The organism is Chryseobacterium vietnamense (assembly GCF_031454475.1).
Taxonomy (GTDB): Bacteria; Bacteroidota; Bacteroidia; order Flavobacteriales; family Weeksellaceae; genus Chryseobacterium; species Chryseobacterium vietnamense.
Genome location: NZ_JAVDQX010000004.1, coordinates 173,014 through 230,684 on the forward strand (window position 1 = coordinate 173,014; position 57,671 = coordinate 230,684).

The 57,671-nt window shown below is 35.5% G+C and carries 42 protein-coding genes (2 of these 42 only partly in view); 25 read left to right on the forward strand and 17 right to left on the reverse strand.

Going from position 1 to position 57,671, the window contains the following annotated elements; all coding sequences use genetic code 11:
* Positions 1 to 215 carry the 3' end of a tetratricopeptide repeat protein gene (locus tag J2786_RS17860; protein WP_310026194.1) on the forward strand. Its footprint begins 1,351 nt before the window's first position, so the window shows 215 of its 1,566 coding nt (coding positions 1,352–1,566); its start codon lies beyond the left edge, outside the window; its stop codon occupies positions 213 to 215.
* 109 nt (positions 216 to 324) lie between these two features.
* On the opposite strand, the gene J2786_RS17865 is transcribed toward J2786_RS17860, so the two are convergent.
* The 7 genes from J2786_RS17865 to J2786_RS17895 all read right to left on the reverse strand — a co-directional run bounded on the left by J2786_RS17865 (position 325) and on the right by J2786_RS17895 (position 5,995).
* Positions 325 to 936: a hypothetical protein gene (locus tag J2786_RS17865; RefSeq protein WP_310026196.1), complete on the reverse strand. Its 612-nt coding sequence runs from the start codon at positions 934 to 936 to the stop codon at positions 325 to 327.
* A gap of 17 nt (positions 937 to 953) precedes the next feature.
* Positions 954 to 1,382 (reverse strand): hypothetical protein, encoded by a 429-nt coding sequence (locus tag J2786_RS17870; protein WP_310026198.1) that lies wholly within the window; start codon positions 1,380 to 1,382, stop codon positions 954 to 956.
* A gap of 26 nt (positions 1,383 to 1,408) precedes the next feature.
* Positions 1,409 to 2,140 carry a hypothetical protein gene (locus J2786_RS17875; protein WP_310026199.1) on the reverse strand — a complete coding sequence of 244 codons (732 nt, stop codon included), beginning with the start codon at positions 2,138 to 2,140 and terminating at the stop codon, positions 1,409 to 1,411.
* Positions 2,141 to 2,176: 36 nt separating this feature from the next.
* Positions 2,177 to 2,500 carry a hypothetical protein gene (locus J2786_RS17880; protein WP_310026201.1) on the reverse strand — a complete coding sequence of 108 codons (324 nt, stop codon included), beginning with the start codon at positions 2,498 to 2,500 and terminating at the stop codon, positions 2,177 to 2,179.
* 354 nt (positions 2,501 to 2,854) lie between these two features.
* On the reverse strand, positions 2,855 to 3,430 hold the full coding sequence (locus J2786_RS17885; RefSeq protein WP_310026203.1) for a hypothetical protein: 576 nt from the start codon (positions 3,428 to 3,430) through the stop codon (positions 2,855 to 2,857).
* Between the two features lie 168 nt (positions 3,431 to 3,598).
* A complete protein-coding gene (locus J2786_RS17890) occupies positions 3,599 to 4,429 on the reverse strand; it encodes a helix-turn-helix domain-containing protein (RefSeq protein ID WP_310026205.1) in 831 nt (276 codons plus the stop codon).
* 810 nt (positions 4,430 to 5,239) lie between these two features.
* Entirely contained in the window at positions 5,240 to 5,995 is a 756-nt protein-coding gene (locus J2786_RS17895) for an SDR family oxidoreductase (RefSeq protein ID WP_310026207.1), read from the reverse strand.
* 559 nt (positions 5,996 to 6,554) lie between these two features.
* Here J2786_RS17895 and J2786_RS17900 point away from each other — a divergent pair.
* From J2786_RS17900 to J2786_RS17910, 3 genes are all read left to right on the forward strand, one after another.
* Positions 6,555 to 7,610, forward strand: coding sequence for a squalene/phytoene synthase family protein (locus J2786_RS17900; RefSeq protein WP_310026210.1), 1,056 nt, complete (start codon positions 6,555 to 6,557; stop codon positions 7,608 to 7,610).
* A 164-nt stretch (positions 7,611 to 7,774) separates the two neighbouring features.
* Positions 7,775 to 8,611, forward strand: a complete 837-nt coding sequence (locus tag J2786_RS17905; RefSeq protein WP_310026212.1) for a hypothetical protein — start codon at positions 7,775 to 7,777, stop codon at positions 8,609 to 8,611.
* A gap of 386 nt (positions 8,612 to 8,997) precedes the next feature.
* Positions 8,998 to 10,005 (forward strand): terpene synthase family protein, encoded by a 1,008-nt coding sequence (locus J2786_RS17910; protein WP_310026214.1) that lies wholly within the window; start codon positions 8,998 to 9,000, stop codon positions 10,003 to 10,005.
* Between the two features lie 84 nt (positions 10,006 to 10,089).
* Here J2786_RS17910 and J2786_RS17915 read toward each other — a convergent pair whose 3' ends face one another.
* Positions 10,090 to 10,299, reverse strand: coding sequence for a hypothetical protein (locus J2786_RS17915; RefSeq protein WP_310026216.1), 210 nt, complete (start codon positions 10,297 to 10,299; stop codon positions 10,090 to 10,092).
* A 604-nt stretch (positions 10,300 to 10,903) separates the two neighbouring features.
* On the opposite strand from J2786_RS17915, the gene J2786_RS17920 reads away from it, so the two are divergent.
* Positions 10,904 to 11,902: a terpene synthase family protein gene (locus J2786_RS17920; RefSeq protein WP_310026217.1), complete on the forward strand. Its 999-nt coding sequence runs from the start codon at positions 10,904 to 10,906 to the stop codon at positions 11,900 to 11,902.
* A 61-nt stretch (positions 11,903 to 11,963) separates the two neighbouring features.
* Positions 11,964 to 12,989, forward strand: a complete 1,026-nt coding sequence (locus J2786_RS17925) for a terpene synthase family protein (RefSeq protein ID WP_310026220.1) — start codon at positions 11,964 to 11,966, stop codon at positions 12,987 to 12,989.
* 929 nt (positions 12,990 to 13,918) lie between these two features.
* On the opposite strand, the gene J2786_RS17930 is transcribed toward J2786_RS17925, so the two are convergent.
* From J2786_RS17930 to J2786_RS17940, 3 genes are all read right to left on the reverse strand, one after another.
* Positions 13,919 to 14,413 (reverse strand): CinA family protein, encoded by a 495-nt coding sequence (locus J2786_RS17930; protein ID WP_047420509.1) that lies wholly within the window; start codon positions 14,411 to 14,413, stop codon positions 13,919 to 13,921.
* A 56-nt stretch (positions 14,414 to 14,469) separates the two neighbouring features.
* Positions 14,470 to 14,739 carry a hypothetical protein gene (locus J2786_RS17935; protein WP_052186224.1) on the reverse strand — a complete coding sequence of 90 codons (270 nt, stop codon included), beginning with the start codon at positions 14,737 to 14,739 and terminating at the stop codon, positions 14,470 to 14,472.
* Positions 14,740 to 15,240: 501 nt separating this feature from the next.
* Positions 15,241 to 15,801, reverse strand: a complete 561-nt coding sequence (locus tag J2786_RS17940; protein WP_198424141.1) for a helix-turn-helix domain-containing protein — start codon at positions 15,799 to 15,801, stop codon at positions 15,241 to 15,243.
* A 162-nt stretch (positions 15,802 to 15,963) separates the two neighbouring features.
* Between J2786_RS17940 and J2786_RS17945 the strand changes: the two genes are divergently transcribed.
* From J2786_RS17945 to J2786_RS17955, 3 genes are read left to right on the forward strand one after another with little or no spacing between them, the layout of a single operon-like run.
* Entirely contained in the window at positions 15,964 to 16,095 is a 132-nt protein-coding gene (locus tag J2786_RS17945) for a hypothetical protein (protein ID WP_255522113.1), read from the forward strand.
* Positions 16,096 to 17,124, forward strand: coding sequence for a glycoside hydrolase family 130 protein (locus J2786_RS17950; RefSeq protein ID WP_142716674.1), 1,029 nt, complete (start codon positions 16,096 to 16,098; stop codon positions 17,122 to 17,124).
* A 45-nt stretch (positions 17,125 to 17,169) separates the two neighbouring features.
* A complete protein-coding gene (locus J2786_RS17955; protein WP_228451458.1) occupies positions 17,170 to 19,437 on the forward strand; it encodes a glycosyltransferase in 2,268 nt (755 codons plus the stop codon).
* A gap of 1,750 nt (positions 19,438 to 21,187) precedes the next feature.
* On the opposite strand, the gene J2786_RS17960 is transcribed toward J2786_RS17955, so the two are convergent.
* The gene (locus J2786_RS17960; RefSeq protein WP_310026231.1) at positions 21,188 to 22,285 is read right to left on the reverse strand and encodes a calcium:cation antiporter; all 1,098 of its coding nucleotides are present in this window, start codon (positions 22,283 to 22,285) and stop codon (positions 21,188 to 21,190) included.
* 464 nt (positions 22,286 to 22,749) lie between these two features.
* On the opposite strand from J2786_RS17960, the gene J2786_RS17965 reads away from it, so the two are divergent.
* The 10 genes from J2786_RS17965 (at position 22,750) to J2786_RS18010 (ending at position 32,879) form a co-directional block, all read left to right on the forward strand.
* Positions 22,750 to 22,968 (forward strand): hypothetical protein, encoded by a 219-nt coding sequence (locus J2786_RS17965; protein WP_047420497.1) that lies wholly within the window; start codon positions 22,750 to 22,752, stop codon positions 22,966 to 22,968.
* A 137-nt stretch (positions 22,969 to 23,105) separates the two neighbouring features.
* Positions 23,106 to 23,444, forward strand: coding sequence for a cupin domain-containing protein (locus J2786_RS17970; protein ID WP_310026234.1), 339 nt, complete (start codon positions 23,106 to 23,108; stop codon positions 23,442 to 23,444).
* A complete protein-coding gene (locus tag J2786_RS17975; protein ID WP_310026237.1) occupies positions 23,437 to 23,676 on the forward strand; it encodes a hypothetical protein in 240 nt (79 codons plus the stop codon). Before J2786_RS17970 ends, J2786_RS17975 begins: the two co-directional genes overlap by 8 nt.
* Positions 23,673 to 24,473 (forward strand): hypothetical protein, encoded by an 801-nt coding sequence (locus J2786_RS17980; protein ID WP_310026239.1) that lies wholly within the window; start codon positions 23,673 to 23,675, stop codon positions 24,471 to 24,473. The genes J2786_RS17975 and J2786_RS17980 overlap by 4 nt, the downstream gene beginning before the upstream one ends.
* A gap of 1,326 nt (positions 24,474 to 25,799) precedes the next feature.
* Positions 25,800 to 26,795, forward strand: a complete 996-nt coding sequence (locus J2786_RS17985; protein ID WP_047433800.1) for an SMODS domain-containing nucleotidyltransferase — start codon at positions 25,800 to 25,802, stop codon at positions 26,793 to 26,795.
* A 1-nt stretch (position 26,796) separates the two neighbouring features.
* A complete protein-coding gene (locus J2786_RS17990; protein WP_156121545.1) occupies positions 26,797 to 28,929 on the forward strand; it encodes a ThiF family adenylyltransferase in 2,133 nt (710 codons plus the stop codon).
* Positions 28,922 to 29,728, forward strand: coding sequence for a DUF6602 domain-containing protein (locus tag J2786_RS17995; protein WP_047433805.1), 807 nt, complete (start codon positions 28,922 to 28,924; stop codon positions 29,726 to 29,728). The genes J2786_RS17990 and J2786_RS17995 overlap by 8 nt, the downstream gene beginning before the upstream one ends.
* Positions 29,729 to 29,738: 10 nt before the next feature.
* A complete protein-coding gene (locus J2786_RS18000) occupies positions 29,739 to 30,410 on the forward strand; it encodes a RipA family octameric membrane protein (protein ID WP_047435856.1) in 672 nt (223 codons plus the stop codon).
* Between the two features lie 92 nt (positions 30,411 to 30,502).
* Positions 30,503 to 31,348, forward strand: coding sequence for a hypothetical protein (locus J2786_RS18005; protein WP_047433807.1), 846 nt, complete (start codon positions 30,503 to 30,505; stop codon positions 31,346 to 31,348).
* A gap of 271 nt (positions 31,349 to 31,619) precedes the next feature.
* On the forward strand, positions 31,620 to 32,879 hold the full coding sequence (locus J2786_RS18010; RefSeq protein WP_047433808.1) for a hypothetical protein: 1,260 nt from the start codon (positions 31,620 to 31,622) through the stop codon (positions 32,877 to 32,879).
* Positions 32,880 to 32,945: 66 nt separating this feature from the next.
* Here the strand turns inward: J2786_RS18010 and J2786_RS18015 are convergent, their stop codons facing one another.
* Together J2786_RS18015 and J2786_RS18020 are read right to left on the reverse strand one after the other, a co-directional pair.
* Positions 32,946 to 33,536: a DUF4840 domain-containing protein gene (locus J2786_RS18015; protein ID WP_047433810.1), complete on the reverse strand. Its 591-nt coding sequence runs from the start codon at positions 33,534 to 33,536 to the stop codon at positions 32,946 to 32,948.
* Between the two features lie 239 nt (positions 33,537 to 33,775).
* Entirely contained in the window at positions 33,776 to 34,474 is a 699-nt protein-coding gene (locus J2786_RS18020) for a hypothetical protein (protein WP_047433812.1), read from the reverse strand.
* 193 nt (positions 34,475 to 34,667) lie between these two features.
* Between J2786_RS18020 and J2786_RS18025 the strand changes: the two genes are divergently transcribed.
* Positions 34,668 to 35,486, forward strand: a complete 819-nt coding sequence (locus J2786_RS18025; protein WP_047433813.1) for a helix-turn-helix transcriptional regulator — start codon at positions 34,668 to 34,670, stop codon at positions 35,484 to 35,486.
* Here the strand turns inward: J2786_RS18025 and J2786_RS18030 are convergent.
* From J2786_RS18030 to J2786_RS18040, 3 genes are all read right to left on the reverse strand, one after another.
* Positions 35,483 to 35,929, reverse strand: a complete 447-nt coding sequence (locus tag J2786_RS18030) for a YybH family protein (RefSeq protein WP_047433815.1) — start codon at positions 35,927 to 35,929, stop codon at positions 35,483 to 35,485. The two genes, J2786_RS18025 and J2786_RS18030, sit on opposite strands and share 4 nt — an antisense overlap.
* Before the next feature lie 148 nt (positions 35,930 to 36,077).
* Positions 36,078 to 37,943 (reverse strand): T9SS type A sorting domain-containing protein, encoded by a 1,866-nt coding sequence (locus J2786_RS18035; protein WP_047433817.1) that lies wholly within the window; start codon positions 37,941 to 37,943, stop codon positions 36,078 to 36,080.
* 71 nt (positions 37,944 to 38,014) lie between these two features.
* The gene (locus tag J2786_RS18040; RefSeq protein WP_310026251.1) at positions 38,015 to 42,883 is read right to left on the reverse strand and encodes a PKD domain-containing protein; all 4,869 of its coding nucleotides are present in this window, start codon (positions 42,881 to 42,883) and stop codon (positions 38,015 to 38,017) included.
* A 530-nt stretch (positions 42,884 to 43,413) separates the two neighbouring features.
* Between J2786_RS18040 and glsA the strand changes: the two genes are divergently transcribed.
* The 5 genes from glsA to J2786_RS18065 all read left to right on the forward strand — a co-directional run.
* The gene (gene glsA, locus J2786_RS18045; protein ID WP_047433821.1) at positions 43,414 to 44,427 is read left to right on the forward strand and encodes a glutaminase A; all 1,014 of its coding nucleotides are present in this window, start codon (positions 43,414 to 43,416) and stop codon (positions 44,425 to 44,427) included.
* Positions 44,428 to 45,357: 930 nt separating this feature from the next.
* Positions 45,358 to 52,380 carry a type I polyketide synthase gene (locus J2786_RS18050; RefSeq protein ID WP_047433822.1) on the forward strand — a complete coding sequence of 2,341 codons (7,023 nt, stop codon included), beginning with the start codon at positions 45,358 to 45,360 and terminating at the stop codon, positions 52,378 to 52,380.
* Positions 52,381 to 52,399: 19 nt separating this feature from the next.
* Entirely contained in the window at positions 52,400 to 56,665 is a 4,266-nt protein-coding gene (locus J2786_RS18055) for a type I polyketide synthase (protein ID WP_047433824.1), read from the forward strand.
* Positions 56,653 to 56,952, forward strand: a complete 300-nt coding sequence (locus tag J2786_RS18060; RefSeq protein ID WP_002977699.1) for an acyl carrier protein — start codon at positions 56,653 to 56,655, stop codon at positions 56,950 to 56,952. Before J2786_RS18055 ends, J2786_RS18060 begins: the two co-directional genes overlap by 13 nt.
* Positions 56,943 to 57,671: the 5' portion of an alpha/beta fold hydrolase gene (locus tag J2786_RS18065; protein WP_047433826.1), read on the forward strand. 54 nt of this gene lie beyond the right edge of the window; 729 of the gene's 783 nt are visible here — the first part of the coding sequence; it begins with the start codon at positions 56,943 to 56,945; its stop codon lies beyond the right edge, outside the window. Before J2786_RS18060 ends, J2786_RS18065 begins: the two co-directional genes overlap by 10 nt.

Below are 57,671 nucleotides of genomic sequence, written 5' to 3' on the forward strand. Positions count from 1 at the left end.
AAGAGAAGAGCTACAATAATTATATCAATGAATTGAGGATAAACTATATAATTAATAAACTCTGTACAGATCCTATTTACAGAGAATATAAAATAAGTTATTTAGCCGAAGCTTGTGGGTTTTCCTCTCGAGAAGTATTTGCTGTTACCTTTAAGAAAGAGACCGGGGTTACTCCCTCCTATTTTATTAATAATCTTAAAAAAGAGAAGGTGTAAAACATTCGTGACGTCAAAACTCCAATAAAATTTTATTTCAGATCTATAAAAGATGCTCCCCCTTTGCAGGTCTAAAACCAAAAGGAAGAGCTTGAAAATAACAAATTTTTTAGTTCTTATTCTCTGCCAAAAGCCGACCGTTTAAATTGATAAAGCCACTGTGAGAAATAATTTCATTGAACTTAGAATCATAAAATTCCATGTCTAAAACGTTATCTTTAAATACTCTTCTCCCACTGAATACATTGATGTTAACATAGATGTCTTTATCGGAAAGAGCATCATATAATTTTTTAGGAAAACTCAGATGGGTAATCTCCAATTCATTTGACTGAGTAACATTTACCTTCTCCTTATCATAGACAAGAAGCTTCAGTCCATTAGGTCCCAGTTCTTTTTTAATATCTGCTGGTAAGGAATTTTCGTCTGCAACATCGCCATAGAAAAATAAAGAAGCTATTATTGATTCCTTATTTTTTTGCAATAATTCCACAGCTTTATCAGAAAGGTTAACTTCTATTTTGAAGTTGGGAATGATCACGCGGTCTCCTTCTATTTTAAGAGCACTTTCTTTTGAAGAAGTACTGGTCTTATCGAGGGGCTGCTGATTATTTTTCTCAACTGCAATTTCTGTTTTGACTATTTCTTTTGTTCCATTTTCCTTACAGCCGGTAGCAGCAATCACGGCAAATGAACTTATTAGTAAGAGTTTTGCTTTCATTTTTCAATTATAACGAATTATGGAATATATTTGATGAAATCAGCATGCAAAACATCCTCTGTTACATTACTTGATGATGTTGTCGTATTTTTCATCCATTGCCTGTGTTCGGTATTCGATGAAGATGTTGAACCAATGATTCTTTGCTCCATATTGTAAAGAATAACGGCATCCGCTCCTTTTTCTTTCGCCTTCTGAACAATTTTATCCTGAATATCCTGATAACTTGAACCCAGTATTCCAGAAATACCATCCACTTTTCCTATAACCTCATAATTTTTCTTTACATCATTGGTATCTAAAAATACATCAATATTTTCAGTGGGGTTATAATTTTTTCCAATGTAATTTACGGTTGGAGCACAGCTAATAACTAATATTAAACCAACCATCAGTAATGTATTTTTATATTGCTTTAAAAATGTAATTTTTTTGTACTTATTCATTTCGATTTTATTTATATGTTTATTAATTACCTGTACAATATTGCTTCTATAGGCAGGATATTTGAAGATGTTGTTTGTTTAAAACCAGTATTTGAACCACTAGGAAATAAAATTCCATCTGCTATTGTTTGCCCTTTTTGGTCTCTGAACCTTATATAAGCAGTATCCCCTTTTACATAACCATTTACGGATAAAATACCTGTATCGAGCTGATCATTGTTTGTCTTATAATTTGCTGTACCTTCTATTTTGCTTCCAGACTGGGTCATCTGAAATGAAATAATTCCTTTTGCTGTTGTATCACCTTCATTGGAATAGGATCCTGTATAGCTTTTTTTCGATACACTGGCTGTATTGGGATAGCTTCCTTTTCCATACAAATAGGTCACAGAAGGAAGTAGTGAGGTGGTAGTAGTCTGTTTAAAATATAGTGTCGTTGCATCTTTTATACTGATATTGCCATCAGCTACCGTATTTCCCCTCTGATCCCTGAACCGGATATAACCAATATTATTTTTAACATACCCATTTACTGAAAGCATTCCGCTATCTGAATTGTCAGTATTACTTTGGTAATTCGATACACCTTCTATTTTAGAATCTGTTTGCGACAGTTCCATGGTCATGATCCCTGATGCGGTTACATCACCTTCGCTGGAAAATTTCCCTGAAAATAGTTTTCCCGTCTGCGCTGTCGCATTGGGCGAAAAAACGCCTGATAATATTGCTGCTGCTATTATAAAAACTTTGCTTATCATAATTTTCTTTTGTGGATTAAATTGCAATTACTGAAACTATTGCTCTTCTTCAACTTTCATTTCTGTTTGCCCAGGCTCCGGAACATTATTGTTATTATCATTAGTTTTCATTTCTGTCTGTCCGGGCTCAGGAATATTGTCATTATTGTTGTCATTATCACGTTTCATTTCTATTTGCCCAGGCTCAGGGATAGTGTTGGTGTTTTCTGATCTGGTTTCTGTTTGTCGGGGCTGTGAATCTTGTCTCTGATAAACTGTTTGTCCGGGTTCAAGAGGAGCATCATAGGTGGTAATGGCACCACATGAATTTAAAAGAACAAGGAACATCGCGAGGAACAAGACTTTTAATGACTTTTTCATAAAATTTATATTTGATTATATCACCAAATGTAGTACTGTTTACCTCAAACTGCGGGCTTTTTTGAGAAGCAGTGTGTGATGTTTTCACAATTTATCACATCAAACCGGGCATAATAACTCAATTTTTATTTTAACTGATTATTTGGTGATATTTTTATTGGTCTTTTTAATTTTACAAATTATTATAACTGATAACATGTGAATTATATCTTTTAAGACAAGAAAAGCAAAATATTAGAATGGTACAGTTCTTATTAATCTCTGCAAAAAAAGTACTTATATAATTGTTCCTGAAGAAAGTATTATTTATTGAGAATTAAACCGAGCTAAATGATACCTAAAGTCCAAGAGGAATTAATCATTATAAAATTTGTTGAAGATAAAATACAGTTCAAACAAAATAAAAAATATCACCATACCCCCATACCAAGCTGAACGGCGGGTTTTTAAAAATGCAAATATGGCACATAGTGAAATATGACTCATCATTCTTATTGCATATAACGGCATAAGCTTTTCAAGATAAACAGGTCCTTTAATTAAAGTGTCAAAAATATCAATGAAATAAATCACAATGAGCAATAAAAAAAACCATTTCTTTCTTGAAAAAAAATAATTATTATAATTGTCCTCATAATCTTTAACATCTGATGGATATAGAAGCTGACATAATGTAAAGTAAAAGATAATATACATGATGATGAATATATACTCAGTAAATGTCCATATTCTAACATCTCTAAGGCCGTATTCCCACCACCAAAAGTGAATCATCAATAGAAATATATACAATACCCATAATAAATGAACCCAATAGGGTTTCGTTCTTCCAGGATGTTGAACAAATTTTACAGTACCATTGAGTAGACTACCTATACCTAGGCTTAATATAATACTGATAACTGTTTTGATATGGTTAAAAAAATCCATGATATAAATATTATAAGAAAATATAGCTCTGAATTTCCTGTTAAAAAAAAGAATTAATATAATTAATAGTAAACCACTGATAATTTAATTTACATATTTAAAAATACAAAATTAATCTACGAATATAAGACAGGCATAAAATAGATTTATATAGTGTTTTACACCAGATTATTTACATTTTTTCAGCATGCTTATAAAATGAGATGGCGTAACACCCATTTCTTTTTTGAATATTACAGAAAAAACTTCCCTAGAGGAAAAGCCACAGGCTTCAGCAAGATAGCTGATTTTATATTCTCTAAAGACAGGAGTATCGGTTAATTTACTGGTAATGTATTGTATCCGAAGTCCGTTAAGGTAGTTATTGAAATTCTTGCCTTTATGCTGCTTGATTATTTCTGAAAGATATCTTGGATTCGTATTTAGTGAATTTGATAAAGTGGTGAGTGTTAAATCTTTCTTCAAAAATTTCTCGGATTTTTCAAACCTTGAAAGTTTGCTAAGCAGAGATATAGTGGTGGCTTCAGAGATACTAATAGTATTATCAGCCTTTTTATTATTAGCATGTAATAAAATGGGCTTAAATTCGGTTACTGGTGTTTCTTCTTTTGATTGTTTAATGGTTATTTCATCTCTTTTATTTTGTTTTTTCTGGTTATTTTTCCAAGCCCAATTATTTAGTAAAAAAATAATGACAACAGATGGTACGAAAACTATAAGATGGGGATATTTTTCTCCCTGTTCAACCATTATGTATTTTAAAGGAGCATTAAGAACTTTGTTTTTTGTATTTGCTATGTTGTTCAATTGAGTATATAGACTTATTCTTTTTTCTGAAAATAGGTTAACCTTTTTGGATAGTTCCATAATTTTGTTGAATTCATTTTCATATAATTTTTTTGCATTTTCTATTTCCGCGTCAATTTGTGATTTGTGATTCAATTGTTCATCAGCAAAACTAACCAACAGGTATAGACAGAATAGAATTTTTTTTGTCATTAAAGTGTGTTTCTGTGCAAAGTAAGGGCTAATGTGTTATTTACAGTATAGAAAACATGTTAGCTTTTCGGAATTAATCACTTACACACTTCTTTATAATAACCTGTTTTTCAACTGTATATTCATTTTTTCCAAATAACAAAACTTCTTTATGAGGTGAAATATTGTTTTAAAGTATTTGGAATGCCGAATCTGATTTATAACAACCAAGTTGCTTGCTGGTGGAAAACTCAGTGTTATCATAACCAACAATTGATCCTACAGCGGTATTACCGATAGCCATTAATCCTGGATTAGTAATGTTCCCAAATATTTCAACATTTCGGATTGGCCAGATATACTAGGAACCGCTGTAGATAAGCAATTATTTTTTGGATATCTATAGGCTGACTGCCAAAAGAGAGCTCAAACCAGCAATGTCTTGAACGTTAAAAAATGTAATGAAAATTAAAAATAGAGTCAGTACGACGGTTTATAAGAATACTGGTATGGTCGGTAACATCACTATCGACATTAATTAGGCAGTATGTTTTCCATCCATTTATCAATGTGCATGATACACAAAACCACTTATCAAATCGTTTGAATAAGCACCTTGGGATTTTCAGGGTTACTTTGTCCATCAAAAACTAATTTACCGCCTTTTGGAAGGCAATATCATTTGAAATCAAACACAAGATTTTTTTCTTAGGAAAAGCACGTTTTGGCTGTTTTCTGATTACACTATGTTGTTCGTTCTTATGGGAAGAGATTTATATATTAAAAATGATGAAACCAGCTGCCACTAAATAAGCAGCTGGTTTTAATTAATTATCTGGTTGTATAACCACCGTTTGCAAAAATAGTTTGCCCCGTAATCCACCATCCGTCAGTTACCAAAAATTCAACTAATGGAGCAATGTCTTGAATATTGGTAAGACCTCCCAAAGCCGAAGCCGATTTGTGATATTCCACTGCATCGGCACTTTCCTGTCCATAGAAAAAAGGGGTATCCATCGGACCGGGAGCAACAGCAGTCACCGAAATTCCTCTGTTTCCAAATTCTTTAGAAGCGGCTCTCGTAAAATGCTCTACAGGAGCTTTTGCACCCGCATAAGTAGAATATAAGCCTGTATAAGCTGCTAATAATGAAGTTACGATTGTGCAAATCTTGCCATTATCATTCAATTTCTTACCTGCTTCCTGTAAGAAGAAATAAGCTGATTTTGAGTTGATACCAAACATTAAATCATATTCCTCTTCAGTAGTTTCTGTAAATGGTTTTTTCAATACCATTCCAACTGTATTGATGGCAACATCAATGCCTCCAAATCTGGCAATGGCTTCATCAAAAAATTTTGTAACATTTTCTACTTTGGTTAAATCACCCTGAAATAAAAATGCTTCAGCACCTAGAGCTTGAACCTCAGCCAAAGTTTTTTCACTTTCAGCTTTAGAACTTTCGCTGTTGTAATGTATTGCTAATTTTGCTCCTTTTGCTGCAAAATCTTTGCTTAGTAATCCACCTAAATTTTTACCACCACCGGCAATTAAAACTACTTTTCCTTTAACATCGTGTTTTGACATTGTATAATTATTTAAATTTATCATACAAAAGTCAACAATGAAAATCATATTTATACGGTGAACTTTTCGTATGTTGTTAGAATTTCCGAATTTCATTTCCTTTTTTTCGAGAAAATAAAATTAAGTCTACAAGAAATATTGAGGCAACAATCAGTTTAAAGTAATAACTGTAAGCTTTTTAGCACACATTAGACTTATATTAAATGTTACATAACATAGCTTTTTTATGCGTAACGCTATATTAGGACTAGACAAACAATAAATCTTTAAAAAGATGCCCGTTTCCACAAAAACTTCTATTATTTTGTAGCACGACACTAAAAATAACTGTGTGAATTAAACCTAAGCCTAAATATGTTGAGTTCTTTAAAACTACTAAAGAATGTATCTAAAAAGGATATTTGCAATCATGCCATTCGCGCCAAATCCATAATATAACATCTCTGTATATTGACGATAAACCAATTCGAACTTTTAAAACAACTGCCACACAATTTCTATTAAAAAACTCTATTTTATAATTTTAACTCTTAACTTTCTAAACCATTACTACTAACTTATGAAAAAACATACACTATCAAAATCTCAATATGGTTTGTCAGTGGAACAAGCTGAAACTTATTTAAAAACTATTTTTCCTCGCGTTTCACGTACCTTTTCCATTACAATACCACAACTTCCTTCTCCATTACGACGTGTTGTAATGAATGCTTATCTCTTAGCACGCATATTAGATACAATTGAAGATGATAATGCATTGACTATGGAGCAAAAATTTTATTATGGAAAAAGGTTCATATGGATTTTATACAATGATATTGAAAGCGCAAAGGAGTTCGCACTAGAAGTTACACCACAACTATCAAATCAAACAAATAAAGCTGAACGTGACCTTCTCTATAATTTACCGCTGGTACTAAAAATAATACAAACATTCAATACAAGGCAAAGAGAGGCAATTCAGCGATGTGTAAAAATTATGTGGGAGGGAATGCAGAACTTCTTAGAACGGCGAAGTGAAGGCGGTCTTGAGACACTAGACGATGTAAATAACTATTGTTACCATGCTGCTGGTGTTGTCGGAGAATTGCTCACGGACCTTTTCTCGGATTATTCTAATAAAATAGCACAGAATAGAAATGAAATGCAAAAACTTGCAATATCATTTGGAAGAGGGTTACAGATTTCCAATATTCTTTATGATCATTGGGAAGATCGTAAAGATGGGATCTGTTGGTTACCCCGTAGCCTGTACGGAAATGAGCTATATCATCTTAAACCTGAGAACTATAACGAAAATTATAGAAAATCGCAAACTGAAATGGTAAATATTGCTTATAAAAATTTACAAGAGGCTCTAAAATATACATTATTAATTCCAGCATCAGAAGCTGGAATACGTCGATTTTTATTTTGGACAATTAGTTTTTCTTTGTTTGCACTCCGCGGAATACAAAAAAATCCTTCATTTTCCCAAAAAGAAGAAATTAAAGTACCGCGTACCAACATAGTAAAAGTCATGATGGTTACTCGTATTTTAGGAACAGGAGATGCAACATTAACGAAATTTTTTAATTCAGTTTCTGAAACTATCCCGGATCTTATTATAGAATAATCAGTCGCAAGCACTGGAAAGATTGTTGGACTTTTCCTGATATACCTTCAACATTCTAAAAAGTCGACAATGGTTATTTAATCTTCTAAACAGCATGTTAAAAAAAAGCTCAAAAGACAAACTGAAAAAAATATAATTGTTATTTTTGATTAAACTATCCTATTATGAAAATTTACTTTCTTATTTTTTGTGTATTCCTCTCAACTGGAGCTTTTGCTCAGGGAATCCAAACCGGTAAAGAGGATATGCTCCAAAAAACCAGCGGAGAAATACTCAAAGGCAAAATACTGCGCGTCACTGATAACGACATTACATTTGTTTACGCTGGAGAAACAGCAGAGTATGTGATTAAAAAGATTGATGTCAGCAAAATCGTCCATTCAAGTGGACGCGTTGAAGACTTTGCTGGAAACAGTACTGTACAGGTACGTCAGAAAGAGCCTGTATCGATGGTAGCCAGCCCGAGCGAGCACCATAACCGGATCGCCATCCTCCCCTTCACATTCCTGATGGACAATCAACAAGGTGCCGAAGAAATAGGTATCAAGGCACAACAGGACGCGTACGCTTTTCTATCTCAGCACTCAACGGGATATAATATTATTGATCCCCGAACAACTAATGCAGCCTTAATACAAGCAGGGGTGACCCGTGAGAAAATGATCGGTTTTAGTATGAAGAACCTCGGTGATATTTTAGGTACGGAGTATATTATTGAGGGTACTATAAGCCAGGCAAAGGGATACATGACTAGTTCGACCATTGGCAGAAATAGTGCTACTATCAAGGATGATGGAGGTAAGATCAAAGAAACGGGTATCAGCTCATCGACCAGTGGCAGTGCACAGCAGTATGATGTCACCGTTACGCTCCAGATTTACATGGATAACAATGTAAGCATCTACAACAATAGCCATAAAGCATTTTGGCCAACCACGGATGGCTCTTACATTGCTCCATTAGAATACATTTTGAAACGATGTCCTCTATATACCAAATAATAGACATTTCGACTTTAGAAACTGCAAGTAACCAATCTATAAACAATCTATAAACAATCTCAACAAATACATTACTTTCTCAAATATCTCACCATTGGCAAACATATCCATATAACAGTTATTTTGAGTTCCATCGCTGGAAGTTTAATCGTCCCATGAATTGCAATAATGGATTCAGCAACTGAAAAAAGGACTTTTGGAACGCGTGCCCATAAGGATTTGCCATACCTGAGTGATAAGTTGGGCATTACCGAATGATTAGTTGATTCTGTTTATTTCGCCATAAGGATATCTCCAAATGCAACTAGTTGTCCCGAAACAGCAGTGAGTTTGAATTGATGAATTATTTATACCTTTAATACAGAAATTAACCATAAAAACAATATATGAAGCAAACAGTTTTAAATGAAGAATTTTACATGAGCTTAAAACAGCTACCAAAACCCCAATATCCTTTCCCTGATTTTATTCATCCTGATTTTCAGCAGCAGCGAGAAGAATATTATACTTGGATTGATACAGAATATATCATCCACAGTAAAGAAGCACGTGAAAAGCACAAAAAACATCAACTAGCTGATATTGCATCACGAGGTTGTCCTTTCCTAAAAACAATTGCTGAACTACGTCCCTTAGCCAATTATACAGCTAATGGAGCGATGATGGATGATTACTTTGACCGCTGTTCCCGTGAGGAAATGTATAGAATAACTAATCATATAATGGCTTTGGTGACTGGTAAAAATCCAATGGAACCTGCTGAAAATGGCATATTTCATTTATTTTGGGTCTTAAGACAAGATGCCATTAAATGTGAAATTCCAGAACGTATATACGAAAAGTTTACAAGATCAATGAAAGATGTATTTGTGGGCTATGCAGAAGAAAAAGTATACTATCGAACAAATACGATACCCCCATTATCTATGTATTTGCTGATCCGAGAGGAAACAAGCGGCGTTAAACCTTATTGCTATTATGTCGCTCTTCAAAAAGAATATCGCAATCTACCTGATGATGTTTTTGATCATCCTTTTATTAAACGTATCTATGCTCTTTCTTCTTTAATGATTGGCATACACAATGACATTATTTCGTTACCAAAAGAACTCAGCCGTGAAGGAGATACTATGAATCTAGTAAAGGTACTGCAACAAGAAAAAAAAATATCCCTAACACAGGCTTATGAGAAAGCTCTTGAACTACATGATAATTATTTAGAAGAGTTTTTATTATTACAAAAAAACCTTCCCTATTTTGATACTTTCCAAGAACTTGTATATGATTATGTTCAGGACATAGGTATTATGATTGCAGGAGTTTACGCATGGCATACAAACGATACATTCCGCTATATGAATGGTGGCTATGTGGAAGGTGAATATCCCACCTAGAGGAAGAAAGAAATAGGCAGCTTCGGAGATATTAACTGAATGTTTAAGAAACTGAAAGAATAAAAGAAACCAAAACAGAGCTGTTTATTCTGAAAAAATTTCAATAACTAATTGAGTTGTCAAAAAGTTAATATATTGTTGTTGTTTTTTTTGTGTGGTAATTAATATGCCACTTTCATTGCCAATTGTTCCTGGAACAGCAACTTCAAAGTTATTGCTTAATTTTTTCAGTTCAATGCTATAATCGTCAACTATCTTCCAATCATCTGATTGACCTTCACCGATCGCCCACATCAGCCCAGTAGAAATTCTTACACATAATTAATTATTAATTGTCCCAGTATTTCAGTGGCATCTGTATTTCATTTCACACTGTATATCAGCAAGAAATTCCGAATTCCTTACAATGAATCAGCATGCACAGAACCATGTAATATATTACAAGTTAACACTTTACATTTTACATTTTTTGTCGAAAATTGATATCAAATAAAAAAACATTGACTATATTATCTTTTTTTTAAATTAGTGAAATGAAATTTCGAAAACGAAATATAATCATAAATTATAATTAGTGACAATTTGATTTTTACAACCTATTTCTAATAGCTTGCTTTCACTTTCCATAATATTATGATCTATACAGACCGAATGTTAATTTCAATCCATTGTTTGTACCGTCAATTGGGATTGTTGTGAATTGGAGACTTCCAATTTCATTTACATTTTGACAATAAAACAAATCTACTCAAGCTATATTTTTAAGAAAATTTTTGTCATGTCCTAAGCCTGAGTTCCCCAAGTTTTTATTTAAACCTTTAATCTATTTGTTTTTCCAAGTTGGATTAATTCATGAATGGTAATTAGCTTGTGTTAAATTTTAAAAAAAAGTAAGACCATGAACACACTTGAACTTCTGAAGACCCAATTTAAGTATCCGTTCCCCACACTAAAGAACCCCAATGCAGATCTGTTGCAAGAAATAACAGAGAATCAATGGATTGATGGAGAGTACCTTTGGCTCTATGAACACAATCATAACCTTCGTAGGAAGTATAAGATGACCAAGACGGCACATATTGCCTCCCATTGGTTTCCTACATCTTCTCCTGAACGATTAAGACCGATTTGCAGATTAATGTTATGGACCTTGTATAATGATGATCTCTATGAAGAAAGTGAATCAGAAAACATTGAATATGTACATAAACAATCTATTGCAGTACTTAAAGGCAAGATATCCGGCGATGATTCTAGAATCCCTTTGGGTAATATGCTAGCTTCCTTGAGACAGGAATTGCTAGAGTTTATCCCAGAAGAATCGCTTTTCCGTTTTACACATATGATCGATAAATATTTCATGGGGCTAAAAACTGAATTGAAGTATAAAAAGAATAAAACTTATCCTAGTGTAGTTGAATGCATTGCCATACGCGAAAATTCTATTTGTCTGTATCCTTTCCTACAGCTTACTGAAGTGGAAACAGGAATCGTCCTTCCACCTAAAATTCATGCACATCCTGTATTACAACGTTTACAGACATTAGCCTGTCATTTGGTTACCTATTTCAATGAAGTACAGTCTGTCTTGAAGGATGAAGCTACAGACAGCGTTTATTACAACATTGTGAAGGTAATTCAGAATGAACGACAAATGTCTCTGATGGAGGCATGTCTTGAAGATTTGCGTCTGCATAATGAAGATTTGAAAGAATTTTTAGAATTACAAGTCTCTCTTCCGGATTTTGGTGAGTGGCAGGAAGCAGTTATTAATTGGGTACATTACATGAGCATGGTTTTGAGTGGTTGGAAGAATGTATCCACAAAACTAGACCGTTACAACGCTATGGAATTTCCAAATACAGCAGAATTAAAAGCAAAACTAAAACAAATATAATTTCATTATAATTTCATTATAATTTCATTTATAATTTCATTAACAAATAAAAATCAAATTTATGAAAGAAGAACTTAAAATCCCGATTCCGAAATATCCTTGGCCACATATTCCAAGTCCTCTAACGTTAGCTTTTGATGAGATAGAAAAGCAATGGATACAAAAAGATTATGTCTATATGGGATCTGAGAGCGTTAAAAGATATATCAATCAAAATATAATAAAGGTGGCACCTTACATGTCGGCCACAACGACCAGTGTGGACGTTCTTATGCCTATATGCCGGTTTCTGTTGTATGAAACCTACTTTGATGATTATGTGGAAATTATGCCATTGGAAGAAGTTGCCGCTCTTAGAGACCGTGCTTTTGAGGTAATGACGGGTGATAGTGTACGTCCGGACGAAATCGGGATGTTCAGGCAGATGGAACTTGCCAGAAAGGAATGGATCGCTAATGGTATGCCTCAATTCTGGATTGAAAGAATGGCAAAAGGTTTCTGGGAATTTATTACTTATGGAATCATGGAAGAAACTCATTTTAAACTCACCCAAACCTATCCCACATTAGCCCGTTATCTATTAATTAGGAGTCATTCAATAGGTCAGTTAGCTTATGGGAATATGATTGATCCGGCACTTGGATCCGCACTTCCGGAACATATTCACAAGCATCCGGCAATTCAAAGGGTAATGTTTCTCCACTCCATTATTATAGGGATACAAAATGATTTTGCCTCTATAAGAAAAGAAATGGCGACTGAAAATGAAAACTTTAACATTATACTTTTACTTCATCATACTCATCACCTTTCTCTTGAAGATGCACTAATAAAGGCAATGGCAATTCACGATGATTTTGTGGCTGAACTGGAAGATATTTCCCAATGTCTGCCCGACTTCGGTTCTTATCAAAAAGAAGCGGAGAATTATGTATATCATGCAAAACTGATGATTACCGGCCTTAACGAATGGTATTACAGCTCTGGAACAAAACGTTATGCACCTGAAGGTTTTGCGACTCCAAAATACGGTGTACAAGGTGAAAAACCATTGGATTTTGAGGTAAAGCACATTCGTCAGGAATAAATGTTATTTGATTATTTACTATTGTAATAAGATTTATTAGTCTCCAAGTATGTGCACTATTTTTTTTCTATAAGTCTCACTGCCAAAGTCATAGATGTAGTCTTAATTGAAAATGAGGTTTGAAAGGGTCGGTTCGAATCCTTAACTCTTCGCAAAAAAGGTACAAATCAAACGATTTGTACCTTATTTATTATAAAAAACTTAAACGACGTATCCTTGGAATTTTAAATGACCGGAAGAAAATAACAATACTATCCCACTATAAAGATCTTTTTTCAAATTAACAACTCGTTCAACTGCATTTAAGTTACTAAATAGCTGAGTAATTATATTTGTTGGCTGAAATCCATCAATCGTATGTCTGATTATGTATTAGAAAAATAGTTCGTGAATTTGTAAAAGCTTGTACTAACTGTGTTAAGGATTCTATTTTGAAAGATTTACCTGAGAACCTAAGGTTTGAAATAAGAGCACGTTGGCAGCAAAGCTTACTACTGAAAGTTTGGAAGATTTTAAAAATTATATTGATTCTTCATCTCAAGAAATATGAGGGAGGGAATTTAAAATAAAACCGTCGTGGTCATTTATAGAAAATGATAATAGGTATTTTCTTAGAAACATTCACCCACCCACCTGAAACAGAAGAAGCTGCAAAGAGTTTTTATAGAATCCGATTTAACATCAGACTGGAAGAAGATAAAATGACGCAGATAATTTTAGAAAAATAACAGCATGATTCCTCTTCCCACAAAAGTTGAGAAATATAATACATAAATAACGGATAAACTACAAGTTGCAAGTTTAACATTATCTATATAACATATTGGTTTAATGAAACTTATGTAATTTTGTATTAATATCGTACTAGAAATAATTGACGAATAAAAGAATGAAATATACTCCTTTGAACTGAGAATAAATGAATATTCTTAAATTAATATTTGATTAAGTGCGCTTTTATAACACCCTAAAATGAATTCAGTATAATACAACTGCGAATCTAATGCATAAGTCTTATCATGAAGTTCTATACGTTTCGAAAGAACAATCTCGCCTTTATAGCTGAATGAGCAAAATGAATACACTTTAAAGCCTGAATTTCTTACAGATGACGCATACCCAGTAGAAGCAATTCCCCAATCTGTTCCAAATGACTCGGCGACCTTTACAGCCATTGTATTTGCCATTTTTTGGGTTTCAAAGCCATTTTCCTCAACTTCAATCCTGTTGATACCTAAAAAATTAACTTTTTCAGGTACCGTAAAAGTCGTTATTCCTCCTTTGTAAAACAGTTTTGCATTAGGCATCTGGGAAAAAGCCAGCTGTATTAATCCCGAGGTTACACTTTCTGCTATAGAAACCGTTTCATTCATTGTAATGAGTGAAGTACTGATATAATCAAGTAAACTTTGCTGAAATTTCATGGCATCTGATATTTAATGTTAATATAAAAAGCTTTTTACACTACTGAAATCAATGCTCAGATAACGTCATAGTCATTCATGGTCGTTACAAAATAATGCTCAATCATTTCCTTGGCATTGTTGCACATTGATAAAAGATCTTCCCTGGTCATATCCTCAAAAATAAAATCATCATGAACCTCAATAATGAACTCAGTCACTTTTTCAGTGTTCATAAGATCATAAGCCATTAAATCATTTAAATTATCTAATCTGCATTCTTCCTTAAAAAAAGGAGGTTTTCGGGAAATGGAATTCTTAAATTGAAAAAGATGTATTGTTTTCATGACTGTTAGTGTTAAGGTGATAATAAGAAAGTCTGTTTTATATATAAACATGGTGGTTACTCATGAATGTTCAAACAGATTTTTTTTTGGATTCAGTTGATGAAATGTATTATATATCAATAGGATTAAAAAGGACAGAAACCAGAGGTTCCTATCCTTAATTAATTAAAACCTTCTGAAAACAGATTTACCTATTTTATAGAGATTTTAATAAGCTCATTATTAAAGTTGAGAATCCGTAAGTCTATTAATTTTATCATGGTGTATATTCGTTTTCCCCAGTCTTTTTTACTACAATGTTTTCTAATACCAGAGACAAGCATTATGTACGATGTATACTTTCAACTGCTCGCTATATTTTCCAGTCTAAAATTTGCATTATTTATAGTGATATAAACTTTAATGGATCTGATAAATTCCTGATTATTATACTACAAAGATGGCCGTTTCAGTATAGACTGCACTATATATATCTGGAATAATCTTACATATATCCCACTTTTATAAGTCTTCCAGGTTTCCAAGACGCCTTTGTTTCAACTGCTTATAAAATGAAGGAGAAAGCCCCGTGATCTTTTTAAACTGGTTAGAGAGATGAGCCACACTGCTGTAATTGAGTTTATAAGAGATTTCTGTAAGATTCAGTTCGTCATACAACAGCAGTTCTTTTACCTTTTCCACTTTATTAATAATGATAAAATGTTGCAGGGTCATTCCTTTCACTTCAGAAAAGGTGTTCGCAAGGTAGGTATAATCATATCCTAATTTTTCACTTATATAATCTGAGAAGTTTTCTTTTGGGAGTGCATCTGAATAATGAATCATTTCTATGACTACATTTTTTATTTTCTCTATCAGGATACTTTTTTTATCATCTAATATCTCAAGCCCTGTTTTAAGTAAGTTTTCTTTTAGAATTTGTCTTAGTTCAACGCTGATATCATCCAATAATTCTACAGTTCCCAAATCTACAATAGCATTTTTAATGCCCAGCCTTTCCAATTCCTGATGGACAACCATTTTGCAGCGCAAACTTACCATATATTTTATATACAACTTCATCCCCCTTACTATTTATACTGCCAATCATTTCATTAACAGATATTTACTCAAAGTTACTCTATTAAATCGGAAATATCTATGATTTATACAACAAATTAAAAGACAATTGCAAAGCTTTCCTTTTTTAATGATTGAAATTTACAGGTAACAAAAAAAATTACAATGTCAAAAGAAAAAGACGGAAAAAAGAAATCAGATAAAACTCCACCCGCAAAATCCGCAAAAGAGAAACGAGAGGATAAAATGAGTAAACGAAGAGGAAAGGAACAAGAAGCCCGAAATAACGTAAACTGAATGGTATCTGTAAAACGAGACGGAATTATACTCAGAAAAACGACTTTAGACTTTGAGAGTGAAGGTGTTTTAAACCCCGCAGTTGTTAAGGATAACGGAAAAATACATTTATTTTACAGAGCTCTTGCAAAGAATAATTTCTCCAGTATCGGATACTGTATACTATCAGATTATAAGACCATAGAAACCCGGTTGAGCAAGCCGGTTATCATCTCCGAGTTTGAATACGAAAAACATGGTGTTGAAGATCCAAGAATCGTAAAAATCGATCATTTGTTTTATCTTACCTATACCAGTTATGACGGGATTAATGCACTGGGAACACTTGCTGTATCGGAGGATCTTACGTCATGGCAAAAAAAGGGCATAATTGTTCCCAAAATTCCATACAACAAGTTTAGATTTTTATCGGAGTCACAAGGTGAAATAGCAGAAAAGTACAGACGTTTCAACAAACTCCCCCCTACTCTTACAAAGGATAAAGATGTCTTCCTGTGGGATAAAAATGTGATATTTTTCCCAAGAAGGATTAACGGTAAGCTTTATTTTCTTCATCGCATAAGACCCGATATTCAAATTGTAGGTATAAAAAACATTGAAGATCTGAATCCTGATTTCTGGAAAGATTATTTCCTTCACTTTAAAGATCATATCATATTATCTCCCCTATATGAGCATGAAGTAAGCTACATTGGCGGAGGATGTCCCCCTATAGAAACCGAGCATGGGTGGCTTTTGATATACCATGGCGTACATGATACTATTGAAGGATATGTTTACAGCGCATGTGCTGCCCTACTGGATCTTGATAATCCCGAAAAGGAAATTTCAAGACTTCCTTATCCTCTTTTCAAACCCGAAGAAGAATGGGAGCAGAAAGGAGAAGTAAACAATGTCTGCTTCCCTACCGGAGCCATCGTAGAAGGAGATACACTCCATGTTTACTATGGAGCAGCAGACAAAAGAATTGCTGTTGCTTCTTTAAGTATTTCAGAATTACTGAAAGAATTACTACGGTACACACCATAACTGACTATTCAATACAGGATGTCAGACTTTAAAACAGATATCATCATGAATAAAAATATAAAATCAGACGTGGAGGAAAAGACAAAAAGACGATCTGTACAAAGTAATAAAAACACATTTTATCATAAACCTGAAATTATCTTTATAAGTACTTTTCCTCCTAAGGTGTGCGGTATTGCAACCTATTGTCAGGATTTGATACAATCTCTTAAGTTAAAATTCAGAGAATCATTTAGCATCATTACCTGCCCGATGGAAACTGAGGATGAGCATTATCAATATGAAGCAGATCCAGCATATCGCTTAAATACATCCGATGCCATATCTTACTTGGAGCTGGCTGATAAAATCAACAAAAATGACAGGATTCAACTGGTTATGCTCCAGCATGAATTTGGATTTTTCAACGAAACCCAAGACGGATTACTCCTTTTCCTTCAAAATTTACAGAAAGACCTCATCATTACTTTTCACACTGTTCTGCCGAAACCTGATCCCAAATTAAAAGAAAAAGTAAAAGAAATCAGCAGTTTCGTAAAATCCATTATTGTCATGACCGGTATTTCTGCGGATATCCTTACCAATGATTATGATATTTCATCTGATAAAATTAAAGTGATACCCCACGGTACCCATTTGCTTCCATTTATAGATAAAATTTCACTGAAAACAAAATACGGACTTAAAGATAAAAAGGTACTTTCAACATTTGGTTTACTGGGTGCTGGGAAAAATATTGAAACCTCTTTAGAAGCTCTGCCTGCAATCATTTCCCAAAATCCGGATGTTATGTTTCTGATTATCGGAAAGACACATCCCGGAGTCATTAAATATGAAGGAGAAAAGTACCGTGATTTTTTACAGGATACTATTAGGAGGCTTCATCTGGAAAAACATACGTACTTTATCAACCAATATCTGCCTTTGAATGAGTTGCTAGATTATCTTCAGCTTACCAATATCTATCTTTTCACTACAAAAGACAGAAATCAGGCAGTAAGCGGTACTTTTTCCTATGCCATCAGCTGTGGATGCCCTATTGTTTCTACCCCTATTCCTCATGCTGTGGAAGTCTTAAATGAAGATCTGGGAATTATTATTGATTTTGAAGCTCCGGAACAGCTTGCTGCTGCCGTGAATACATTATTGAAAAATGAAACCGCACAGGAAAAATTACGATCAAATAGTCTGGAAAAAATGGCTCCCACAGCTTGGGAGAATTCATCTATTTCACACGCCTTATTATTTCAACAATACAACAATGACAAAATGACATTACACTATACATTCCCGATCATCAATCTTAGCCATATCAAAAATATGACAACGAATTTTGGAATGATCCAATTTTCTAAAATCAACAAACCTGATATCAATTCCGGGTATACTTTGGACGATAATGCCCGTGCTTTGATTGTAGCCTGCAGACATTATGAAGTAAGCAGAGATGAATCTGATCTTGACTTAATCTCAACCTACCTGAATGTAATAAGGTTTTGTCAACAACTAGATGGTAGTTTTCTCAATTATGTAAATCAAGACAAGGAATTTGCACAACAGAACTACGAAACCAACCTTGAAGATTCCAATGGTAGGGCAATCTGGGCACTGGGGTACCTTCTTTCTATAAAAGCAATCTTACCACAACTGTTTTCTGATGAAGCAGAGTCTATCATTGAAAAAAGTCTTCCGTCTATTGATAAAATTCATTCTACCCGTGCAATGGCTTTTATTATAAAGGGATTGCATTATCAAAACTCTGAAAACAATATTCCATTATTGAAAAAGCTGGCTAACAGACTGGTAAAAATGTATCAGCATGAGAAACATAAAGACTGGCATTGGTTTGAAAGCTACCTGACCTACGGAAACAGCGTACTCCCTGAAGCTTTATTGTGTGCGTGGATTACGACCCAGGACGAAATGTATAAACAGGTTGCCAATGAATCATTCAAGTTTTTGCTTTCTAAAACATTTAGTAAGGGAGGCATTAAAGTAATATCCAACAAAGGATGGCTGCAGAAAGAAACGATTAAAAGTCCTGAATCAATTGGTGGTGAACAGCCTATCGATGTTGCTTATACCATACTAACCTTATCTACATTCTACAAGGTTTTTAAGGATGAAAAATACTTGCAGATGATGAGAAATGCTTTTAGTTGGTTTTTAGGAAAGAATCATTTACATCAGATTATTTATAACCCTGCAACAGGCGGATGTTATGATGGGCTTGAAGAGAAAAATGTTAATCTCAATCAGGGAGCAGAATCAACAGTCAGTTACCTCATGGCAAGGCTCTGTTTTAAAAAGTAATAACATAATTAATGTTGTAATACATTGTAATGAAAGTAAGTATAAGATTATTGACAATAGTCTGTAAAGTATTTGTTTATTCGTAATTCCAACCAACAGTTAAACTGCTGATCAAATACAGATGTCAGTCATTTATCCGCATCTCTGTAATAAGACCTAAGGTTTATGATCTTTGAGACTTCATTCTTCTTTTTCCAGCTCTAAATTCATACGATTATGAGAAAAACACAGAATGGTTTTCTTTTTATAAAACATGAATCTGTCAGTAAAAAAAGATTGCGGACACTATACAGTGTGTGATAGCTGTAAAATAAAAACCATTTTGTAATACAACAGGTTATAAGACACCAACTTTGTACTATAGCAACTAAGTTATACTAAATTTCCACCTTAAGAACACAAATCATTAAGGCAACAAATATTTCCAAATTCCTTAAAACTGGAATTTGAAGTCATAGCAATTTATAACTTTCTTGCAGAGAAAACTAAATATTACCACAAAAATGACGCATTAAAAAGTTATTCATAAAAACCTTCCTAAGAAGAGTTAAAATAACTGTATTAATTCTACTACATATACAACAAATATAAATAGAATCGTATGACTTGCAGCATATAAATGCAATTGATTAACACATACATTTATTGTTCATAATAGTTGTACATTCTCATTAGTACAATTGACTCTCCCCTAAAAAGGAGGGTTTTTGTTATATAATCCATTATAGGGCATTAGGGAGGCTAATAAAACTTTCACAAATTTATTATATGGTGTTTTCGCGGATATGATTGCGATCAAATCTCTACAACACACATAATAGGATTTTTTTATTATACAAAATTTGCGATTCTATTTATAATGGTCTAATGACTTTTGTATAGGAAATCGTAATTACTAACTGAAGTGGACAATTAGCAATAATTATGCAAACCCGTAGGTAGCCAAAAGAAAGCAGCCAATTTATTTATTATTATCAAGCAATCCAATTATAATAATAAAAGTATAGAATAAGAAAGTATAGGTTGTTTTGAATATTTTCGAAAGATCTCTGACCCTGCTGAATTCTTAATAAAAAGTTTAGTGCGGGATATAAAATTTTCATAATGAAGGATATGATTAAACAATTACGTAAGGGATCTCTGCAGTGCGGCGACAATAAATATAATATCATAGCTTTCAGAGATTATCAATGCGAAATAAAACAAGAAATTGAATTTTAACATTAAACTATAATGCGAATAATAGTAAAAGTATAACAATATTTTATGTTTTTTGAATAGCATAATTATATACTATATCTTCACTAAGATATAAATATAGTCTTGTTTTAAATATTCCGAAAAATGTTTTTTTCAAGATATAAACACGCTCTATTGTATGCAATTTTTGTAACTGATAATCAAAAAGAAAAGGTTCTATATCATCCATCTTTTTTCCAATTAACTGATCTTCTGATATAATGTTCTGACTTTTATCTTGGAAGTAATATTTTTTAGTCATATTAATAAATAATTTTTATTGCAAAATCTTTTCTTATTTTCAGAATACTTCTTTTCAAGCTTGATTTCCAATAGTGGTTAATTATAAGAACGGTCTGTTTGGTAAGGAAAAATTATTTCCCTGAGTCTTCAAAAGTTTTTTTTATGGATTCAGTTGATGAAATATATTCTATATCAACCATCACATCATATGAACTAAAGATGGCTGTTTCAGTATATATCAAGCTATATAATACACAGCTAAATAGGTTTATGGTACGATTGTGATAAAAAGATAAATTAAAAATATAGCGATCAGTACAATTCCCTGCATAATATTGGTTCTGCCCGTTGCCAGTGAAACGGTAATAATAAAAAGCGACAGGCCTAAAAGTATGGTTGATTTGATATCTATCCCTAATGTCATTCTTATACCGGTCATTACAGATATAATGGCTATGGCGGGAATACTGAGTCCGATACTTGCCAAAGCAGAACCAAAAGCCAGATTTAATGAGGTTTGGATCTGATCACTTTTTGCAGCTCTGAATGCAGCCAGTCCTTCCGGAAGAAGAACAATACCTGCAATAATGATCCCTACAAGAGATTTTGGGGCACCTGCGGAAACCACTATATGCTCAACATCCTTTGAAAGAAGCTTTGCCAGTAAAACGACTATTCCCAGGGATAATAGTAACAATATACAACTGATATACAATTGTTTTCGGGAAATCAGTTCATGATTATCTTGTACAGGCTGATTTTTGGACAGTTTATTCTCTGGAGAAATGAAAAAGCTTCGATGTCTAAACGTTTGAATCATAGTAAATCCAAGATAAAGTCCTAAAGAAATCAAGGCAATAAAAAGCAATTGAAAGGATGTATATTCACCTCCGAGATGACTTATCGTATAATTAGGCAGAATAAGCACAAAAATAATCACGGAGGTAAGCGTAATGAGTGCCGTACTTACCCCCTGCAATGTAAAGCTCTGTTCTCTGTATCTTAAGGAACCTATGACAATACAGCTCCCAATAATTCCGGTAAGGATTATCATCACTGCTGCAAAAACCGTATCTCTGGCAAGGGTAATGGTTTCTAAACCTTTTGCTCCCATCATGATAGAAATAATAAGTCCTACTTCTATGACCGTGATGGCAAATGCCAGAAGCAAAGTTCCGAATGGCTCCCCCAAACGATCGGCAATGGCTTCGGAATGATACACTGCAGCCAAAACACTTCCTATCAGAAATAAAGTAAGAATCACAGAATAATACCCTGAAGAAAAAACAGAATTTCCAACATACGAAAGCCACGCAAGGATAGGAACTAAAAAAGTCCACATCCATAAATATTTTTTAATATTCATAAAAATAATAATATTTTTTACAGTTGAATGGTCTTTTGGAAAAATTCAATAGATTTATATTTTCCTTTTCAAAACAGTTTTATTAATGATTTGAAGCAGACTAGAGATGAGATATACCGGAAATATTAAATGATGAAAAGAAGAGAATATGCCGGAATTAAGAGTCTAGATCATCAGTTCAATGTAGTTATTCAGCAAGGTACGAATAATCAATCACTTATTTGGAATTATATAGTCATATTTTAAGTTTGTAATCATTTCCTAAGACTCAATAATGTTCGTCACTTCGTCAAAGTCACTAACTTTTTACAGCTTATAAATGACTGGATTTCAGATGCTCAAAACAAGCTGGTATTTTGTAAAAGTGTGATATGTGCAACATAAAAGAAACAATCTGTAATACAATAGATTATTAAACACCCATCTTTGTATGGTAGCAATGAAGTTACACTAAAATCCACCGTATGGACACAAACCAAAACAAAGGCAACAAATTTTTCAAAACTCCTGGAGCCTGGATTGAGCAGTCAAAACAACTGAAAGAAAAATTCTCAACATTAACGGACCACGATCTGAAGCTTGAAGAAGGTAAAGAAAGGGAAATGCTGGAAAGAATCGGAAACAGATTAAGAAAAAACCGTGAAGAAGTTCTCAATATTATCAAAGAAATCAATCTTTCATAAATTGTTTTCAAGGACAGTTAAAACCAATGAAAAGATATATTTATCAAAAGTTTTATGGAAAAGGGATGGAATATTAGACAGTTCTGTCCCTTTTATTTACAATACAATCTACTCTTATTATGTTTAAACCCAATGTGATGAATCATAGAGAACTTGAAAAATCGAAAGTATATATTACCAGCCAGATTGTAGATTACATTCCAAATTCTGTAGTCAGCAAAAAAATAATGGAAAAACTGACCGGCAGTATCAGTGTTTTATCTTTTGATGACAAAGAAGGGTTATCTGAAAAGATTTCTCCTTTTGACACTGTTGCACAAATTATTGAAGGTAAAGCAGAAATTATTATAGACGGAGCTACTTATTTTATGGAAGAAGGTGAATGCATCATTATTCCTGGCCATATATCTCATTCTATAAAAGGAAATAAACGCTTTAAGATGATCGTAACAATAATAAAAAGCGGCTATGAATAATGTAGATACCATATCAGTTTTAACAAAAAAGATATTAAAAAAAACAGTTGAGATTCAAAAAGAATTTCCTGAACTGTATGACCTTTTAGACGAAACTCCATTATTTTTTTCTTTTGCAGAGAAAAATATTACGATCAGAGATTTAAGACAATATCTTATTTCCCTTATAAGACAGCAAAAATCCTTTGAAAAAGGGACAGTAAAAAAAATAATATACAATAACCCCCAATGAAAAAGCTGACTAATCATCCAAAGAACAAATTGGGACTCAGAAATAAAAAAAATATTTCAAGAAGGGCCTATTACTCACAATTTGTTTCTTTATTTTACATCAGAAATACCAACATCACCTTAGAAAGAGACACGAAGGAAGTTCTGCGCATGTTAAAGGAATTACAGATTCTCAATAACAAATCAAGATTGGTATTTAGTACTCATTGCAGTTTAAGCCAGCATAATCTGTGGCAGTCTGTATTAGAAGATCTAAGCGACAGTATAAAATACATTAGAATACAGTTTGAATATTTATTGGAGAATATTATTAAAAGAAATAAAATCAATTCACTCATATTCTGGAAGCAAAACAAAACCTATACAGATGAGCTGGAAGCAAGCCATAAAAAACTCATCCATTTGGCTATCCAAATTTTACCGGAAGAAGAAAGGTTATCATGGAAAACAGGTATTTGTAACTTTTATGATGAAATTTTTTCTTTATTCATTCCACTTATTGGTATGTGCAAGCTTGAATCGGACTTTATAGAAAAATATTCGCCTAAAATCTTTAACCAAACCACTATGGATATTATTAAAGATATTCCGAAAAATTACACATTACAGGAAGCAAAGAAATATGAACACGAATACTTAAAAGTATTAACTAACTACAGTCATGAATTCTATAGAAAAAATAATTTTTGGAACAGCCTACTATATATACTTTCAGCAGGCATGTTGCCACGACCGTCAGAACATACTTTATCCAATAAATGGATCAATAGAAAAATGAAAGATAAACTTATTAAATAGGTTTCAAAAATTTTCATCATATTAAATATTCTTGTAGTGAAAACAATACATCTTTTTAAGTTTAACAATTCTATTTTTCACAAAATACCTTTCTTCAAAGAAGAACAAAAGCTGAAAAGCGATATAACAGAAATCAATATAATGAATATTGAAATCGTAACTGAATATATTGTTAAAACTGAGGATGATTTTAATTTCGAGAAGACATCCAGAAATGATCTTTTAACAATGTGCAGAAAAGCTCAAAAAACAATCGAACACTATTTTGTAATAAAACTAGATGCAATTTGAAATAATAAAGAAAAATAAAATCTCCTACATAGGTGGTTTTTCGTGGTCTAACTATTTTTGCTTGCCCCACTACCTTTAACATTCCTCCGAGAGGTGTTATGGATTTTACTATGGTTTCTACTCCTAAATCATTTCTACAATAACAGTCTGTCTCCGAGAAACACAAAAAATGGCAAACTCAGATAACAAAGCTATTCTTACTTCATAATTATCCAAAGCATTCGCTATCTGGTCAAGGTAAGCGTTTAGCTTAAGATGGTGCTGGTCACCATATAGATGAAGGTGGAACTCAAAATTCTTAAGTATTTTTTCGACCTCTGCCTGTTTTTAAAATCTTTTCAAGATCCGTTTTTCTGTTCACTGAAATATATAGCAGTGTTTCTATCATCGGTTGTGTAACTTAAATGGAGAATTTAAAATAAATAATTATGATGGGAAATATTTGGAAGAAAATTAATTCTACCTTAAACAATAGCTAAAAATAAACCATATATTTTATATAAAAACATGGGAAACAGTAAAGTAAACTTCAAAAATATTAATTATCCCTAATTTGGAACTAGTAAGTAGTGTGTGATAGCAATTTCAAAAATTTTCTGATAGATTTTTTTTGAAATTTGTATTTGATTTGGTTTGACATTAAAATATAATTATCTTTGAAACAGTTTATTACGGTTAAATTTATTGTGTGACCCATTCGTCCCTCGAAAACTATAACAAACTAATAAACAATGGTTTAATATGAGCTCTAAGTTTTGTATTGGGAAGTAGATACAATCATATTTTAAGAATTTTGAGTTTAAAATATAAAAACAGCCTTTTTTAAGGCTGTTTTTTTGTTTATTAAACTTTCCTGACTTTGGAACTTGTTGTAAAAAGTTTTCTATTGCTCCCTTAAAGTCAGTATATTTTGTGTAGTGATTCATTTTATGCAATAAATGTCACATTAAATTTATTTTGTATGCCAATTTGACAAAGACATGAAGTGGTATTCTTATTGTGCTGATTTTCAATAATCATGTAAATTTTAAATTAATGGCGACCGACAAACAAAAACATTTAGACGAAGTATTAGAAACTCATAAAATTGAAAAGCATAAGTCGATTGACAAATTTGTGTCAAAAAAAAATAAAGTTAAAAATGCACTGAATGAAAAGTTTTCGAAAGAAAAAGCAAGTAATTCAGTAGATTCAGGTTCTTATGCAAAAAATACCGCAATCAACACTAAGTTTGATATTGATTGCTGCATTCCATTTCTGAAAAAAGAAAACAATACTAATCAACAAGGTTTTGAGAGTCTTTCAGAAATGTTTAATGCTGTTTATGACTATTTAAAAAAGGAGTATAAAGATGATGATCTTAAGGAGGTAAGAAAACAAAGAGTCTCTATAGGACTTTTATTTGATATTGATGGCGAAGATTTTAATATGGATGTTGTACCAGGAAGAGAAAGACCAAATCATGGTAATTACAACACTGATGGAAATACAGATTTGAGTTTGTATATCAATGAGAAAAGTTTAAAAGAAGATGAAAAAGGCGCAACAAAAGTAAAAACAAATATAAAGAAGCATGTAGGCTTATTACAAGGGGAAAATCGCAAGCATGAAAGAAAGGTTGCCAGACTTTTGAAAGTCTGGAAGACTGAACGTAAAAAACAAAAAGGAGGTAAATTAATTAAATCCTTTATGATGGAACTTTATACGAAAGAATGTTTTGATAAAAATTCGGATAATATACCTTTTGGACTTTGGGAAAAAGTGAAGTTAGTTATGAATTATATAGCAGATAATATTGAGATTAACGATTTAAAAGATCCGGCTAATTCAAGTAATATTATCTCAGATGCAATGAGTGATTCAGCTAAATCTACAACAAAATCCGATATGCGAAAAACAATAAAGGAAATTGATGAAGATTCTGATAAGATAAAAGATTATTTCCCAATAAATGAAAATTATAAAGATGAAGATAAAAAGACAAATTCTAATAATTCTGCATCTTATTTAAATACAAATAAATTTGGATAGTTTGGAGGAAAGAATTACAAAATTATTTCAAGCATATGAAGAAATTGAAATATTAGAATCCTTTAGAAAAGTTGATTTTTATTTTTATACAGGTAAGATAAAGATAAAATATTTGGACATTACATTAGACTTTGATGTAAGCATACCATACAATTATCCTCTAACTCTTCCTAACGCAGATAATATCTCGATTATTTTTAAAAATACTGATTTAATAGGTATAACCCATATTAATAATGATGGTTCAGTATGCTTTCACCCAGATAAAGATGATAACTTTGAGCGTAAGTTCAAAAGTGAAATTTATGGATTAAAGAAATGGATTAAGGATTACTATCTGTTAAATAAAGAAGATGATAATTACACATACTTGATTCATAATATTTTGGGAGAAAAAAAATCAAATCTTATTTTTTCTGATAATGAGAAAAAATTTGAAAAAGATGATTTCGGAGTATTTGCTTACTCTTGTTTTTCTAATAATCAACTCCCGAATGTATATGATGATAAAAAGACCGATATACTACAAACGTTTTATAGAATAGGATTTGATAAAGAAAATGAAGATAAATGGTCTTCCAATTTTTCAAGTCTACTAAAGAAAAATCCCAATAAGGGGTTATGGGTCTATATTGAATCTGAGCCATTAATAGAGGATGGAATTCGAAGGAAAGGTGTAAAAACTTGGTCTCAGCTTCAAAATTATTTACCTAAAGAATTTATCAAGAATCTGTATGATAATTTTAAAAAATTAAATAAAGCTTTCTTCTTTGAAAATGAATTGTTCATATTAATAGGTTACAAAATTCCTAATAAAGTTGGTTATGAAATTCATTGGGATTTAATTAAAATACCTAAAAATGCATTGCCTATCGATAGTGTTTTTGTTCCTGTAAATGAAAGAGATGGATCTAATCAAAAATACATTGGCATATGTAATGATACTTTAATCTCTTGGGGAACAACAACTAACGCAAACTATGATAGGTTTTTTGGAAGAGGAAAGCTAACTTCAAAATTAACTGATTCAAGGATTTTATTAATTGGCTGTGGAGCCCTGGGGAGTTCTCTTGCTGAAACATTAGTAAGAGGTGGTTGCAAAAGTATTTTTATCGAAGATTTTGATTCTGTACAAACTGGCAATATTTGTAGAGCAAGGTATGATTTACAAGATGTTGATTTAAGAAAAGTTCTTGCTTTAAAAAACAAACTGCAAAATATTTCTCCATATATTAATATCACAAGTATACCCGTAAAAGCGAATGTTTTCTCCGAAATGGAGAAACAATTTAATCAAGCTTTCGATTATATTTTTGATTGTTCAACGGATACCGAAATAACATATTTGTTAGATAATATTAATTTTAAAGGGAAAATATTTAGTCTTAGTATTACAAATAAGGCAAAAAACTTAGTATGCGTAAGTGGAGAAAATATCACAAAACATACTAAAAATTTATACGATTTTACGGGAAATGAAGCACCATCATATTATGAAGGCGCAGGTTGTGGTTATCCAACGTTTGAAGCAAATTATAATGAAATAAATACTTTATTAAATATTGCCATCGTTAATATTAATAATCAAATAGATAACGATATCATTTTAGATAATTTCATTATTAATAGAACTAATTCAATGGGCTTGAATCAATTTTTAGTAGATTCATTTTATTACTATAGAGAACAAAAATCAAATTCAGAATTGTATTTTTCTTTAAATGCTGAATTAAAAATTAAGGGAGAACTTAAAAAGTATTATCCTAATGAATTTGGAGGAATTTTTATTGGCTTTAAAAATGAAAATGTAATTTTTGTAAGTGACGTTTTAATTCCAGATAAATTTGAAAGTGGCAAAACGATATTCGTAAGACATCCTGGTTCATTGAATGATCAACTAACGTCAATTTTTGAAAAATCAAATGGTAAAATAATTTATGTAGGCGAATGGCATTCACATCCTAATTCTCCTGCGAAACCAAGTACAACAGATAATATTGCTATTGCAGAAATTGCAGCAAACAAAAATATTAATAATGATTCACCTATCATGATGATAGCAGAAATTTCTGAACGAAATTTTCATCCCGAATTTTATATTTACAAAAACAAAAAATTATATAACTATGAGTAGTAAGATTAAAATTGCAGATTTATTTAATGGCCTTCAAAATCAGATGTTAGCTCAATTAAATACTAATAGAGAATTTATTGAGCATTCTGTGTCAAAAGGAGATTCTTTAGAAAATACTTGGATTGAATGGTTGAAAAAATATTTACCTAATAGATATTGCGTTGATAAAGCAATAGTTATTGATTGCCACGGTAACTTAAGTGACCAAATTGATTTAGTTATTTACGACCAACATTATACACCTTTTGTTTTTACACAAAATGGTGTACATTACATTCCTGCAGAGGGAGTATATGCTGTTTTCGAAGTAAAACCTGAATTAAATAAAGCATATATTGAATATGCTGGAGATAAAATTGAAAGTGTTAGGAAATTACATAGAACTTCAACTAATATTATAGATAGAGGAAGATTATTTGAGCCAAGAAGTTTAACGAAAATTTTGGGAGGAATTTTAACAAGTGCCAGTGCTATTCAAGAAAATACAATAAAGAAACATATTGAGTCTTTAGAAGGATTAAAATCTATTGATTTAGGATGTTCTGTAGAAACAGGGTGTTTTTATGTTGATTATGAAAACGATGAAGACGTTAAAATTTCAGATTTTAATGAAAGAATAACAAACTTTTATTCAAACCGTAAATTCGAATCTATAACCTTTAGTTCATCAGATAAGTCATTAGTAACTTTCTTTTTACAACTAATGAGATACTTGCAACAAACAATCGGAACTATTGCAGCTATTGATTTGAATGAGTATTCTAAAGCTATTAACTTTAAAATTGATGAGGAATTATAATATATCGCTTATGCTTTCAAATTTTTTTAGAACCAATAATAAAGTAAAAAAAGAAGATTTAAAATATACTTTAGATAAGCTTTATAAATGTAGAGATTTGGAAATATCAAATCTTTGGCAAAGATCAGTTTTCTTATCTGTATTTTTAATTTTATGTTTTAGTGCTTACGGTTATATTGGTATTGAATTGCTAAAAATTGATTTTAATAATACTAAATCTTACTTAAAAATATCTACTTTTAATTTAGGAGCAGTATTTATTTTATCGGTTGGAATTATATTTTCTATAATCTGGATTATGATGAGTAAAGCATCAAAGGCTTGGTATGAGGTATATGAAGATGCAATAGCTAAATTTGAGAAGGAATATTTTACAGAATTAGGACTCCCGGAAAATAATATTATGGGGAATATGGGATTTCCACAAGGTCAAAGAAATGATAGTATTTTTTCTACTAAAGGAGGTGCATTTTCTCCGTCCAGAATTAACGTATTGATAGGACAAGTAAGCCTATATTTATTAATACTACTAAATCTATTACATTTGATAATTAGTCAAGTATTTATGCAAAACTGGATTTTTGGTGTTGCTAATATTATTATTTCATTTATTACATTAATATTATCGCTGATTTTATTAAACTCTAAGGTTGCCAAAAGTGGATTTCTAAATTTACCTTAATAAATCTCAAAATTCAAAAGTAGAATTCAAAGTATATCATTTATTTTGGCGCAGGATTCATGATATCAAAAAATTTTATAATATAAATGACTATGAAACAAGTTAATCAAATAGTACATCTTACAAATTCAAAGGATGTTTTGAAATCAATTTTAGAAAATGGATTTTTCACTTCGTATGCCAAGGAGAAATTTGGAAAGCAAAATGTATTAATACCTATGATAAGTTTCGCAAATATTCTATTCCGTGACATTGGAGAAAAAGAAGTAGTAGATTATGGAAAATATGGAATTGTCTTCGATAGAGATTATATTATTGAAAAATTTGATTTAAATCCTGTTTTTTATGTTAAAAATGAAAGTGAAATTGAAGAAATATTTCCATATAATTTTCAAACATCAATAATTCCTCAAACGTTACATTTGGCAAAAAAATTTTATAAGGAATCTAATTGTAGTACATTTAGCGACCGTATTCGTATTAATCCAATAAGTGACGAAGTTAAAAGCTTATTAGATACTTTGGATAAGGATGTTAACGATAACTTTATACATTCTATTAAAGTAATTTTTGAAAATTATTTTCTTAATACAATGAAGCAAATTTTATTACTTAAACCCTTTAAAGTTGAAAATAAAGAAGGAGTAACTAAGATTGCATATAACGAAAGAGAATGGAGAAAAAGCTTTTTTGACTTACATTATATTTCAGAAATTAAGCCCGATGGTAAAATTAATGAACAATATGAAAAATGGATAAATACTTCTAAACCTCATTTTACTGATAAATATATTTTAAAGTTTGATATTGCTGAAGTTCAATATGTATATGTTGAAAATGAGAATGAAGTTGAGGAAGTTAAAAATTTTGTGACAAAAAAATTTCAAAAAAATATTGAAGTTTTTACTTTATCTGAACTGAAAGAAAGAGAAATTTAGATATAAAAATTAATAAAGGAACTAACAAATGATGTTTACTAATCGTAATAATACTTTTCTGTAAGCCTGCATAAAACAGGAAGTAGTTTACTTTCTGTATCGGGAAGTAAATTCAATTACCACTCAAAAAATTTCAAATCCAAAAAAAATAAAAACAGCCCTTTCCAAGGCTGTTTTTTCATTTATTAAAACTTCTTCAACAAAAAAATAGCGAAAAAGGGTAATTTCCTTATAATAATCTACACGGTACCTTTATCAAAAAATAAGTACCATGGACGCAATTATTAAAAAACTATCAATTTTAAGTGTACTGATTTCACTTTTGAGTTTCTGTTCCTTCCTGTTTGCGCAGGTTTATCCTATTGGGCAGATGTTTTTGACTACTTATGGTCAGTCTTTTACGATGTACAACACCGGGGTGATTGTTCAGGATGGTAATCCGGGAAATGCCGGCCAGGCCATATATGATCAAACCGGAATTAATTATTTACGCTTACCGTCTGCCGTTCCTTACCAAAAGGCTTTTTTTCTGGACTTTAATAAAAATATTATAGAGCTGGATTACCGATATGGATACCGCCTCGTTGGTTATTCCAATATTCCTGTTCCTCCTCCGCCTGTTATGAATCTGCCAAAACCTACGTATGATCATCAGATAGGAATTGAAACCGCAGACGGATTGAGACCTTTACCTACTCAAATTATTGATGAGCAAAGACCTTATGGAGATGTCATGATGACCAGTGAACAAAATGCCGTAGACTGTTATAAGAATTCTTTGAATTTTGACGGATCATTAAATCAGATGAAATTCGGGGACTGCATGGTAACGAATATGGCGGGTAAAAAAGAGCTTGAAATTTATAAATGTGCCAAAAACTCGGCAACCATGGAGGAACAGAGTCTTTGTATGCTGAGTATATTGGGCGGTTCTAAAGAAAAGCAAATTACCCAGGATATGTTGAAATGCTATAAAGAATATGGCGGCAATTACGAAATGTATCCCCTTTGTTTCGCTGATAAAGTAAACGATCCTGAACTCAAGCAATTAGTTTCCTGCTTTAAAGATCAGGCCAGCAGCGGTGAAATATCTTTCATGGGAACTGCCGTGTGTTATGGTGCAGGTAAACTTAATCTGAATACGGAAGCCCAGATCGCCGTTGAGTGCGCGGTAAGCACGGGAGGTCAGCCTTATGCATTTGCAGGATGTGCGGGTGGCCAACTCACGTATCGTGAATTAAGCAAATGTTTAACAAACGGTGTAGGTGGCGACAATGGATGTTTTGGAAAAAACAATACGATCGTTAAAGGATTAAATCAGATTGGAGAGGCTTTAAAAAATCAGTTTGGCCCTACTAACGATATCGTCAGAACATGGAATACTACGGTTCATGATTTACAATATGGTCCCGGAAAAAATCACGAAGCGGTAAAAGTGGTCAGAAACATCAGTAATGAGCTGGGGAAAGCAGGAACTAATGTCGCCAAAGAAATTAAAAAAGTCGTTCCCAAAATAAAAATAAAATGGTAACTGAGAAGGTAAAATAAAAACAGATGCACTTGTGTAAGTGCATCTGTAGAATATTCCTTACTGCACCTATTTCTTCAGCATTTGAAAATTATATTTTATAGGATTGAAAGGATTGACAGCCGTTCCATCAACAGTTATTTTACTTGCAAGCAGTTCAAAATTCATATTTTGCGTGTTCTGCTTGGTAAACAGTCCTTTTTTGGAAGCTGTAAACGTTATGACCACTTTCTTGCTTACCCCATCCACAGGAACCTGAACCGTTAATTCTTTGGGAAGAAGATTAAGTTCTATTTCCTTTTTATACTGATATAAAACTGCCGTATAATCCAGGTCATATTTTATTTTCCCGATGGCTGCTAAGGCCTGATTGGCTTTCGCAGGATCAGAAATTACAGAGTAAACAATCTCTTTCATTGGAAATTCCGCATAGGAAATCAGGTTTTTCTTGGCCGAAAAAGCAACCGCCGTTTCTCCGTTCACAGTTCCCTGGGATACCCCTGCTTTTCCTGTGTATTCACCGTTGAGATCATCGAAACTGATGGTCACAGGATTAGGTTTTGGAGCATCATCATCATTACTGCAGCTTGCCAGAGCAAAAGGAATAGCCAGTAAGATCACAAGCATTGATATCAATTTTACATGATTGAATTTTTTCATTTTGATTTTGAATTTATTATTTTGATTGAAAAATATTTTACTGAGTACTCATCTATATAAATACAGAAATTCCATATCCTTGCTTGGGATTTTAAAAAATAAATCCAATCAATTGATTTACTGCCTGTTATTTTTTAATATTTAAAACAATTAAAAGCATTACTTCATAATTACTCATAAAAAAATCCAACATCTTTCTGATATTGGATTTTTGTATCGTTGAAAATATAACAGATCAGTTAACAGATCAGCAGCAGTCTATACTCGCCATCATTTTCCACAGGTGCTCTGTGAACGCAAGGTAAAACCTCCTGATCAGGATGATCTACTGCAATGCGCCAAAGATGGCCAACTCCTAAATTGACAGGCTCTGCATCGGGCTTTGGCTGATAATGAAGATCAAAGAAATACTCTTTCAGGAAGTCTTCAAATTCTTCTTCAGGACCGTCGTATAATTTTCTGAGCTGTTCCCAGATTTCAGGAATTAAAATTTTCTGTTCCACCTGATCATTGGGTATAATATCACTTGCTGTCCCATGATAAGTACATAAAAAAGTATCAGTTCCTACAGGTGAGCGGTCTACATGATAGGAGTACACATCTGTTGAAATAAAACCGAGCTCTTCGTCCCGTTCATAACATTTAAGCAAATTAAGGACGGGAGATGCTCCGAAATCCGTTAATAACTGCAGGTCATTTAAAATAATTTCTCTGGCCATACTCCCCTCTTCTGACAATTCCAATGCTAAAAGATCTTCACTGGAAACTTCTGTAATATTATCTTTCAGCAGAAGCTTTGTGACAATTTCTTTAAAGTCACCCACTACATTCCTGTGCCAGCAAATGGCATTCATAACGCCCTGAAAACGGGTATTGACAAGTTCAGAAAAAGAAGAAACCACACCTACCTGATGATGGTCAGAAAACATATTGCTCATATATTGGAATAAACAGTTTGGCTGTTTAATTCTGTACAAAAATACGGAATAGGTCTTTCAAAACCTTCACTATAAGAATTCTTATAAGTTCTGCTACTGAAATTTAATTTCCTGTTGATCTTTTCTCTTGACATTGTATTTATTCTTAACTTAGAACAAGGTAATTATCAACGAATTAATCAAATTAACCGTTATGCAGATTTCACCATCCGCCAGCCTTGCACCTTATATAAAAAGTTACACCGTTGTTACCATTGATAAGGATCTCAGAGATGAAGTATTTTATCCGAGTGGATATATAGATCTCATTATCAATATTTCCGGTGGTTTTGCTGCTACTATTATCAATGGCGAACAAAAAAACACTCCGGATATAGAATTATTGGGACATCTCACACTTCCCACCCGGCTTAGTGCAGCGAAAGGAACTTCAGTGCTTATAGCAAGGATATTTCCGCATGCCGCCACTTTATTTTTTTCTGACCCTCTTTCAGAATTCACGAACTATGCCACTGATATGTATGATGTAACGGGGTATGAAAACAGAAATTTGTATGACCGCATCATGGATACCGGGGATCTTTGTTCAAAAATAACCGTTTTAGAAGAGTATTTTCTTCAAAAGCTGAAAAAAAATGAATCTCATCTTAAAAAAGCGGCTATCCTCCAAGCGCTTAATCAACAGCTTTTCATGAATCAGAATGTATTGAATTTGTCTGTTATAGCTCAAAGCTCAGGGCTATCGGAAAGATATATTCAAAAACTTTACCTTACAAATATGGGAATCAGCCCTTCTTCTTTTGCTTCAGTAACAAGATTTAACAAAAGTCTGCCAATGGTTCTCAACACCCCGGAATCACTCACAACAATAGCTTACCACTGCGGATATTATGATCAGGCTCATTTTATCAAAGAGTTTAAAAAATTTACCGGCATTACCCCTTCAGCATCCAGACACTCGCTGATCAAAAACGATGCTGATCTCCAACAGGCTGTCAATATTGGCTTTTAGTTTGATTTTGCAGGATGATTGCTGCTGAACATGTCCCGGTGCATCTTCCAGCCATCTTTTGTATTCTTCCAGATGACGATCACTTTTCCGTCATCCAGTTTTTTTCCCTTTAAATCTGTCATCTCATAATAACTTTCTTCGGTTACTGAGGTTCTGCCATCTCCATACAGATTTTGAATCATAAACTTAACATGTACTTCCGGGCCGTTTTTAAAGAAATCAAGTATTTGCTCTTTTCCGCATAATGGGGCAGCATTGGGTGGAAAAAGACATGCATCATCGGTATATCTGCTAAGAATAGAACCGTCATTTTTATTGGCAAGCTCCGCATAGATTGCATTACTCGCTTCTATAATCTCCCTTACCGGCTTAAGATCTTTATTTTGGGCATCAGACCATGAAGTTAGGAGTAATAATAAGCTTAGAATAAGTATTTTTTTCATTGTAAAATTTTTATACAAAGCAAAACATTCCTCAAACCCAAAAATTGTAAAATTGCGAACAAACTGATATTTTTCAATAAAAAACGGTGTCTTCTCCTGGAAAACACCGTTTTATATATAAGGTTATTAATTTTCAGTTTTGTTTTTTTTACTTCTTTAGTATTTTTTCAGTTACTGTTGAAGATTTTGTTTGAAGTTTAATGTAATATACTCCTGTCTGAAGAGAGGATAATACGATCTGTTCCTGCATCATACTCAAAGTCCCCTGTTTTACCAGTTGTCCGGCTGCTCCAAAGATTTCATACGAAACCAACGGCTCTTTGCTCCTGATCGTCAAAACATCCTGAACCGGATTAGGATATAGCTGCATTCCTGCCTGAACAGCAGTTTCTTCTACTGACATCTGGCTGCACGCTGATTTAGCAAATTTTGTAAAAAAAGACTGAGATTTTCCTCCTGCTACATTAACAGCCATTGTATTGACATTATCATTGGCATCTGTAAATAGCTGATCATGAAAAAAACCTCCCACTACATAGTTACCGTCATTATCTGCAGCAACCGCCGTAAATTCATCGATAACATAAAAGTTACTGCGAATCTCTCCCGTTCCCAAAACATCTCCTGTATCTTTATTAAGTCTCACCAATAAAGGGTCTGACCTGTCTCCATCCGGACGTACCATTGCATAGCTGCCCCAGACGTCTGACCAGCTTCCTTTAGCAAATGCTATTTCATTTCCATTAATGGCAATTGTTCCCTTGGTAAAACGATAGCCAAACTGAAGACCGGACATTGCTTCCGGAGTTTTTGCCCATTGTACCGTACCCGAAGCATTCATTTTCATCACAAAGGGAACAGCTTCCACATAACTCCTCAAAGGAAAAGTATAGTTTCCAAAAGTGGCAGGCACCGTTATTCCGTTATAATAACGTCCTGAAATATAAATATCAGAAGTCACCGGATCTTTGATAATAGAATGAATTTCGTCATCAGTACTTGTTGTACCATTATTGAGTTCTTTTCTCCAGACCTCAGCTCCGGTAGTACCGTCAAAAGCAAATACATAAGCAGCTTTCGTAAAAGGAACATTATTATAAGAAAGATCAACCAGATTACTGAATCCGGGATCCATTCTTTTCCCTGCAATGTAATAACGGTTTAAACTTTCATCATATACCAAATTCACTTTTCCCTCTCTTCCCACAATATTGATTCCATTTCCCGTGATAGGAAGAAGTAAAGGCGCAGCAGGGGTCATATTTCCATTATCGTAATTGAACTTAACTGCATAATACTGGTACGTTGAAGTAAAGGTTGAAGGCACTGTAATTAATCCATTTAAATGTGTTCCTGCTCTGAATCCCATTACAGCATGAATATTTTTGGAAGAATCCATATACATCATCTGAACATCACACATGCGGGAGAAATAATTGACATCTCCCTGTAAAGCTTTGCTCCATGCCAGTGTACCGTCTGAAGTATTATATTTTAAGAGAAAAGCTGCTTTGTGGGCAGGTTCTATTGTCTGATCATAATAAGTGTACAGAGGCTGTGTATGGGTATCATCAAAATGTACAGGAACCGCATTAGGATCTCCTACATATGAATTGTTATAAATGGTTGCCATCACATATAATCCTCCGTTATTATCTACTTTAATATGCCATGCATTTTCTCCGTCTCCTGAGCCTCCAATGGGTCTGGTCCATCTTATATTTCCTGCACAATCAGCAGAGAACAGAAAAAGATCACTCAGTCCGTAATTGGTTACAGAAGTACCGTTCAGGTTTTGTCCCTGTTCACGCATCGTTGCAAGATAATAAGTGTTATTGTTGTTGTCTACTACAATATCCCTTATGGATTCATCAAAGACATAATGAAAGCCCGGATCGGCAGAACCTGTTAATCCTCCTGCCTGTTTTCCCCATTGCCATTGATAAGTCTGGCTAAAAGATAATCCTGGTAATATCAGAAGCAGTCCCCAAAGTTTGTTTTTAAATTGTATCATAAAAATTCATTTAATTATCACATACTATAAAAAAACAGTGCTCTCCGAAGAGAACACTGCTTAATAAGCTACTAATTTTTAATTAGTTTTCCTTGTAATGAAGTGTCTCCCGTTTGTACGATAACAATATAAACACCTTGCATCCAGCTGGTAACCTCCACGTCTACCTCTCCGGAAGCCGCTTTCAGTTCCTTACGGAATTTGACATTGCCCATGGCATCAAAAACCGTAACCTGTTTTGCCAGTAATTTTTCATTGCCCGTATGATACGAGATTTTCACTTTTTCCTTTGCAGGATTTGGGATCATTTTCAGAGAAGAAACTGACGTTGCCACCACACTTCTTCCTGCATTTTTCATACCCATCCAGTTAGGATCTACCGCTTTGGTAGTAAACTTACATGTTTCATTGGAGAATAAAATCTCATCAGTACCCTGGAAGCCTGAGTTTGGATAGAATGCCAATGGATTAGCATTCATATCATATATTCCGCCTGCAGGAATAGTGATGATAGAAGGAAGGTAAATTCCAAATCCATTAAGACTTGAAACAGTAAGACTTATCGGTTGGCTCCCGCCATTGAAGATAACACCATACACGTTATAGTGATCTCCAACCCATTTCATGTCTTTGATACTTGCCTCCAGTTTACATTCTGTTTCGTATCCGCATTCTTTACCCGGATAGTAATTCATGGTTCCGGAAGTAAACTGACATCCCAGGTGATTAATCTGCAACTGATAGGTTCCTGCAGCACCAATATATAAAGGATAGATATAATCATTGTTTCCACTCTGGATACTGTTTCCGAACAGCTGCCAGTCATGGTGATCAAATACTCCTTTTGGTCCTAAAACATAATTCTTTCTGAGACATTCGTCATAACATCCTGTTGGGAATACCCACATCAGGCTTTCAAGACTTAAAGGTACCTGTACGTTACCTACAACTTTACATCCGCTTGGCGCTGTGTAAATAACCTGATAAGCACCACCTTCGTATACTGTGATAGACTGACCTGTCATTCCATTGCTCCAGTTGTACACTCCTGCAGACGGTCCTGATGCTGTTAACACAACACGATAAGGCTGACAGCTTGCCATATTATAAGTTACCGAAACTGGTGCCGGTGGGCTATTGACAGTAACGGTAAAGCTTTTACTGCTTGTACATCCTGATGTACCCGGAGTTCTTACTTCCAGCGTATACACATAAGTACCTGCGGCCAGTGGTCCTGTGCTAAGGGCTATCGGATAAGGAGCAGAAGCCCATGGTACAATTACAGAATTTCCTTTTTTCCATTGATATTCCAATGTATTATCTGTTACAATACCGGTAAGTACTGCCGAAGATCCTTCACAGATGTTAGCTGTTCCCGCTATATTAACATAAGGAGGGTTTTTAAGCGTTACAGGTATTGCTTTAGTACTCATAATACTTGTTCTGCATCCGTCTGATGATACCAGCACCGGCCAGTAGTTACCAGATTGTGTCGGGGTGAATACCGGAGAGTTTGGTGCTCCAAGTACAGCCTGAGAACCATTCATCCAGATATACTGGGAAGGAGATCCAAGCGTACTGGTAAATACGATATTAGGAGCACTTCCTATACAAGCTACCAGAGCAGGAGGCGCCATATCACCATCCAGAGTCGCTTCTTTCACATTAACACCAATTACAGCAGAAGTATATTCACATCCCATTGGAGTTTTAATTTTCAGCTGAATTGTTTTTGTTCCTGCAGTGTTATAAGTTATTGTAGCATCTGGTCCTGTCGTAATATAGGAAGTACCGTCAAAGATCCAGGTATATGTATTTCCTGAAACATAGTTTATTGGACTAAACGTAATAGGCGAACGAGCACATAACCAGGCAGGAACCAGGAAGCTGGTATCAGGAACCGGAGCTAATGTAATAGTCTGCGTAGTGGTACAGGTTGGTTTCCCCGGTGAAGATACCGTCATGGTAAAGGTATATGTACCTGGCGCAAGATTATAAGTAGCCGATTGTCCTGTTTGAGTAGGCTGTCCCGGCGAAGTAAATGTATAGGTGATAGCCGCCGGATTGATTTCAAATATGGTAGAGGTATTGAAAAGCGTTACACTGTAACCGTTTCCGCTGCACACCGTACTGATATTGAATTTAGGCTCATAATTCTTTCTCACTTCTACTCCTTTGCTGTACCAGCATGAACCATATCTAAGACGTACAAAAACAATATGTGCGCCTGCAAGATTAGTCTGATATACCGGTGAAGCCGTTCCCTGACCGGAAACTAAGGTAAGTACAGTATCAGATAACCATTGGATCTCATCCGGAGTTCCATTGTACGTTAAGCCTGAAACAGTAATTGTGTTACAAGCAGACCATGCCGGAACGAAGTTAATCTGAGGATTCGCTGTACAACTTCCACTGCTCGGACAAGACTGAGTAACATTAATGTTCTGTGAAGAAACCACACAACCGTTAATATCTACAGCCTGTACTCTGTAAGTTCCAAAAGCACCTGCTCCTGAGATGGTATATGAGTTTGTAGTTGCTCCTGGTATGATACTATTATTTTTATACCATTGCCAAGACAGGATATTTGTAAGCCCTGTAGAACTGTTGGCCGTAATAGTATACGGTGTCATCGTGGCAGGGTCACAAACGGCAATATTATATACCGGAGAAACCGTAATAATAGTTTCAGGATATACAATAAAGTTAGCACTTGCGGTAGGCTTATAATTACATCCATTAGTACCTGTATAAGTTACGGTAACGGTCTGGGAAACATTGTTCCCTGAATTATTCTGGATATACCCGTTATTTGGGAAGCTGTAAACTCCAGACGGATTAAACGCTGTAGTAAACGTTCCGCCAACAAAGGTGAAAGTCACGCCTGTTGCAGAAGTAATTGTTCCCTGATTTACTGTAAAAGTAAGATTTGATCCCAAACAGATTCCACCAACATTGGTAAAGCTTACTACCGGAAGTTTTATTAAAGATACCGGCATAGTAATGATTTTCGTCACTCCACATTTTACGATTTTCAGCATCAGATCAGTAGTATCTGTTGAAGAAATCTCGTTGAAGTTTACCGTAATATTAGCTGTACCCTGTCCTCCCACTACACTTCCGAAATTGGAACTTGCAAACGACCATTCCATAAAATCCGGAACAATACCATTCAGATTAGCACTGAATGTTTGAGTACTGCTCGGGCAGAAAGGCCCTGAATTAGCATTAATAACAATAGTATTAAGGTCTAATTTCGTTACATTAAACGATTTTGGAGCTGAAAGACATGCTGCACTGCTGATCGATTTGTTCTGTGCAGACACGGTATATGATGTTGCACCTGCATTAAATATCACCGTAACAGATTGTCCTGCATTACTTCCCTGAATCGTTCCGTTGGTAACACTCCAAACCGGCACCATTCCAGGATCTACTGAACTGATGGTATACACATACGGTTTTCCAGGACATACTTTTGTTTCTCCGGAAATTGTTCCGTTAGGTGCCTGTGGAATTGGTAATACCTTAATAATTCTTCCATTACTTTCACAACCTCCACCTTGCTTGGTTGCCGTCACGGTATACGTTCCTGCTGTTGCAAAGTTGTAGTTGAATATTCCTGTCATAGGTGGAGAAGTATAAGTAGATGTCCCCGTTGTCACTTTCCAGATCACCGGTACATTAGGAACCGCTGTAAACCCCTGGCTTGTTCCCGCGCAGATTTCATCCACACCGCCACTTACCAGCACAGGTGCCTCTACTACAATATCTATAGAAGCCTGTCCTTCACATCCCAGTAAAGTATTAAAATAATTTGCTGTAAGATGATAAGTACCTGGCTGATTTGCAGAGAAAACAATTTCATTTCTCTGTTGAGTATTCGTCAGGAGACCTCCCGCAGGACCTGAAACATTCCAGTTAACTTTAGTTGTAGGCCACTGAGGAATTGTATAGGTATACTGTCTTCCAGTACATATCACTGCCTGTCCTTTGATTTTTGCATTTTTTAAAACTACAGGAATTTTAATGGTCGTCCACTCAGGACAAGCACATTCTGACATATACATTACATATCCAAAGCCGTCAAGCGGATCAACCTGATCCCAGACAACTTCGATTTCGTTACCGTTATTATTGACAATTGATCCTCCAATAACTTTCCATTGTCCTTTGTTGCATCCATCCTGTACGTTATATTTTTCAGTACTGCCTTCACATACTACGGAAGCACAGTTGATCTGTACAGGATCTGCTTTTAAGACTTTGATTTGTCTTTTAATTTTATCCTGGCAGCCACACTTGTTGGTTACCGTAAGAGTGATTGTATAATTTCCGGGATTGGCATACAGATGGGAAGGCTCAAAAGCGGTGGAAGTAGTACCATCACCAAAGTCCCAGAAATAATTAATGATATCCGACCCGCCGTTCTGTTCAGAAAGGTTATCAAAATAGATCGTTGTATTTCTACATACAGTATCACTCAGATTTAACATTTCAAATTTAGCAATCGGCCTGTTGATCTTTTCAATACAGATCGTCTGGGTTTCTACCGTTCCATCGTTGTAGGTGATGACAGCCTGTAAAGATCCGTTACCTGCCGCTCCCCAACTTACATTGGCTACGGTATTCGCGGGTCCGGAAATAGCTGCCGTACCTCCTGAAACCGTCCATTGTACATTGGAAACATTCGGTCCCTGAATCTCATACTTTACAGTTGACTGCTCACAGACACGGAGACATTGGGATGAATTGATGTAGGAATAAGCGATTCCGTTGTCAGGGATCTGACCATCTTTTTCGCCACGGAATTCCTGGCATCCGACCTGAGCGGTCCATGTAATTCGAGCTTGTGCTTGCAGTACCCAGGGTACCAAAAGCCAACATAGCAGGAGCCATCTGAAGATGTGCTGCCTACCAAAATAGGTGTTGTTTTTCATAGTTATTAAAAAAGTGTTATTAATTTTTTGTCAAATTAATAAAAATAATAATACAAAAATCATTTAATCGTGAAAAAATAACATTATTTCACACCTGAATTCCAACAATATAGACAAATTCATGCTTATATGTTATTTCACTATCCCATTACTTATTTAAAAAACCTATGTCTATCGCTAAATTTCGGCGTAACAAGCTAATTTCAGCCAAATAAAATGCTGAATTTTCAATTAATAAATCCCGAAATCAATAACCTAAATCACATTTAGTTTATTTTTTACTAAATAATTTAAATTTATATTAAAATTAATCATATTTAAAACTGATAAAACAACAAGCTTTTTATCCATTTCTTATTTTAAAAAAATCTTATGTATTTCAACAATTCAATCTTCCCCCCGGGAACATTGTCTACTCAGACCTGTATCGATATCCACCGGGAATATCATGAGAATTGCCGACAAGACTAAAATACTTTATCTTTGTTTTTCAAGGCTTATCATAAACATTATATTTGAACATCTTCTATATGAAAAACAACCGCTTTTTATTTTCTGCCAAAGGAATCTGTACCGCAGCTTTTCTTTCTTTAAACACAATCGTTTATGCACAGAAGGCAGCAGATATCTCAACCCTTTCAGAAAAAACTTTAAATACCATTCTGGAAAAAAACAGAGCTTATTACACTCAGGGAAAAGTAGCCGATTACATTCCTGAACTGGGAAAAATGGATGCTAAGGCAATAGCTTTTTCAGTGGTTGACAACAATGGAAAAGTATTCAATACAGGTGATGTAAGTAAAAAATTTACCATGCAAAGCATTTCCAAAATCATATCATTAATGGTAGCGGTAAGCGAAAAAGGAGAAACTCACATTTTCGACAAAATGGGGTATTTCGGATCAGACAAACCTTTCAACCACTTTTCAAACCTTGAAACTACCGGAAAGCCACTGAATCCAATGATGAATGCAGGAGCAATTCTTACCACATCGCTCATCTCCGGAGACGGCGAAAAACCATTCCTTAAAATACTGGATATGGTAAGATATATTACCAAAAATTCTTCAATTGACTATAATAAATCAGTGTATGAATCCGAAAAATCAACAGGACACCGCAACCGTGGTATGTTTTACATTATGAAAAACAGCGGACTGATTTCAGGAACTGAAGACCAACTAGACAACTATTTCAAGCAATGCTCTATTGAAATTACAGCCGAAGACCTTGCAAAAATAGGATACTTCTTTGCCAACCACTGCGTAAGATTTGACGGCGATACCACTTATAAAAACGCAGACATGGCCAAATTAGTAGAATCACAGATGCTGACTGCCGGAATGTATGAGTTCAGCGGTGAATATTCCAGAACCGTTGGTCTGCCGAGCAAATCCGGCGTTGGTGGCGGAATTACAGTAAGCGTTCCGGGGAAAATAGGAATCGGGGTATTCAGTCCTGCTTTAGATCAACATGGTAATTCTCTGGCTGGGTATCATATGATCTTGGATCTGGCAAAACAATATGGATTAAGTATTTTTTAACTTTTAAAAGAACGAACCCTCCATCGGAATTCTTTCTTCAACGGGAAGAAATTTCACTACTTCTACACAGCATACAAATAGCTTATCAGTCAAAAAAAATATAGCAATCAACACCTATAAAACAGTAAGTACATCAGACACTTACTGTTTTTTTATGAATTTCGGAAAGATATATTAATTATTCTTAAAATTACGTATCTGTTTATTTATCAAAAAGATATAAAAAATTCACAAATAATTCAAATTAAATCACAATATATTGATTAATTTTAATTATCTTCGTCTTATCATTTTATCAGATTGATAAAGGAGATTCTTACACTTTTGTACCATATTCACTCTATATTATCTTTTTGTAATATAACTCAAAACAAATCTCTTGTTTTTGAAATATTTTATTTTTTATTCCTATATTTGCTTAACATTTTTTTAACTATAAATATTTATAGTTAAAATTACTAAGATTGTATCGTCACGTTTCTAAGAATAATGGAACAATAAATATACTTTAATAGAATTTGAATAATTAATCTTTTTGTATTAAAAAATAGTTATCAAATTTCGTTTATGATTAAAGATATATTTAATTTTTATTATTTTTATTCCATCATAACAAAATATCACTGCTAATCCCATTGATATTGATGTTTTGTTATGAAATATCATTAACTATCCCAATACCGTAAATGCTATGAAAAACTTGACCAAAATCAGGCTGATGCCTTTTGAAAAGACGGACTCCGATCTTACATCATACTATCTGTTTCCAACTAATAGATTATTGAATAATTACTATAAAACGAATCCATTCGTTAACGATATAACAAAAACCAATTTTATCACATCATAATGATAAGCAATTGCCTTATTATCGGGCAAAGCAAGTTGTTATGACACTCTGTTATCATTCAACCATTCAATTAACACGCCATGAAAAAATTAACCATTATTGGACTGACGCCTTTTGAAAAGCCGGACGTTAACCTTATATCCCGACTGCATCAGGCAGGCGCACTACCCGTATTAAGTTTAGGAAATGAGCTAACGAAAGCCCAGGAAGCGTTACAACAACTTGATCAGATAGACGTACCATCGTATGGTATTTATTTTTCTAAAGACAATTTCACCACTCTTCAAATTCCGGAAAAAGTAAGATTTGCGATCCTTCCGTTTGGAATGTCTAAGCCCCATAACGTACCTGTTATTTATCAGGTAACCAGTTTGGAAGAGGCCAGACAGGCTGAACAATCGGGAGCGCAGGGAATTATTATCAAAGGAAATGAAGCCGGTGGATTAGTAGGCTATGAATCCACGTTTGTATTATTCCAGCGTGTGATCAAAGAAATCCAGAGCATTCCGGTGTGGGTACAGGGAGGAATAGGTCTCCACACTGCAGCAGCGGCAAAAGCTTTAGGAGCAACAGGAATTGTACTGGACAGCCAGTTGGCTCTGTTTCCGGAAAGTTCGGTCCCTCAGGATCTGAAAGAAGTCTGCTCAAAACTGAATGGTACAGAAACTAAAGTGATTGCTAACCATCGTGTATTGGTAAGACCCAACTCTCCTGCTTTACCTGAAAATGTAACAGCAGAAGACCTTAAACAATATTTTACAGGTTTCGACCTTAGCACATGTTATATCCCTATGGGACAAGACATTTCGCTGGCAACAGACCTGTATGAGGATTTCAATACTCTGAAAAAACTGATTTTCGGTTTCAAAGAAGCTATGTATGGCCACCTGAAGCAGGCAAAAGCACTTAAAGTAATTGATAAAAACAACTCTTTAGCTCAGGAGTTAGGGTTGAGTTACCCTATTGCTCAAGGTCCAATGACCCGCGTGAGTGATGTACCTTCATTTGCCAATGCGGTAGCAGATGCCGGAGCCTTACCTTTTGTTGCCTTATCCTTATTGAAAGGAGAATCTGCAAAATCACTGGTAATGGACACTAAAAAGCTGGCTGGTGAAAAAACATGGGGAGTAGGAATTTTAGGATTTGCTCCACAGGAATTAAGAGATGAACAAACCTCATATATATTAGAAGCAAAGCCACCGGTAGTTTTGATAGCCGGAGGAAGACCAGCTCAGGCTAAAGTATTTGAAAAAGCCGGAATAAAATCATTCCTGCATGTTCCTTCCCCTGCCCTTCTGGATATTTTTCTGAAAGAGGGAGCGAAAAACTTCATTTTTGAAGGACGTGAATGCGGAGGCCATGTAGGACCTTTGTCCAGCACGGTTCTTTGGGAAAAACAGATTGAACGTATATTAAAAGAAGATCATCCTGAAAACATCAGTGTCTTTTTTGCAGGCGGAATTCATAACGCATTTTCAACGGCGTTTGTATCCATTATGGCTGCACCATTAGCTGCAAGGGGAGTGAAAATCGGGGTATTGATGGGTACAGCTTATCTGTATACTCATGAAGCTGTACAAACGGGAGCTATTCAGGAAGAATTTCAGGCGCAGGCTATGCAGGCGAAAGATACAGTTTTACTGGAAACAGCACCAGGACATGAAACCCGTTGTTTAAATACAGCATTCGCCAACCATTTCAATACAGAAAAAGCAAAGCTTCTTGCTGCAGGAATGGATAAAAAACAGGTGTGGGAACAACTTGAAAAATTAAATGTAGGCCGTTTACGTATCGCGGCTAAAGGCATAGAGCGCCAGGGTGATAAATTGGTCAATATTCCTAAAGATGATCAACTGGATTTAGGAATGTATATGATCGGACAGGTTGCTACGATGCAGAATCGTGTGATCTCATTATCAGCCCTTCACCAAAGTGTTGTAGACAACTACGAGCATATTCAGGATGCAGCGTTACCGGAAGAACCGGTTTCTACAGAAAAGCCATTGGATATTGCTATCGTAGGAATGGAATGTATTTTCCCGGGAGCTAAAAACCTGGATGAATACTGGAGAAATATCATTTTAGGAAAAGACAGCGTTACCGAAGTACCGGACGAAAGATGGAATAAAGAACTTTATTATAAACCAGATTCCAACGAATCTGATGTCTCCCATTCCAAATGGGGAGGATTTATTCCTAAAATTGATTTTGATCCGCTGGCATTCGGAATTCCGCCACAATCTCTTGCTGCCATTGAACCTACACAGCTTTTAACCTTATTGGTTGCCAAGCGTGCCATGGAAGATGCAGGATATGGCGAGAAACACATCAACAGAGAAAACATTTCTGTCATTATAGGTGCTGAAGGAGGTAATGATCTTGCCAACAGCTATAGTTTCAGAGGATATTATAAGCAGGTTTTCGGAGAACTTCATGAAGAAGTAAAAGAAGCCTTCCCACATACTACAGAAGACTCATTCCCGGGTATTCTTGCCAACGTGATCGCAGGTAGGATTACGAACCGACTGGATCTTGGCGGCAGAAACTTTACCGTAGATGCAGCGTGTGCTTCGTCATTAGCCGCTATTGATCTGGCTTGTCAGGAACTTGTATTAGGAAAATCCGATATGGTACTTGCAGGAGGAGCAGATTTACACAACGGAATCAATGATTACCTGATGTTCTCCAGTACTCACGCCCTATCCAGAAAAGGAAGATGTGCTACTTTTGATAGTGAGGCAGACGGTATCGCCCTTGGAGAAGGTATTGCGATCCTTGTCTTAAAAAGATATGAAGACGCTGTACGCGATGGTGACCGTATTTATTCCGTAATCAAAGGAGTTGGAGGATCCAGTGACGGTAAAGCACTGGGATTGACTGCTCCAAGACAGATAGGCCAGGTAAGAGCATTAGAACGTGCTTATTCTCAAGCTGGTATCAGTGCTGCTTCTGTAGGTTTAGTGGAAGCTCACGGTACAGGAACTGTAGTAGGTGACAAAACCGAACTAAGTGCATTGACTAATTTATTCAGCCGTTCAGGAGCATTGCCCGGGCAGACTCATTTAGGTTCTGTGAAAACCCAGATCGGACATACAAAATGTGCGGCAGGATTAGCAGGATTGATCAAGGCTTCCCTTGCGGTTTATCATGGTGTAAAGCCACCTACCCTTCACCTTCAGCAGCCGAATGCTTATTATAACGCAGAAACCAGTCCGTTTGCCTTCCATGCGGAAAGTGGATTATGGGCGGAGAAAAACCGTTATGCAGGGATCAGTGCTTTCGGATTTGGGGGAACAAACTTCCATACAGTAATTGCCAACCATCCTAAGGAGGATAACTCAATCGCCATGCAGTCATGGCCATCAGAACTATTTGTTTTCCGTGGAGACACTTATGAAGAAGCCAAAGGACAATCAAGCCAGGTAAAAGCTTTATTAGAAATTAACGATGGGATTCCATTAAAAGATATCGCTTACAGTTTAAGTATCAGTTCAGAAAAGCCAATCCAGTACAGTATTGTTGCAGATACTGCTGAAGACCTGATGATGAAGCTTGAGCTGGTATTGCTGGGGATTGAGACAAAAGATACGTTTACCGTGAATAAAAAAGAAGGTAAAGTAGCCTTCACTTTCCCTGGACAAGGCAGCCAGAGAATCAATATGGCCCGTGACTTATTTGTAGTTTTCCCGGCTATGCGTAAGATTATTGACGAGTATCCTGAACTTGAAAAAGTAGTTTTCCCATCTAAGACTTTTAACGAAGCTGATTTAAAACAACAAAAAGAAACCATTAAAGATACCCGTTTAGCACAACCGCTTTTAGGAATTGTAGACCTTGCATTGGCTAAATTCCTGGAATCATTAGGTATTATTCCTGATATGCTGGCAGGTCATAGCTACGGTGAAATTCCGGCATTATGTTTTGCAGGTGTATTTGGAGAAGATCAATTGGTTGACTTAAGTGTTCAGAGAGCGCAGTCTATCTTAGATTCTGTAGAAGGTGGAGATCCGGGTTCAATGCTGGCAGCTAGTGCTACAGCAGAACGTTTACAACCGATTATTGCCAAAGTAGAAGGATGCTATCCGGTGAACTTTAACGCTCCTACACAATGTGTCATTGCCGGAAGTACAGAAGCGATCAATAAATTACTGGAAATTCTTAAACAGGAAGGTATTTCTGCTAAAAAGCTCGAAGTTGCCTGTGCGTTCCACAGCCCGTTATTAGCAAAATCCAGGGATTTATATGCTGAGGTATTGAAAAATGTTCCTTTCGGGGAAATGCAGATTCCTGTTTGGTCCAATACTACAGCAGAAGTATATCCCGCGAATCCGTCAGAAATAAAAGAAAGACTTATTGACCATCTGGTACAGCCTGTAAGATTTGTAGAACAGCTTCAGGCAATGTATAACGACGGCGCAAGGATATTCATCGAAGTAGGACCAGGAAAAGTTCTTACCGGACTGACCAAATCCTGCCTTGAAAAAGATCAGCTGACCTTATATGTTGAAGACAACAGCCGTAATAAATTCAGCCACCTGCTTTGTATGCTGGCACAATATTTAGGAACTGGCCGAAGCGTCAATATTGATAAACTTTTCGATGGCCGCAGCGTTAAGGTTATTGATCTTAACCAACCTGAGCTTTACAAGAAAAGCCCTGCCATCTGGCGTGTTAACGGGCAGACCGCCCACCCAACTCATGGTAATCTGCCATCCAATGGTGCTTTACCACTTATAAACCCTATTCCCATGAACAATTTTACTCATCAACCACAGACCCCTGCAACTGAAGCTCAGTCTACTGCTGAACGTATGCTGCAGGAATATTTAAACAGCATGAAATTAATGATACAGGCACAACGCGATGTGATGCTTTCCTTTATGGGACAGAATCCTCAGGCGTTCCCTGCTCCTGTATACAATTCACCAGTACAGGCTCCGGTTCAACAGCCAATATCTACTATTCCGGTTCAGCCTGTTCAGCAGGAAAGACCGGTAGCCGTTACAGCTGTAAAACAAGCTCCTTCAAGAGATATCAAATCCTTATTACTGCAGGTGGTAAGTGACAAAACAGGATATCCTCAGGAAATGCTGGGTATGGAAATGGACCTGGAAGCTGACTTAAGTATTGATTCCATTAAAAGAGTTGAAATCATCGGAACACTTCGTAACGAACTGGGAAGTCTGGGTAACGGGAATACCAGCGAAGATACCGTTATGGAACAGTTAGCAGGAATAAAAACCTTAAGCGGTCTTGTTTCGTGGCTTACTGAATTCTCAGGAGCTGAAACAACTGCTGCTGAAAAAAACGGATCTGCAGCTGAATCAACAGCTTCAACACCACAAGTTCAACCGGCATTTTCTCTTGAAGACCTTCAAAATGCTATTCTGAATATCGTAAGTGAAAAAACAGGATATCCGAAAGAAATGCTAGGTCTTGACCTTGATCTGGAAGCAGATTTGAGTATCGACTCTATTAAACGTATGGAAATCATCGGTGATCTTAAAACTAAGATCGGATTTGGTCAAAACCTTGAGCAAGCGGATGATGTCATGGAAAAACTGGCGGCCATTAAAACCCTCCGTGGTCTGGCAAGCTGGATCAATGAAATGAATGGTGAAACCAACGAAGCAGCCCAGGAAGTGAAAGCAGAAAATGCTGTAGAGCCAGCTCAGAATGTACTTTCACGTCTTCGTTTTGACATCACTCCTACTGATGCTTCTTTAGTACAAAATACAGACGTATTACAGGGAAAACGTTTTGCCATTACACAGGATGACAACAAACAAACTTCTGCGATCAAAGAAGCTCTGGAAAAACATGGAGCTATCGTAGAAATAGTAGATACAGAAAAAGATCTTTCAGACATTGACGGATTAATTATGCTGGACCTGTTCTCAGCAACCGATAAACCAAGTATTATTGATCACGTAGATCTGATCAAAAAACTGGATTTTGATAAAGCAAAATGGGTATACCTGATCTCAGATATTCCAGCTCATATTCAGGAAATTACAGATGCAAGCATATTACGTCACCATCAGGGATATCCGGGGCTTTTCAAAAGTTTAGCCAGAGAATTTGACAATACAACCTGCAGACTCATCAGCCTGAGCACCCCTCAGGAAGTAGATCAGATTGCTGAAATTACCTTAAAGGAAATCCTGACCAATGATAAACCTGCTGAAATTATTTATAAAAACGATCAGAGACACAAAGTAGACATCATTCCTTCTCCATTATCAACGAGCTTACATGAAGCCCATATCCAGTTAGATCAGAAATCTGTGGTACTGGTACTTGGAGGCGCACAGGGAATTACTGCCGAGTTGGTAAAACATATGTCTCAGGCCTATCCTTGTACTTATATTCTGGTAGGAAGATCAGCGGACCCAAGAAATGAACTTTCTGCTAAAGACTTTCAAGGCATGAAAACCAAAGAAGAGATCAGAAGTTTCTTAATTAAATCCGGACAATTCACTTCTCCGGCAGAAATAGAAAAAGAGACGACAAAGATTTTCAAAAACAATCAGATTCTTCGTACGATCCGTGACATGGAAGAACTTGGAAATATCATCATTTACCAATCACTGGATCTTTGTGACGAAGAAGGTTTAAGTAACCTGATCAGCAATATCTATGAAAAATATGACCGTCTTGACGGAGTGATCCACGGGGCAGGTCTTTTAGAAGATAAATTATTCAAGCAAAAGACGACAAGCTCTTTCGGACGTGTATTTGATACCAAAGTGAAACCACTTCGTGTATTGGCGGAGCAGCTTCGTACAGACTGCCAGTTTGTAGTATTATTCTCAAGTATTGCTTCCGTATACGGTAACAAAGGTCAGACAGATTATGCGGCTGCCAACAGTGTACTGGATGATTACGCAAATGCTTTAAATAAAAGATTAAAAGGAAAAGTAATCTCAATCAACTGGGGCCCATGGAAAGGAGCCGGAATGGTTTCTTCCACCCTTGAATCAGAATATGAACGCAGAGGAATTTCCATGATTCCATTGGATGAAGGGAAAGAAATCTTCCTTAACGAGATTAAGTACGGAACAGAAAGCCAGGTGCTGATCATGTCAGGAAATAATTGGTAAAACACTGTATAAACTCAATATGAAAAAAACAGATGTTGCTGTAATTGGCCTATCCTGTGTCTTTCCCGGGGCACAGGATGCCAACACTTTTTGGCAGAATATTGTCAATAAAGTCGATTCTACCGAGCCGGCTCCGGCTGATCGGATAGATCCTGTTCATTTCAGTGATGTTACAAGTCCCGTTGACCGTTTTTACTGTCAGCGTGGAGGATTTATCCCTGATTATACATTCGATCCTACAGCATTCGGTATTTTACCACTCGCTGTTGAAGGAACGGAACCTGACCACTTGCTTACCCTTGATCTGGTACAGAAAGCACTGGAAGACGCAGGAATATTTCAAAAGAATATTTCCCTTGAAAAAACGGGAATCATCATCGGTAAAGGAAACTATACCGGTCCGGGAGCTACCCGCGCTATCGAAATTGTAAGAACCGGAGAACAGATTTCCTCGTTACTGCAGGAACTGCTGCCTCACGTTTCTTCATCCGATATTGAAAAGGTAAAGCATGCTTTTCAGGAACGTAAAGGCCGTTTTGCAGCAGATACCGCTATGGGATTAATTCCTAATCTTGTAGCCTCTCTTGTTGCCAACCGTTTCAATCTGGGAGGTGCTGCATTTACAGTAGATGCTGCTTGTGCATCCGCTTTAATCGCTGTAGACCATGCTGTACAGGAACTTCAGAGAGGTCGTTCTGACATCATGATTGCAGGAGGAGTACACACAGGACAAAATGCTGCTTTCTGGAGTATTTTTGCCCAGCTGGGTGCGATGTCCCGCCAGCAGCAGATCAAACCCTTCAGTATAGATGCTGATGGATTATTGATTGGTGAAGGTTGTGGCTTTGTTGTGTTAAAACGATTGGAAGACGCTGTTCGTGATCAGGATAAAATTTATGCAGTAATCAAAGGTGTAGGAGTAAGCAGTGATGGTACCGGAACCAGTGTGATGAGCCCATCCGTAAAAGGCCAGCTGAAAGCGTTGGAACAAGCATGGATCAATGCTGATTTAGATAAAAATAAAGTCGGTTACCTTGAAGCTCACGGCACAGGAACACCGCTTGGAGATAAAACAGAACTTCAGACTTTAGCGCAGTTCTTCGGCAAAGAAGAAGCTGCTCCGGTAGCTGGAATCGGATCTGTGAAATCCAATATTGGACATGCTATGCCGGCTGCGGGAATAGCAGGGTTAATTAAAACCTGTCTGGCATTACATCACGATACTTTACCTCCAACATTATATTGTGAGAACCCAACTGCAGAGATGCAGAACACAAGGTTTGAACCGGTACAGGAAGCTAAAAACTGGTCAAAAACAGGACTCCCAAAAGTAGCCGCTGTAAATGCCTTCGGATTTGGAGGAATCAATGCACATGTTGTTCTGGAAGGCTATGATATGCCTAAAAAAGATCAGGTGCTGATATTGGCAAGACCTACCCATGAAGAACTGCTTTCAGCATTACAAAATAATGAAACAGCCATTGGAGAAGGAGATTTCAGAGTAGCGATCTTCGATCCAACGCCTGCAAGAATAGAAAAAGCGATTAAAATTGTTTCCAAGAATATCATCTGGAAAAACAAACAGGATATCTGGTACACTTCTACTCCATTATTAAAGGACGGAGGGAAGGTTGCCTTTGTATTTCCGGGCTTAGATGGTCTGGCTAAAGGTGAAGTAGATACCGTTAGCCGTTATTTTGGATTAACGGCACCGATAGAAACGGAAGGCGAAGGTCTTTTAACCGATGCTTTAAACATTTTCAACAACTGTAGTATCCTTGATAATTCACTGAAAAAACTGGGAATTATTCCAGATATGAATGCCGGGCACAGTTTAGGAGAATGGCTGGCAGGATATTCATCTGAGCTGGCAGAAGCCAATTCTGTAAAAGCTTTAATTGATGTACTGAATCCGGAAACATTTGAATTAAAAGATTCCAAATTCATTGCTATAGGAGCAGGTATCGATGCCATAAAACCTTTTATTGATGAAATTTCAAACCTGTATGTATCCAATGACAACTGCCCAAATCAGGTGATTCTTTGCGGAAGCAATGCTGCTTTGGATGAGTTGGTTCCTTTATTAAAAGCAAAACAGATCTTCCATCAGGTACTGCCGTTCCAATCAGGATTCCACTCTCCTTTTATCGCAGATAAACTGGATGTGATCCTTGCAGGAATGGAAAAAGCACATTTTCAGCAGACAAAAATCCCATTGTGGTCTGCCACAACATTAGAACCTTATCCTGCCGATCAGGCAGCGATCAGAAAACTGAGTGCCGAGCATTTGGTAGAACCCGTTCGTTTCCGTGAACTGACAGATAAATTATACGAAGAAGGCGCAAGAGTCTTCATTCAGGTGGGTACCGGAGGCCTGATCGGATTTATTGATGATACTTTGAAAGGGAAAGCTTTCAGTACAATTGCTTCCAGCGTTCCTACCCGTTCTGCATTGGCGCAGTTACAGCGTGTAGTTGCTTCACTATTCGTAGAAGGTAAAACAATTGCTCTTGACTTTCTGGAGATTCAGAATCACTCGAAAAGAGTATCAGGAAAAGGCATTAAACTGGAATTAGGCTCACCTATTATCCGTAATTTTAAAGAAGTGAAAGCGTTGGCTCAATCATTTGAGGCCCCAAAACAATATACAGCAACTGCTTCAGCTATTGCCACAAAAAGCGGTCATCCGCTGGTACAGGCATTCCAGGATAACGTTGCAGATATGATCCGGATGCAGGAAGAAGTATTGACTTTATTCCAGAACCGTCCGGAGATTACAATTCCACGTCCTGCTCAGACTGCTCCTGTAGTACAACAGGCTGCTCCAAAAGCACCGGGAAGTACAACCTTCACCAAAGACTTGTATGTAACCTTGGAAAGTCATCCTTACCTGATCGATCACAGCTTATTGAGACAGCCTAAAGGTTGGGCTCATGTAGCGGATATGGAACCGGTAATTCCGATGACGATGATTTTTGAGCAGCTGGCAGAAATTGCAGAAGCGGAAATTCCGGGAACACTGGTTCATAAAATCATGAATGTAAGTGTCTTCCAATGGATGAATGTAGCCAAACCTTTTGAAAAAACAGTAAAAGGAGAATGGCGTTCATCAAACCATGCTTATCTCGACATTGAAAACTTTGCCAACGCAGAAGTAGTTTTAAAATCGGGTCCTGTTCCAACACCAGATTTCAATCTTTCCATCGGTAATCTTTTACCCATCGAAAGAACACCTGAAGAAATCTATGACATGCACATGTTCCATGGAGAAAAATACCAGGGAATTACTGAAGTTTCAGCCGTTGGAGACAAAGGAATCGTAGGAAAAATCAAAGGGAATGGCGGTAAAGGTTCATTACTGGACAATGCAGGGCAGCTATTTGGACTTTGGCTTCAGCTTACTTTGGTGAAAGACCGTATTGCATTCCCTGTAAAAATCAGAGATATTGAATTCTTCGGAGATATGCATGATCAGGAAGGTATTTTTGAATGCACCTGTATGCTGACCGAACTTAATGATGAATTTGCCATCGCAGATATCATCCTGAAAAGAGACGGAAAAGTATGGTGCGCCATTAAGGGCTGGCAGAACAGAAGACTGGAAATTGATGCCGCTTTATGGAATGTTTCCATGTCACCACTTCACAACAGACTTTCGGAAGAGATTGCTCCTGAAGTATTCTTCTTCCACCAGGCGTATACCAGAGTCGCTTCGTGGGATTTCATCCTGAAAAGATACTTCAACCAGACAGAAAAACAGCATCACCAGCAGCTATTACCCAACAAAAAGAAAAACTGGATGGTAAGCCGCGTGGCCGTGAAAGATGCCGTGAGAAATCTTCTCCGTCAGGAAAAAAATCATGCCTGCTTCCCGATTACGTTTGAAATCCGTTCCGATGAAGTGGGGAAACCTTACCTCATCAGTGATTTTACAGAAAACATTCATATTTCCTTGGCTCATAAAGGCAAAGAAGCCGTGGGAATCGCGAGATATGGAAAATCTGTAGGAATCGATATGGAACTGATGGAAGAACGCAGCGCCGGTTTCTACGACATGGTATTTACCGACAACGAATTAGCATTATTAAAAGACAGAAATCAGGCAGAATGGACCACCCGTTTCTGGGTAGCCAAGGAAGCCTACGGAAAGTTCCTCGGAACAGGACTGAAAGGAAACCCTAAAGCCTTCGAAGTCGAACAAATAAAAGATGATCATCTCTGGATCAACAACATTGAAATCAAAACTATCAAACATAAAAATTATATTATCGGATGGACACTGTAAACGCAACATTAAAAATGAACCACGAAGAACTTTTTACATTATTAAAAGGTTTTATTACTGAAGTGATAGGTGCTGAATTTGTAGAAGAGATGGACATTACTCCTGAAAGTTCATTCACCAAAGATCTTGAAATGGACAGCATCGAGATTGTTTCTTTCTCTGAAAAGATCAAAGCCCATTTTGGCGATCAGATCGACTTTACAGGTTGGTTATCTTCTATGGATCTTGACCAGCTGATTAATCTTGACCTTAGTATGATCATCAATTATATCTACGAATGCCAATAATCACTGTCAATAACAGACAAGTTCATATACAGGAACTCAACAAAGGAGCCGAACAAACCGTGGTACTCATCCACGGTATGTTCAGTAACCTGTCCATTTATTATTTTAATATTGCCCCTGTGCTGGCCAAGCATTTCCATGTGGTGATGTACGATCTGAAAAGCCACGGTATGAGTGAACGCTTTTTGGATGGGTACGACCTTGACAACATGTCATCCGATTTAATAGGTTTAATAGATCATCTTCAACTGGAAAAAGTACACCTTGTAGGCTATAGTTTCGGAGGTCTTATTGCTTTAAAAACAGCTTTAGAATACCCGGACCGAGTGAATCAGCTCGTGGTAATGGAAGCTCCGGATCCTCAGGATGAAAAAGCGCGTAACATCATTGATGAATACAGCAAAGAATTCCTTGAGCATTATGTAGCCAACTTTACAGATACCACCAAAGTACAGATGGGGAAAAGACAGATGGAAAAGAACCACCGTATGTATGAATTTCTGTTTAATCAAACCACCATTAAAGCAGATATGATTAAGGAAAAGCATTTCCTTGGTGAAGCCCGGTTTACTGGATTGACAGCTCCTACTCTATTGCTTTATGGCGCTGATTCCAACTGCAGACCTACAGGTGAATGGCTGCAATCTCAAATCAGCGGATCTGAGCTGGAATTAATCCCGGGCGATCACAATATTCCTATTCAGGAACCGAATCTGATA

Bases quoted from the DNA above. Each gene is read 5' to 3' on its own strand.
- J2786_RS17880 (WP_310026201.1), bottom strand. From the start codon at position 2,500: ATGAAAAAGTCATTAAAAGTCTTGTTCCTCGCGATGTTCCTTGTTCTT.
- glsA (WP_047433821.1), top strand. From the start codon at position 43,414: ATGAAAAACAACCGCTTTTTATTTTCTGCCAAAGGAATCTGTACCGCA.
- J2786_RS18020 (WP_047433812.1), bottom strand. From the start codon at position 34,474: ATGAGCAATATGTTTTCTGACCATCATCAGGTAGGTGTGGTTTCTTCT.
- J2786_RS17925 (WP_310026220.1), top strand. From the start codon at position 11,964: ATGAAAGAAGAACTTAAAATCCCGATTCCGAAATATCCTTGGCCACAT.
- J2786_RS17905 (WP_310026212.1), top strand. From the start codon at position 7,775: ATGAAAATTTACTTTCTTATTTTTTGTGTATTCCTCTCAACTGGAGCT.
- J2786_RS17915 (WP_310026216.1), bottom strand. From the start codon at position 10,299: ATGTGGGCGATCGGTGAAGGTCAATCAGATGATTGGAAGATAGTTGAC.
- J2786_RS17865 (WP_310026196.1), bottom strand. From the start codon at position 936: ATGAAAGCAAAACTCTTACTAATAAGTTCATTTGCCGTGATTGCTGCT.
- J2786_RS17985 (WP_047433800.1), top strand. From the start codon at position 25,800: ATGGCGACCGACAAACAAAAACATTTAGACGAAGTATTAGAAACTCAT.
- J2786_RS17945 (WP_255522113.1), top strand. From the start codon at position 15,964: ATGTCAAAAGAAAAAGACGGAAAAAAGAAATCAGATAAAACTCCACCC.
- J2786_RS17950 (WP_142716674.1), top strand. From the start codon at position 16,096: ATGGTATCTGTAAAACGAGACGGAATTATACTCAGAAAAACGACTTTA.
- J2786_RS17875 (WP_310026199.1), bottom strand. From the start codon at position 2,140: ATGATAAGCAAAGTTTTTATAATAGCAGCAGCAATATTATCAGGCGTT.
- J2786_RS17885 (WP_310026203.1), bottom strand. From the start codon at position 3,430: ATGGATTTTTTTAACCATATCAAAACAGTTATCAGTATTATATTAAGC.
- J2786_RS17960 (WP_310026231.1), bottom strand. From the start codon at position 22,285: ATGAATATTAAAAAATATTTATGGATGTGGACTTTTTTAGTTCCTATC.
- J2786_RS17900 (WP_310026210.1), top strand. From the start codon at position 6,555: ATGAAAAAACATACACTATCAAAATCTCAATATGGTTTGTCAGTGGAA.
- J2786_RS17955 (WP_228451458.1), top strand. From the start codon at position 17,170: ATGAATAAAAATATAAAATCAGACGTGGAGGAAAAGACAAAAAGACGA.
- J2786_RS17995 (WP_047433805.1), top strand. From the start codon at position 28,922: ATGAGTAGTAAGATTAAAATTGCAGATTTATTTAATGGCCTTCAAAAT.
- J2786_RS17940 (WP_198424141.1), bottom strand. From the start codon at position 15,801: ATGAAGTTGTATATAAAATATATGGTAAGTTTGCGCTGCAAAATGGTT.
- J2786_RS18060 (WP_002977699.1), top strand. From the start codon at position 56,653: ATGGACACTGTAAACGCAACATTAAAAATGAACCACGAAGAACTTTTT.
- J2786_RS17980 (WP_310026239.1), top strand. From the start codon at position 23,673: ATGAAAAAGCTGACTAATCATCCAAAGAACAAATTGGGACTCAGAAAT.
- J2786_RS18055 (WP_047433824.1), top strand. From the start codon at position 52,400: ATGAAAAAAACAGATGTTGCTGTAATTGGCCTATCCTGTGTCTTTCCC.
- J2786_RS18005 (WP_047433807.1), top strand. From the start codon at position 30,503: ATGAAACAAGTTAATCAAATAGTACATCTTACAAATTCAAAGGATGTT.
- J2786_RS17975 (WP_310026237.1), top strand. From the start codon at position 23,437: ATGAATAATGTAGATACCATATCAGTTTTAACAAAAAAGATATTAAAA.
- J2786_RS17935 (WP_052186224.1), bottom strand. From the start codon at position 14,739: ATGAAAACAATACATCTTTTTCAATTTAAGAATTCCATTTCCCGAAAA.
- J2786_RS18010 (WP_047433808.1), top strand. From the start codon at position 31,620: ATGGACGCAATTATTAAAAAACTATCAATTTTAAGTGTACTGATTTCA.
- J2786_RS18000 (WP_047435856.1), top strand. From the start codon at position 29,739: ATGCTTTCAAATTTTTTTAGAACCAATAATAAAGTAAAAAAAGAAGAT.
- J2786_RS17890 (WP_310026205.1), bottom strand. From the start codon at position 4,429: ATGACAAAAAAAATTCTATTCTGTCTATACCTGTTGGTTAGTTTTGCT.
- J2786_RS18040 (WP_310026251.1), bottom strand. From the start codon at position 42,883: ATGAAAAACAACACCTATTTTGGTAGGCAGCACATCTTCAGATGGCTC.
- J2786_RS17920 (WP_310026217.1), top strand. From the start codon at position 10,904: ATGAACACACTTGAACTTCTGAAGACCCAATTTAAGTATCCGTTCCCC.
- J2786_RS18015 (WP_047433810.1), bottom strand. From the start codon at position 33,536: ATGAAAAAATTCAATCATGTAAAATTGATATCAATGCTTGTGATCTTA.
- J2786_RS17970 (WP_310026234.1), top strand. From the start codon at position 23,106: ATGAATCATAGAGAACTTGAAAAATCGAAAGTATATATTACCAGCCAG.
- J2786_RS17910 (WP_310026214.1), top strand. From the start codon at position 8,998: ATGAAGCAAACAGTTTTAAATGAAGAATTTTACATGAGCTTAAAACAG.
- J2786_RS18025 (WP_047433813.1), top strand. From the start codon at position 34,668: ATGCAGATTTCACCATCCGCCAGCCTTGCACCTTATATAAAAAGTTAC.
- J2786_RS18050 (WP_047433822.1), top strand. From the start codon at position 45,358: ATGAAAAAATTAACCATTATTGGACTGACGCCTTTTGAAAAGCCGGAC.
- J2786_RS18030 (WP_047433815.1), bottom strand. From the start codon at position 35,929: ATGAAAAAAATACTTATTCTAAGCTTATTATTACTCCTAACTTCATGG.
- J2786_RS17965 (WP_047420497.1), top strand. From the start codon at position 22,750: ATGGACACAAACCAAAACAAAGGCAACAAATTTTTCAAAACTCCTGGA.
- J2786_RS18035 (WP_047433817.1), bottom strand. From the start codon at position 37,943: ATGATACAATTTAAAAACAAACTTTGGGGACTGCTTCTGATATTACCA.
- J2786_RS17930 (WP_047420509.1), bottom strand. From the start codon at position 14,413: ATGAAATTTCAGCAAAGTTTACTTGATTATATCAGTACTTCACTCATT.
- J2786_RS17870 (WP_310026198.1), bottom strand. From the start codon at position 1,382: ATGAATAAGTACAAAAAAATTACATTTTTAAAGCAATATAAAAATACA.
- J2786_RS17895 (WP_310026207.1), bottom strand. From the start codon at position 5,995: ATGTCAAAACACGATGTTAAAGGAAAAGTAGTTTTAATTGCCGGTGGT.